At 71.0% G+C, this 52,543-nt stretch carries 48 protein-coding genes, 1 tRNA gene, 1 rRNA gene and 1 other RNA gene; 29 read left to right on the plus strand and 22 right to left on the minus strand.

What is annotated here, in order from left to right; all coding sequences use genetic code 11:
• Nucleotides 1-140: 140 nt before the first annotated feature.
• Nucleotides 141-567: RNase P RNA component class A (rnpB, locus tag BMX97_RS15880), an RNA gene on the minus strand.
• A 239-nt stretch (nucleotides 568-806) separates the two neighbouring features.
• Here rnpB and BMX97_RS32900 point away from each other — a divergent pair.
• Entirely contained in the window at nucleotides 807-977 is a 171-nt protein-coding gene (locus BMX97_RS32900; RefSeq protein ID WP_177202238.1) for a hypothetical protein, read from the plus strand.
• Nucleotides 978-1,021: 44 nt separating this feature from the next.
• Here BMX97_RS32900 and BMX97_RS15885 read toward each other — a convergent pair whose 3' ends face one another.
• Nucleotides 1,022-1,462, minus strand: a complete 441-nt coding sequence (locus BMX97_RS15885; protein ID WP_091751938.1) for a VOC family protein — start codon at nucleotides 1,460-1,462, stop codon at nucleotides 1,022-1,024.
• Nucleotides 1,463-1,724: 262 nt separating this feature from the next.
• On the opposite strand from BMX97_RS15885, the gene pepN reads away from it, so the two are divergent.
• The 5 genes from pepN to BMX97_RS32115 all read left to right on the plus strand — a co-directional run bounded on the left by pepN (nucleotide 1,725) and on the right by BMX97_RS32115 (nucleotide 8,828).
• Complete coding sequence (gene pepN, locus BMX97_RS15890; RefSeq protein WP_091751941.1) at nucleotides 1,725-4,382, plus strand: aminopeptidase N; 2,658 nt, start codon at nucleotides 1,725-1,727, stop codon at nucleotides 4,380-4,382.
• A 199-nt stretch (nucleotides 4,383-4,581) separates the two neighbouring features.
• Nucleotides 4,582-6,975 (plus strand): PAS domain-containing sensor histidine kinase, encoded by a 2,394-nt coding sequence (locus tag BMX97_RS15895; protein ID WP_091751944.1) that lies wholly within the window; start codon nucleotides 4,582-4,584, stop codon nucleotides 6,973-6,975.
• Between the two features lie 57 nt (nucleotides 6,976-7,032).
• Nucleotides 7,033-7,188, plus strand: coding sequence for a hypothetical protein (locus tag BMX97_RS32905; RefSeq protein ID WP_177202239.1), 156 nt, complete (start codon nucleotides 7,033-7,035; stop codon nucleotides 7,186-7,188).
• Nucleotides 7,189-7,303: 115 nt separating this feature from the next.
• On the plus strand, nucleotides 7,304-8,467 hold the full coding sequence (proB, locus tag BMX97_RS15900; RefSeq protein WP_091752078.1) for a glutamate 5-kinase: 1,164 nt from the start codon (nucleotides 7,304-7,306) through the stop codon (nucleotides 8,465-8,467).
• A gap of 1 nt (nucleotide 8,468) precedes the next feature.
• Entirely contained in the window at nucleotides 8,469-8,828 is a 360-nt protein-coding gene (locus tag BMX97_RS32115) for a P-loop NTPase family protein (RefSeq protein ID WP_143074632.1), read from the plus strand.
• A 546-nt stretch (nucleotides 8,829-9,374) separates the two neighbouring features.
• On the opposite strand, the gene BMX97_RS15905 is transcribed toward BMX97_RS32115, so the two are convergent.
• The gene (locus BMX97_RS15905; protein ID WP_048428297.1) at nucleotides 9,375-9,590 is read right to left on the minus strand and encodes a hypothetical protein; all 216 of its coding nucleotides are present in this window, start codon (nucleotides 9,588-9,590) and stop codon (nucleotides 9,375-9,377) included.
• A 330-nt stretch (nucleotides 9,591-9,920) separates the two neighbouring features.
• Here BMX97_RS15905 and BMX97_RS15910 point away from each other — a divergent pair, with 330 nt between their 5' ends.
• The 4 genes from BMX97_RS15910 to BMX97_RS15925 all read left to right on the plus strand — a co-directional run bounded on the left by BMX97_RS15910 (nucleotide 9,921) and on the right by BMX97_RS15925 (nucleotide 13,819).
• A complete protein-coding gene (locus tag BMX97_RS15910; RefSeq protein ID WP_091751947.1) occupies nucleotides 9,921-11,369 on the plus strand; it encodes a homospermidine synthase in 1,449 nt (482 codons plus the stop codon).
• A gap of 110 nt (nucleotides 11,370-11,479) precedes the next feature.
• Entirely contained in the window at nucleotides 11,480-12,046 is a 567-nt protein-coding gene (locus BMX97_RS15915; RefSeq protein WP_091751950.1) for a Uma2 family endonuclease, read from the plus strand.
• A 14-nt stretch (nucleotides 12,047-12,060) separates the two neighbouring features.
• Nucleotides 12,061-12,408, plus strand: a complete 348-nt coding sequence (locus tag BMX97_RS15920; protein WP_060845510.1) for a hypothetical protein — start codon at nucleotides 12,061-12,063, stop codon at nucleotides 12,406-12,408.
• A 4-nt stretch (nucleotides 12,409-12,412) separates the two neighbouring features.
• Nucleotides 12,413-13,819, plus strand: a complete 1,407-nt coding sequence (locus BMX97_RS15925) for an amidase (protein WP_091751953.1) — start codon at nucleotides 12,413-12,415, stop codon at nucleotides 13,817-13,819.
• A 6-nt stretch (nucleotides 13,820-13,825) separates the two neighbouring features.
• On the opposite strand, the gene gltX is transcribed toward BMX97_RS15925, so the two are convergent.
• Nucleotides 13,826-15,172: a glutamate--tRNA ligase gene (gene gltX, locus BMX97_RS15930; RefSeq protein WP_091752081.1), complete on the minus strand. Its 1,347-nt coding sequence runs from the start codon at nucleotides 15,170-15,172 to the stop codon at nucleotides 13,826-13,828.
• 104 nt (nucleotides 15,173-15,276) lie between these two features.
• Here gltX and BMX97_RS15935 point away from each other — a divergent pair, with 104 nt between their 5' ends.
• The 8 genes from BMX97_RS15935 (at nucleotide 15,277) to BMX97_RS15970 (ending at nucleotide 23,789) form a co-directional block, all read left to right on the plus strand.
• Complete coding sequence (locus BMX97_RS15935) at nucleotides 15,277-16,275, plus strand: mitochondrial fission ELM1 family protein (protein WP_177202248.1); 999 nt, start codon at nucleotides 15,277-15,279, stop codon at nucleotides 16,273-16,275.
• 31 nt (nucleotides 16,276-16,306) lie between these two features.
• Entirely contained in the window at nucleotides 16,307-17,299 is a 993-nt protein-coding gene (gene trxB, locus BMX97_RS15940; RefSeq protein WP_091751959.1) for a thioredoxin-disulfide reductase, read from the plus strand.
• Nucleotides 17,300-17,410: 111 nt separating this feature from the next.
• Nucleotides 17,411-18,301: a LysR family transcriptional regulator gene (locus BMX97_RS15945; RefSeq protein ID WP_048434235.1), complete on the plus strand. Its 891-nt coding sequence runs from the start codon at nucleotides 17,411-17,413 to the stop codon at nucleotides 18,299-18,301.
• 102 nt (nucleotides 18,302-18,403) lie between these two features.
• Nucleotides 18,404-18,883 (plus strand): nucleoside deaminase, encoded by a 480-nt coding sequence (locus tag BMX97_RS15950; protein WP_058619126.1) that lies wholly within the window; start codon nucleotides 18,404-18,406, stop codon nucleotides 18,881-18,883.
• Nucleotides 18,884-18,999: 116 nt separating this feature from the next.
• Nucleotides 19,000-19,296: a hypothetical protein gene (locus tag BMX97_RS15955; RefSeq protein ID WP_091751962.1), complete on the plus strand. Its 297-nt coding sequence runs from the start codon at nucleotides 19,000-19,002 to the stop codon at nucleotides 19,294-19,296.
• 154 nt (nucleotides 19,297-19,450) lie between these two features.
• Nucleotides 19,451-21,400: an acetate--CoA ligase gene (gene acs / locus BMX97_RS15960; protein ID WP_091751965.1), complete on the plus strand. Its 1,950-nt coding sequence runs from the start codon at nucleotides 19,451-19,453 to the stop codon at nucleotides 21,398-21,400.
• A 395-nt stretch (nucleotides 21,401-21,795) separates the two neighbouring features.
• Complete coding sequence (locus BMX97_RS15965; protein WP_091751967.1) at nucleotides 21,796-22,104, plus strand: DUF485 domain-containing protein; 309 nt, start codon at nucleotides 21,796-21,798, stop codon at nucleotides 22,102-22,104.
• On the plus strand, nucleotides 22,101-23,789 hold the full coding sequence (locus tag BMX97_RS15970) for a cation acetate symporter (protein WP_091751970.1): 1,689 nt from the start codon (nucleotides 22,101-22,103) through the stop codon (nucleotides 23,787-23,789). The genes BMX97_RS15965 and BMX97_RS15970 overlap by 4 nt, the downstream gene beginning before the upstream one ends.
• 153 nt (nucleotides 23,790-23,942) lie before the next feature.
• Here BMX97_RS15970 and BMX97_RS15975 read toward each other — a convergent pair whose 3' ends face one another.
• Nucleotides 23,943-25,223 carry a DUF3422 family protein gene (locus tag BMX97_RS15975; RefSeq protein ID WP_091751974.1) on the minus strand — a complete coding sequence of 427 codons (1,281 nt, stop codon included), beginning with the start codon at nucleotides 25,221-25,223 and terminating at the stop codon, nucleotides 23,943-23,945.
• Between the two features lie 109 nt (nucleotides 25,224-25,332).
• Nucleotides 25,333-26,934 (minus strand): bifunctional phosphoribosylaminoimidazolecarboxamide formyltransferase/IMP cyclohydrolase, encoded by a 1,602-nt coding sequence (purH, locus tag BMX97_RS15980; protein WP_091751978.1) that lies wholly within the window; start codon nucleotides 26,932-26,934, stop codon nucleotides 25,333-25,335.
• A gap of 301 nt (nucleotides 26,935-27,235) precedes the next feature.
• Between purH and BMX97_RS15985 the strand changes: the two genes are divergently transcribed.
• Nucleotides 27,236-28,558, plus strand: a complete 1,323-nt coding sequence (locus BMX97_RS15985) for a hemolysin family protein (RefSeq protein ID WP_091751982.1) — start codon at nucleotides 27,236-27,238, stop codon at nucleotides 28,556-28,558.
• 118 nt (nucleotides 28,559-28,676) lie between these two features.
• Nucleotides 28,677-29,081, plus strand: a complete 405-nt coding sequence (locus tag BMX97_RS15990; protein WP_091751985.1) for an EF-hand domain-containing protein — start codon at nucleotides 28,677-28,679, stop codon at nucleotides 29,079-29,081.
• Nucleotides 29,082-29,299: 218 nt separating this feature from the next.
• On the opposite strand, the gene BMX97_RS15995 is transcribed toward BMX97_RS15990, so the two are convergent.
• On the minus strand, nucleotides 29,300-29,533 hold the full coding sequence (locus BMX97_RS15995) for a hypothetical protein (RefSeq protein WP_060845499.1): 234 nt from the start codon (nucleotides 29,531-29,533) through the stop codon (nucleotides 29,300-29,302).
• Between the two features lie 338 nt (nucleotides 29,534-29,871).
• Between BMX97_RS15995 and BMX97_RS16000 the strand changes: the two genes are divergently transcribed.
• Together BMX97_RS16000 and BMX97_RS16005 are read left to right on the plus strand one after the other, a co-directional pair.
• Entirely contained in the window at nucleotides 29,872-30,903 is a 1,032-nt protein-coding gene (locus tag BMX97_RS16000; protein ID WP_177202249.1) for an adenylate/guanylate cyclase domain-containing protein, read from the plus strand.
• A gap of 708 nt (nucleotides 30,904-31,611) precedes the next feature.
• On the plus strand, nucleotides 31,612-32,043 hold the full coding sequence (locus BMX97_RS16005; protein WP_091751988.1) for a Ros/MucR family transcriptional regulator: 432 nt from the start codon (nucleotides 31,612-31,614) through the stop codon (nucleotides 32,041-32,043).
• A gap of 58 nt (nucleotides 32,044-32,101) precedes the next feature.
• Here BMX97_RS16005 and BMX97_RS16010 read toward each other — a convergent pair whose 3' ends face one another.
• The gene (locus BMX97_RS16010) at nucleotides 32,102-32,896 is read right to left on the minus strand and encodes a DUF1194 domain-containing protein (protein ID WP_091751991.1); all 795 of its coding nucleotides are present in this window, start codon (nucleotides 32,894-32,896) and stop codon (nucleotides 32,102-32,104) included.
• 268 nt (nucleotides 32,897-33,164) lie between these two features.
• On the opposite strand from BMX97_RS16010, the gene BMX97_RS16015 reads away from it, so the two are divergent.
• Entirely contained in the window at nucleotides 33,165-33,905 is a 741-nt protein-coding gene (locus tag BMX97_RS16015; protein ID WP_091751994.1) for a restriction endonuclease, read from the plus strand.
• A 153-nt stretch (nucleotides 33,906-34,058) separates the two neighbouring features.
• Here BMX97_RS16015 and BMX97_RS16020 read toward each other — a convergent pair whose 3' ends face one another.
• A complete protein-coding gene (locus BMX97_RS16020) occupies nucleotides 34,059-34,241 on the minus strand; it encodes a hypothetical protein (RefSeq protein WP_091751997.1) in 183 nt (60 codons plus the stop codon).
• A gap of 135 nt (nucleotides 34,242-34,376) precedes the next feature.
• On the opposite strand from BMX97_RS16020, the gene BMX97_RS16025 reads away from it, so the two are divergent.
• Nucleotides 34,377-35,147, plus strand: a complete 771-nt coding sequence (locus BMX97_RS16025) for a ComF family protein (RefSeq protein WP_091752000.1) — start codon at nucleotides 34,377-34,379, stop codon at nucleotides 35,145-35,147.
• 1 nt (nucleotide 35,148) lies between these two features.
• On the opposite strand, the gene BMX97_RS16030 is transcribed toward BMX97_RS16025, so the two are convergent.
• From BMX97_RS16030 to prfA, 8 genes are all read right to left on the minus strand, one after another.
• A complete protein-coding gene (locus BMX97_RS16030; protein WP_091752003.1) occupies nucleotides 35,149-36,411 on the minus strand; it encodes an MFS transporter in 1,263 nt (420 codons plus the stop codon).
• Nucleotides 36,412-36,811: 400 nt separating this feature from the next.
• Entirely contained in the window at nucleotides 36,812-37,009 is a 198-nt protein-coding gene (locus BMX97_RS16035; RefSeq protein WP_091752006.1) for a putative motility protein, read from the minus strand.
• Between the two features lie 43 nt (nucleotides 37,010-37,052).
• On the minus strand, nucleotides 37,053-37,715 hold the full coding sequence (locus BMX97_RS16040) for an invasion associated locus B family protein (RefSeq protein WP_091752009.1): 663 nt from the start codon (nucleotides 37,713-37,715) through the stop codon (nucleotides 37,053-37,055).
• A gap of 222 nt (nucleotides 37,716-37,937) precedes the next feature.
• Complete coding sequence (gene zwf, locus BMX97_RS16045) at nucleotides 37,938-39,413, minus strand: glucose-6-phosphate dehydrogenase (protein ID WP_091752012.1); 1,476 nt, start codon at nucleotides 39,411-39,413, stop codon at nucleotides 37,938-37,940.
• Nucleotides 39,414-39,601: 188 nt separating this feature from the next.
• The gene (locus BMX97_RS16050; RefSeq protein ID WP_091752086.1) at nucleotides 39,602-40,519 is read right to left on the minus strand and encodes an SDR family NAD(P)-dependent oxidoreductase; all 918 of its coding nucleotides are present in this window, start codon (nucleotides 40,517-40,519) and stop codon (nucleotides 39,602-39,604) included.
• A gap of 227 nt (nucleotides 40,520-40,746) precedes the next feature.
• Nucleotides 40,747-41,820, minus strand: coding sequence for a DUF4167 domain-containing protein (locus tag BMX97_RS16055; RefSeq protein WP_177202240.1), 1,074 nt, complete (start codon nucleotides 41,818-41,820; stop codon nucleotides 40,747-40,749).
• Between the two features lie 435 nt (nucleotides 41,821-42,255).
• Nucleotides 42,256-43,119 carry a peptide chain release factor N(5)-glutamine methyltransferase gene (gene prmC / locus BMX97_RS16060; protein ID WP_280142800.1) on the minus strand — a complete coding sequence of 288 codons (864 nt, stop codon included), beginning with the start codon at nucleotides 43,117-43,119 and terminating at the stop codon, nucleotides 42,256-42,258.
• Nucleotides 43,120-43,124: 5 nt separating this feature from the next.
• On the minus strand, nucleotides 43,125-44,204 hold the full coding sequence (prfA, locus tag BMX97_RS16065) for a peptide chain release factor 1 (protein ID WP_091752020.1): 1,080 nt from the start codon (nucleotides 44,202-44,204) through the stop codon (nucleotides 43,125-43,127).
• Between the two features lie 226 nt (nucleotides 44,205-44,430).
• Here prfA and BMX97_RS16070 point away from each other — a divergent pair, with 226 nt between their 5' ends.
• Nucleotides 44,431-44,850 (plus strand): ester cyclase, encoded by a 420-nt coding sequence (locus BMX97_RS16070; RefSeq protein ID WP_091752023.1) that lies wholly within the window; start codon nucleotides 44,431-44,433, stop codon nucleotides 44,848-44,850.
• A 73-nt stretch (nucleotides 44,851-44,923) separates the two neighbouring features.
• On the opposite strand, the gene BMX97_RS32910 is transcribed toward BMX97_RS16070, so the two are convergent.
• From BMX97_RS32910 to BMX97_RS16080, 3 genes are all read right to left on the minus strand, one after another.
• On the minus strand, nucleotides 44,924-45,076 hold the full coding sequence (locus BMX97_RS32910) for a hypothetical protein (RefSeq protein ID WP_177202241.1): 153 nt from the start codon (nucleotides 45,074-45,076) through the stop codon (nucleotides 44,924-44,926).
• Nucleotides 45,077-45,456: 380 nt separating this feature from the next.
• Entirely contained in the window at nucleotides 45,457-47,718 is a 2,262-nt protein-coding gene (gene ptsP / locus BMX97_RS16075) for a phosphoenolpyruvate--protein phosphotransferase (RefSeq protein WP_091752025.1), read from the minus strand.
• 280 nt (nucleotides 47,719-47,998) lie between these two features.
• Nucleotides 47,999-49,234 (minus strand): aspartate kinase, encoded by a 1,236-nt coding sequence (locus BMX97_RS16080; RefSeq protein ID WP_091752028.1) that lies wholly within the window; start codon nucleotides 49,232-49,234, stop codon nucleotides 47,999-48,001.
• 257 nt (nucleotides 49,235-49,491) lie between these two features.
• Between BMX97_RS16080 and ubiG the strand changes: the two genes are divergently transcribed.
• The 4 genes from ubiG (at nucleotide 49,492) to BMX97_RS16100 (ending at nucleotide 52,226) form a co-directional block, all read left to right on the plus strand.
• Nucleotides 49,492-50,241, plus strand: a complete 750-nt coding sequence (gene ubiG / locus BMX97_RS16085; RefSeq protein ID WP_091752031.1) for a bifunctional 2-polyprenyl-6-hydroxyphenol methylase/3-demethylubiquinol 3-O-methyltransferase UbiG — start codon at nucleotides 49,492-49,494, stop codon at nucleotides 50,239-50,241.
• 63 nt (nucleotides 50,242-50,304) lie between these two features.
• Entirely contained in the window at nucleotides 50,305-50,877 is a 573-nt protein-coding gene (locus BMX97_RS16090; protein ID WP_091752033.1) for a YbhB/YbcL family Raf kinase inhibitor-like protein, read from the plus strand.
• 90 nt (nucleotides 50,878-50,967) lie between these two features.
• Entirely contained in the window at nucleotides 50,968-51,942 is a 975-nt protein-coding gene (locus BMX97_RS16095) for an NADPH:quinone oxidoreductase family protein (RefSeq protein WP_091752037.1), read from the plus strand.
• A gap of 116 nt (nucleotides 51,943-52,058) precedes the next feature.
• Nucleotides 52,059-52,226: a YqaE/Pmp3 family membrane protein gene (locus BMX97_RS16100; protein WP_064504300.1), complete on the plus strand. Its 168-nt coding sequence runs from the start codon at nucleotides 52,059-52,061 to the stop codon at nucleotides 52,224-52,226.
• A 61-nt stretch (nucleotides 52,227-52,287) separates the two neighbouring features.
• Here BMX97_RS16100 and BMX97_RS16105 read toward each other — a convergent pair.
• Both BMX97_RS16105 and rrf read right to left on the minus strand, forming a co-directional pair.
• Nucleotides 52,288-52,364 (minus strand) — tRNA-Met (locus BMX97_RS16105).
• Between the two features lie 49 nt (nucleotides 52,365-52,413).
• Nucleotides 52,414-52,529: ribosomal RNA gene (rrf, locus tag BMX97_RS16110) — 5S ribosomal RNA — on the minus strand.
• Nucleotides 52,530-52,543 lie beyond the last annotated feature (14 nt).

Genomic DNA, 52,543 nt, shown 5'->3' on the forward strand with positions numbered 1-52,543 from the left:
GCTTGTGCCCGACGGCGGGCGCCCCGGCAAAGTCGAGGCCGCGCCGCCTGTTCGGGGGGTGCGCCGCGCTCTACGTCGGCAAACCCTCGCGCCCGGCGGGTTCGCGCCGCGGGGCGGAGGGTGTGATCATCGGGGAATTGGGTATCAGCCGGCCTGTAAGCCGGGTTCTGTATGGCCCGGACGATCCGCGAGGATCGCCCGAACGTGGCGGCCATTCCTCTGGGACGGCCGTTGCCGGCCGCCTCGAGCAACCAACCCGGGCGACGGGCCTGAAGAAGCCCTGCGCGACGAGCGCGCGTGCCGCCCCTATTCGGTTTTGCTCCCGGTGGGGTTTGCCGTGCCGTCCGCGTTGCCGCGTCCGCGGTGCGCTCTTACCGCACCCTTTCACCCTGGCCGGGAAGGGTCCGAGGACCCGCCCGGTGGTCTGCTCTCTGTGGCACTGTCCCTGGGGTCGCCCCCGCCGGACGTTATCCGGCACCGTCTCTTCATGGAGCCCGGACTTTCCTCCCCGGTCCCGCGCACGGGCGAACCCGCTGACAGGACCGGAGCGGCCGCCCGGCCGGCTGACGGCGCCGATGTGCGACGCGGGAGCCGCCGCGTCAAGGCGGCAGGCGACGCGGGCATGCCTGCGTCGCGGACGCAGGGAGACGCGGGCATGCCCGCGTCGAGGATCAAGGGGACGCGGGCGCATCCGCGTCGAGGCGGCGGCCGCGCCCGATCGGCTTGCCGGACCCCGGATACTCCCTACCTGCTTCTCTCAAGGCCCGCGACACGGATGCGTGCGGCCGACACGGGAGGCAACCCTGATGAGCGAGAACATCGAGGCGGGCTGGACGCTCGACACCGTGCAGCAGCTGCGGACCATGGCCCGGGAGGGCATCCCGGCCTCGGTCATGAGCCTGAAGCTCAAGCGACCGGTCACGGCGATCCACGCCAAGCTCGCCGAGCTCGGCATCACGCCCGCCGCCGGGGCGTAGACGCCGCGAGAAGGGCGGGCCGCATCAGGCCCGCCCGCCGGTTTCTACCAGTTGCCGGTATTCTGCATCGAGGCCCACGGCTCCTGCGGCGGCTTCGCCCCGCCCTTCTGGAGGATCTCGATCGAGATGCCGTCCGGCGAGCGCACGAAGGCCATGTGGCCGTCCCGCGGCGGGCGGTTGATGGTCACGCCGGCATCCTGCAGCTTCTGGCAGGTCGCGTAGATGTCGTCGACCTGGTAGGCCAGGTGGCCGAAGTTGCGCCCGCCGGTATACTCTTCCGGGTCCCAGTTGTAGGTCAGCTCGAGCAGCGGCGACTTGGTGTCCTTGGCCCGCGCGGCGTCGCCCGGGGCGGCCAGGAACACCAGGGTGAAGCGGCCCTTCTCGCTCTCGGTGCGGCGCACCTCCTGCAGGCCGAACTTGTTGCAGTAGAAGTCCAGCGCACGCTCGAGATCGGCGACGCGGACCATCGTATGCAGGTATTCCATGGCGCTCTTCGTCCTCGTGGTCGGGCGCACGGGGGCCGCCCGGTTTCGGCGTCGTAGCTAGGGCGCGGGTCGGCCTCCGGGGAGCCCTCTCCCGCCCGGGGGCTGCCCGGGTCCCTCCCGCTTGCTTGCCCGGGGCTTTCTCGCCGGAGGCCCCAGCGGGTCCGGCCTCGCTGCGGCGTTGCGCTGTGGCCGGCGGCGGTGCAAAGCCTGATCCCTTGACCCGCCGACCCCGCGCCGTTCGCGAGCGCCCGCGAGACCCGCCATGCAGACGATCGTCCGCCTCGCCGATTACCGCCCCAGCGACTACCTGATCGACCGGGTCGACCTCGACGTGCGCCTGCATCCGACCGAGACGCGGATCACCGCGACGCTGGGCTTGCGGCCGAACCCGGCGGGCGAGCCGGGCGCGCCGCTCGTCCTCGACGGTGACGAGCTGGCGCTCGTCGCCATTGCACTCGACGGCCAGCCGACCGGCCCCGGTGCCATCGAGGTGACGCCCCGGTCGCTCACCCTGCACCAGCCGCCGCAGCGTCCCTTCGTGCTCGAGATCGAGACGCAGGTGAACCCGAGCACCAACACCAAGCTGATGGGGCTCTACCGCTCGAACGGCGTCTACTGCACCCAGTGCGAGGCCGACGGTTTCCGGCGCATCACCTACTTCCTCGACCGGCCGGACGTGATGGCGGTCTTCACCACCCGGATCGAGGGCAGCCGGGACGCCGCGCCGGTGCTGCTCGGCAACGGCAACCCGGTCGCGCAGGGCGAGGCGGGCCCGGGCCGGCACTACGCGATCTGGCACGACCCCCACCCGAAGCCCGCCTACCTGTTCGCCCTCGTCGGCGGCCGGCTCGGCCGCGTCGGCTCCCGCTTCACCACGATGGAGGACCGGGACGTCGAGATCGCGGTCTATGTCGAGCCCGGCAAGGAGGGCCGCGCCGACTTCGCCCTCGACGCGGTCGCCCGCTCGATGGCCTGGGACGAGCGCACCTTCGGCCGCGCCTACGACCTCGACGTCTTCAACGTCGTCGCGGTCTCCGACTTCAACATGGGTGCGATGGAGAACAAGGGCCTCAACATCTTCAACGACAAGTACGTGCTGGCCAGTCCCGAGACCGCGACCGACGCGGACTACGCCAACATCGAGGCGATCATCGCCCACGAATACTTCCACAACTGGTCCGGCAACCGGGTGACCTGCCGCGACTGGTTCCAGCTCTGCCTCAAGGAAGGCTTGACGGTCTTTCGCGACCAGGAATTCTCGTCCGACGAGCGCTCGCGCCCGGTCCACCGCATCGCCGAGGTGAGGACGCTCCGCGCCCGCCAGTTCCCGGAGGATGCCGGGCCGCTGGCCCACCCGGTGCGGCCGCAGGCCTATCGCGAGATCAACAACTTCTACACCGCGACGGTCTACGAGAAGGGCGCCGAGATCGTCCGGATGCTGCGTACGCTCCTCGGGCCCGAGACCTTCCGGGCCGGCATGGACCGCTACTTCACCGCCTGCGACGGCACCGCCGCCACGGTCGAGGACTTTTTGGCCGCCTTCGCCGCCGAGAGCGGTCGGGATCTCGCCGCCTTTTCCCGCTGGTACGCCCAGGCCGGCACCCCGACCGTCGCGGTCTCGGGCGCCTACGACGCCGCCGCGCGAACCTATACGCTGACCTTCCGCCAGAGCCTGCCGGTCGTCGCCACCGAGGCGGCCGCCGGTGCCGCGCCCCAGCCCCTGGTGATCCCGATCGCGCTCGGCCTCGTCGCCCCCGGCGGCGGCCCGGTCGCGGCGGCGAGCGAGCGGGTGCGCGACGGGGTGTTCGTGCTCGAGCGAGCCGAGGACGCGCTGGTCTTCACCGGGCTGGACGCGGCACCGGTGCCGTCGCTGTTTCGCGGCTTCTCGGCGCCGGTGAAGGTCGAGCACGCGCTGACCCGCGCCGAGCGCCTGACGCTGCTCGCCCATGACGAGGACGCCTTCAACCGCTGGCAGGCGGCCCAGAGCCTCGCCATGGAGGTGCTGGTCGGACGCGCCCGCGCGAATGCCCCGCTGGCCGAGGAGGCCGGGACGGAGGGCGCGGGCCTCGCCGCCGCGCTGGCGACCTTCCTCGACGGCGAAGCCCTCGCCGATCCCGCCTTCGCCGCCCTGGTCCTGACCCTGCCGGGCGAGCAGGAGATCGCCCAGGCGATCGGCGCCGAGATCGACCCCGACGCGATCTGGCGCGCGCGCCAGACCCTGCGGGTGCAGCTCGGCCGCGACCTCGGGCCCCGGCTCCTGGCGCTGCGCGAGGCGCTGGCCGAGCCGGAGGGTGCGCCGTTCAGCCCGGATGCCGCCAGCGCCGGGCGCCGGGCCCTGCGCAACGCCGCCCTCGACCTCGCGACCGCGGCCGACCCGCAGGCCGGTACCGCCCTGGCGCTGGTCCAGGTGGAGAACGCCGCGACGATGACCGACCGTCTCGCGGCGCTCGCCACCCTGAGCCTCGTGCCGGGCGCGGCCCGGGAGGCGGCGCTCGCCCGCTTCGGCGAGGCCTATCGCGGCGAGCCCCTGGTGCTCGACAAGTGGTTCGCCCTCCAGGCGATGATCCCGGAGGCCGGCACCCTGGAGCGGGTCCGCGGCCTGATGCACCACGCCGCCTTCTCGCTCGGCAACCCGAACCGGGTCCGCTCGCTGATCGCGAGCTTCAGCCTCAACAATCCGACCCAGTTCCACCGCCCGGACGGCGCCGGCTACGACCTGACCGCCGAGGTCGTGCTGGCCCTCGACGGAAAAAATCCGCAAGTCGCGGCGCGCCTGCTAACTGCCTTCAATACTTGGCGTATGGTCGAGGGCGGGCGCCGCCTCCGCGCCGAGGCGGCGCTGCGCCGGGTGGCCGAGGCGCCGGGCCTCTCCCCCGACGTCAGCGACATCGTCGGGCGCTCGCTCGCCCCGGCGAGATAATGCATAAACCCCCGTAAGACCTAGCAGAATCGCGCAGGACGCCGCCCCGCCCGGCCCCCGGATCACTGGTTAACACTTCATTTCCGGGATGCGGGGCGCTGGACAAAATGCTTGTGGAAATGCCAGATTGAGGCTCGATTCGGGGGCCCGCTGAAAACCTCCGCGGCATCTGTCTTTCTGTTCCGTTGGGGGTTTGGGTATGCTGGAGGCGGATCCCGCCCCCTTCTCGGAGCGTGCCGCGACGATCCTTGGGATCAGCCGGTCTTCGAAGACGGCGCACCAGCGTCTTGCCCATGCGGAATCCTGGCTGCGCTTCGCCGTCCCGGCGATGCTGGCGACCTTCCTGATCTGCCTCGCCACCGTCACCGCCCTGCAGCTCACCGGTCACCGCGAGGAGGTGGTGGGCGATGCGCGGCGCGAGATCGACCTCGTCGCCCGCCTGCTAGCCGGCACGCTGCCGACGGCGCTGGCCCGGCCCGCCTCGCTGCCCGGTTTGGGCCTCCCCGAGACGGCGACGCCCGCGGCCCTGCGCGAGCGGCTGGTCCGCCTGCTTCCCGTCGGCAGCCTGCCGGCCGGCCGCACCGTCCTGCTGGTCGGCGCCGACGACGCGATCCTGGCCGCCCTGCCGGAGCGCCCGGGCCTGCCCCGAAGCTTCGCCGAACTCGTCGGCGAGGTGCAGGTGCTCGGCATCATGGGCGAGCGCGCCGGCGTGCTGCCGGTGGTGCTCGGCAACGGCGAGCGGGCGCTCGCCACCGTCCGGACGGTGACCGGCGGCACCGGAGTCGCGCAGGTCGCGGTAGTCCAGACCCTCGATTCGGTGACGGCGGTCTGGGGGACCCGGGCACGCACCGCCGCGGTGCTGGTCGGCGCGGTGGCGCTGGTGGTGGTCTGCACCGGCCTCGCCTACGCGCTCCAGGCCGACCGGGCGCGGGCCGTCGACCGGGTCTGCGAGCAGGTCCGCCAGCGCCTCGACACGGCGCTCGGCCGCGGCCGCTGCGGCCTGTGGGACTGGGACATCCCGCGCGGCCGGATCTACTGGTCGGATTCGATGTACCAGCTCCTCGGCTACGTCCGGGAGCAGGAATTTCTTTCTTTCGGCGACGTTAACGCCCTCGTCCACCCGGACGATACCGACCTCTACGGGCTGGCGCGCCAGCTGGCGGCCCGCGACACCACCGTCGACCACGAGTTCCGCATCCGCGGTGCCGGCGGCGAGTGGGTTTGGCTTAAGGCCCGGGCCGAGATCGTCCAGGACCTCGAGGATAACGGCCGCCACCTCGTCGGCATCGTCATCGACATCTCGGAGCAGCGCCGCCTCGCCGAATCGACCGCCACCGCCGACATGCGCCTGCGCGACGCGGTCGAGGCGGTGTCGGAGGCCTTCGTGCTGTGGGACGCGCAGAACCGCCTCGTCCTGTGCAACTCGAAGTTCCGGCGCCTGCACGCGCTCACCGCCGACGAGGCCCAGCCGGGCCGGCGCTACGACGCCATCATGGGCCGCGCCGCCCTGCCGACCGTGCGGCGCGAGATTCCCGCCGGCGAGTTCCCGGAGGCCGGGGCCCGCACCTTCGAGGCCGAGCTCGCCGACGGGCGCTGGCTGCAGATCAGCGAACGCCGCACCAAGGACGGCGGCTACGTCTCGGTCGGCACCGACATCACGGCGCTCAAGCGGCACCAGGAGCGGCTGGTGGAATCCGAGCGCCAGCTCATCGCCACCATCGCCGACCTCAAGCGCTCGCGCCGCACCCTCGAGATCCAGACCCAGCAGCTCGCCGACCTCGCCGAGCGCTACCTCGACCAGAAGGCCCAGGCCGAGAGCGCCAACCGCTCGAAATCCGAGTTCCTGGCCAACATGAGCCACGAGCTGCGCACCCCGCTGAACGCCATCCTGGGCTTCGCCGAGGTGATGGAGAGCGAGGTGTTCGGGTCGCTCGGCTCGGAGAAGTACCGCGAATACTGCCGCGACATCCGATCGAGCGGGCATTACCTGCTCTCGGTCATCGACGACATCCTCGACATGTCGCGCATCGACGCCCGCCGGGTGAAGCTCGCCAAGCAGCCGGTCGCCGTGAGCGAGGCGCTGGAGCGCGCCCTCAAGCTCATCGCCGAGCCGGCCCGCGCCAAGGGCCTCACCGTCAGCGTCGAGATGAGCGCCGACACCCTGGTGATGGCCGACGAACGTGCCCTGCACCAGATCCTGGTCAACCTGCTGCAGAACGCCGTGAAGTTCACCCCCGAGGCAGGCCGGGTCGCGGTGCGCACCCGCCGCGCCCTCGACGCCGTCCACATCTTCGTCGAGGACAGCGGCATCGGCATCCCGAAGGCGGCGCTGCCGAAGCTCGGCTATCCGTTCGAGCAGGTCGAGACCAACTTCGCCCGTAGCTACAAGGGCTCAGGCCTCGGCCTCGCCATCGCCCGCTCCCTCGCCGAGCTCCACGGCGGCGGCCTGCGCATCCGCTCCGAGGAAGGCACCGGCACGATCGTGCTGGTCCGCCTGCCCCGCCCCGGCCTCAACGAGGCCGCCGCCGCGCAGGACGCGGCCCAGGAAAGCGCCCAGTTCGCCGCTCGGGAAGCAGCCGCGCTCGAGGCGTGAGGAGCGGAAGCCCCTCCCCGCCGACCTGTCCCTTGCGCCCCGGATGCAACGGCGCGCTTGCCGCAGGTTCGACTTGGCGGGGAGATCGCGATCATCGAGCGGCTGATCATCGAGGGCGACGGGATCGTCGGGATCGCGGAAGCGGGTCGCGATCGCACCGGACGAGCCGGAGCGCTGGCGTTTCACCGGATTCTCATCCATCCGGGCGGTTGAAGAGCGGCGGCGGCGGGCTTAGGCCGTGGCACGGGCCCGGGATCTGCCGCTTCTCTTCAGGGAGCGTCGTCGTCCACACGGACCTCACTCCCGCCGCACCCTGATGTTCGGTTCCATGCTCACGACCTCCGCGCCCGGTTCCCCGGACACCCCTTCCTTCACTCCCAGCCTCGACCAGTTCCGCCGCGTCGTTCTGAAGGTCGGCTCGGCGCTTCTCGTCGACCGGGCGCGGGGGCGGCTGCGCCACGCCTGGCTGGCGGCGCTCGCCGAGGACATCGCCGACCTGCACGGCCGCGGCGTCGACGTGCTGGTGGTGTCCTCGGGCTCGATCGCGCTCGGGCGCACGGTGCTGGGCTTCGGCCCCGGCCCGCTCCGGCTGGAGGAGAGCCAGGCCGCCGCCGCCGTGGGGCAGATCGCGCTCGCCCGCCACTGGTCGGAGGCGCTCGCCCATCACGGCATCGTCGCCGGCCAGATCCTGGTGACGCCGCAGGACACCGAGGAGCGCCGGCGCTACCTCAACGCGCGCGCCACCACCCTGAAGCTCCTGGAGGAGCGCGCCGTCCCGGTCGTCAACGAGAACGACACGGTGGCGACCTCGGAGATCCGCTACGGCGACAACGACCGCCTCGCGGCGCGAGTCGCCACCATGATCGGCGCCGACCTCCTGGTGCTGTTCTCCGACATCGACGGGCTCTACACCGCCCCTCCCGCGAGCGACCCGGCCGCGCGACACCTGCCGGTGATCGCCCGGATCACCCCGGAAATCGACGCGATGGCGGGGGGGCCGGCCTCGGAACTCTCGCGCGGCGGCATGCGCACCAAGGTCGAGGCCGCCAAGATCGCCATCCAGGGCGGAACCCAGATGATGATCGCCGACGGCCGGGGCAAGAACCCGCTCAAGGCGGTGGCGAACGGCGCGCGCTGCTCGTGGTTCCTCGCCGGCTCGACGCCGGGCGCGGCGCGCAAGACCTGGATCGGCGGCTCGCTCGAGCCCCGCGGCACCCTGACGATCGATGCCGGCGCGGCCCGGGCGCTGCAAGGCGGGGCGAGCTTGCTGCCGGTCGGCGTCACCCGGGTCGAGGGCAGCTTCAGCCGCGGCGACGCGGTGACGATCCGCTCGCTGGACGGAACGGTGCTCGCCCGCGGTCTCGTCGCCTACGACCGCGACGACGCCGCCCGCATCCTCGGCCGGTCGAGCCGGGAGATCGAGGCTGTACTGGGCTATCCGGGACGCGCCGCGATGGTGCACCGAGACGATCTGGCGCTGGTGGGGGATTGAGGTGAGACGGATCAACATTCTCGGCAGTGCCGGGAGTGGAAAATCCACCCTCGCCCTCAGGCTCGGCGAAAAGCGTCATCTTCCGATCATCCATCTCGACCGACTGTTCTGGGAGCCGGGATGGCAGAAGACCGACAAAGCGGTCTTTCGGCAGCGTGTCGAGCAGGCGGTGAGCGGAGATGCGTGGATCTGCGAGGGCAACTACGCCTCCCAGACGTTCGCGCTCCGCATGCCGCGCGCCGAACTGACTGTCTGGCTCGATACCCCACGTCTGATCTTCGCACTCTGCATCGCTCGGCGAAGCGTGCGAACCTCGGACAGGCCCGACCTTCCGGCAGGATGTCGCGAAGGGAACGTGTAGAATGCGGTCGAACTCATACGGGACGCTTGGCAGTTCGACGCCAAGCAGCGTGCGCAAATCGAGGCGGAGCTTGCCCATTGGAGTGCGGCAGGCACGATCACGCGCTTCAGAAGCGGAGATGAGATCGCCGATCTCCTGTCGAGCATCGGGGCGCAAGATCGCTGATGCGATATGACGGAGCACGGCACACGACGGAAGCTGCTCCCAGCGTCGCCGACCCCTCCCACCCACAACCTCATCCTGAGGTGTTAGCCGATTGAAAATCGGCTGACCTCGAAGGAGAACTCCAGGGATCGCACAGACTTCTGGAGCCCTCCTTCGAGGTCAGTCCATGAAGGATGGACTGACACCTCAGGATGAGGTTGCAGATGGGAAAAGCCTGATGATCGCGGGCTTTGCACCAGTGTCGTGTACTGTGATGGCTGACGCACCTCGCACCGAAGCATCACCCCAAACACCAAGAAGGCGCCCGAGGGGCGTATGCCGCCCCTGGCGCCTTGCTTGAACAAATCGAGTGCTTGGCCCCGGCGCGCCGGGGCGGTGCGATCAGCAGAAGTGCTGGCCGATCCGGCGCTCCAGATCGTCGGTGATGCGTCCGCCGTTGACCTCGACGTACTCGCCGATCTGACGCTCCAGGCGACGCTGGTTGGCGGCGTGGATCGCGTGGACCATGCGGCTCACGAGGGTGAGGATGCCGGGCTCCATGTCGGAGCGCTCGTCGATGGCGGGGGCGATGAGGGAGTGAGTGATGACCGCGAGCATCGGGATCTCCTGTGAGATTGCGCGCGGGCGTTTCCGGTGTTCTTGTTGCAACGCAATATGGACGCTGCCGCGCTGCACACAAGCGTCGCGGGTGCAGCGGCGCCATGCGATTCCGGCATGCCGATTCCGCCGCGCCGGTTAACCCGGTGGTGACGCCTGGTCGTTCCGGGACAATGGCTTGCCCGGGGTTGACCCCGGGGAGACGAGAGGTCAATCAGCCCGTCGCCCGCGCGTCATCCTGGCCTGCTAGTCGAGCCGACCGGCTCGGGGGCGCGTGTCCCCGCAGGCGGGGCGATACCACAGACCACGAGTCCGGAGACCTTGAGCGCCATGACCGACAGCGCGACGACCGACTGGCCCGTCCACGGCCGCATCAGCGGCCCCATCGTGATGATCGGCTTCGGCTCGATCGGCCGGGGTACCCTGCCCCTGATCGAGCGCCACTTCACCTACGACAAGGCCCGGTTCACGGTGGTCGAGCCGTCGGATGCCCACAAGGCGCTCGCCGACGAGCACGGCCTGCGCTTCGAGCAGGTCGCGCTGACCAAGGACAATTACCGCGAGGTCCTGACGCCCCTCCTCACCGAGGGCGGCGGCCAGGGCTTCTGCGTCAACCTCTCGGTCGACACCTCGTCGCGGGACATCATGGAGCTGTGCCGCGAGATCGGCGCGCTCTACATCGACACCGTCGCCGAGCCGTGGCCGGGCTTCTACTTCGACAAGAACGCGGGTCCGGCCGACCGCACCAACTATGCCCTGCGCGAGCAGGTGCTCGACGCCCGCCGCCGCAACCCGGGCGGTCCGACCGCGGTGTCGTGCTGCGGCGCCAATCCCGGCATGGTGTCGTGGTTCGTCAAGCAGGCGCTCCTGAACCTCTCGGCCGAGCTCGGCCTCAAGACCCCCGAGCCGAAGAGCCGCGAGGAGTGGGCCGCGCTGATGCGCGAGGTCGGCGTCAAGGGCATCCACATCGCCGAGCGCGACACCCAGCGGGCCAAGTCGGAGAAGCCGCAGGGCATCTTCGTCAACACCTGGTCGGTCGAGGGTTTCGTCTCGGAAGGCAACCAGCCGGCGGAGCTCGGCTGGGGCACCCACGAGACCTGGATGCCGGAGAACGGCCGCACCCTGCCGAACGACGCCCCGGCGATCTACCTGCTGCAGCCGGGCGCCGACACCCGCGTGCGCTCCTGGACCCCGACCGGCCAGGCGCAGTTCGGCTTCCTCGTCACCCACAACGAGGCGATCTCGATCGCCGACTACTACACGGTGCGCCAGGACGGTAAGGCGGTCTACCGGCCGACCTGTCACTACGCCTACCATCCCTGCAACGAGGCGGTGCTGTCGCTGCACGAGATGTGGGGCCAGGCCGGCAAGGTGCAGGAGAAGCACCACATCCTCGACGAGAACGAGATCGTCGACGGCATCGACGAGCTCGGCGTGCTGCTCTACGGCCACGGCAAGAACGCCTACTGGTACGGCTCGCAGCTCTCCATCGAGGAGACCCGCCGCATCGCCCCCTACCAGAACGCCACCGGCCTCCAGGTGACCTCGGCGGTGCTCGCCGGCATGGTCTGGGCGCTGGAGAACCCCGAGGCCGGCATCGTCGAGGCCGACGAGGTCGATTTCCGCCGCTGCCTCGAGGTCCAGACGCCGTATCTCGGCCCGGTGGTCGGGGTCTACACCGACTGGACCCCGCTCTCGGGCCGCCCGGGCCTCTTCCCGGAGGACATCGACGAGAGCGATCCCTGGCAGTTCCGCAACGTGCTGGTGCACGGTGCGTAACGCCTGAGCTTGCGGCACCGCGCCCCTTCTTCGGGCGCGGTGCCTCACCGCCGCGGGCTGTCGTCCGCTCCCGCCGGGTGCTACCATCGCGCCGGTGACAGGGAGCCGTCATGTCGCTCGCGCTGCGGCGCGCCCCGCGGATGCGGGTCGCCGATTTCATCGCCATGATCCGCGACCGTCCGGACGAGGAGCGCTGGGAGCTTCTCGACGGCGAGGCGGTGTTGATGGCACCGCCGGGTGAGCGGCATCAGCAGATCGTCATGAACCTGGGTCGCCAGCTTGCGACGCTGGCGGAGAAGCTGGGATGCAGAGCGCTGCCCGGGCTCGGCCTGCGCAACGATTTCGTCGACGATTACGCCCCGATCCCCGATCTCGTCGTCCGTTGCGGTCCCCTTCTTCCTGACGGCTACGCCCGCGACCCCTTAATCGTCGCCGAGGTGCTGTCTCCCTCGACCATGAACAACGACCGCGGTCGCAAGGCGGCGTTCTACCAGGGCCTCCAGACCTTGCGCGCCTACCTGATCGTCTATCAGGACGAGGCCCGGGTGGAGGTCTGGTCACGCGGGAACGGCCCGGACTGGACCCTGCGTGTCCTCGGCCACGACGACACGATCCCGCTGCCCGATCTCGGCGGGGAAATCCCCGTTGCCGCCCTGTATCACGGCCTTCCCCTCTGACGCCCGAGCCGCCCTTGCCCCATTTCGACGAATTCTACGCCAACAAGCTGCGCGGCTCCCTCGGGGTGACCGACGCCGAATCGGTGCTCGACCTGCGGGGCGCCCCCCGGGCCCAGGCCGAGGCCTCGCTGGCCGACATGCTGGAGCGCAGCCGCTTCGCCAAGGGCAAGACCGTGGCGGTGCGGTTCGACGGGCCGGTGCCCGGCGGCGGCGAGACCCTGTTTCAGCCGGTCGGCCGCCAGCTCCTCGACGCCAAGCGCCGCGGCTGGGTCGAGCGGCTCCAGACCCTGCCATCCCAGGACGGGCTCGGCTTCTACGTCGCCCTCGCCGGGCGGCCCGAGAAGACGCCCGAGGCCCGCTGACGCGATGGACCAGCCGGCCTCCGACAACCTCGCCGACCTCACGGCGACCGAGCTTCTGACGCTCTACGCGCGCCGCGCCGTCTCGCCGGTCGCGGTGACGCAGGCCGTGATCGCCCGGGCGGAGGCGGCCGAGCCCCGCCTGCACGCCCTCTACGCCTTCGCGCCGGAGAAAGCGCTCGCGGCGGCCCGCGCCTCCGAGGCGCGGTGGATGCGAGGAGAGGCCCTGCCCCTCGACGGGGTGCCGGTCACCATCAAGGAGAACATCGCCACCAGGGGCGTGCCGATGCCGCTCGGTACCGCCGCCCGGGACGACGCCCCCCCGAGCCCGGCCGACGCGCCGGCCACCGCCCGCCTGCGCGAGGACGGGGCGGTGATCTTTTCGGCCACGACGATGCCGGATTACGGCATGCTGTCCTCGGGCCTGTCGAGCTTCCACCCCCTCACCCGCAACCCGTGGGACCTGACCAGAGGCCCGGGCGGCTCCTCGGCCGGCTCGGGCGCGGCCGCCGCCGCGGGCTACGGGCCGATCCATCTCGGCACCGATATCGGCGGCTCGATCCGCCTGCCCGCTTCCTGGTGCGGCGTCGTCGGCCACAAGCCCAGCCACGGCCGCGTGCCCCTCGACAACGCCTTCTACGGCCGCTGCGCCGGGCCGCTCACCCGCACGGTCGCCGACGCGGCGCTGGCGATGCGCGCGATCAGCCGCCCCGACGATCGCGACCCGACCGGCCTGCCCCCGGCCGACCTGCCCTGGCTCGACCTCGACGGCATCGACCTGAAGGGCCTGCGCCTCGGCCTGGTGATGGAGGCGGGCGCCGGCCTCTCGCTCGATCCCGGCAACCGCGCGGTGATCGAGGCGGCGGCAGCGCTCCTGGCGCAGGCCGGCGCGCGCGTTACGCCGGTGCCGGCCTTCCTGACGCAGGAGATGCTCGACGGGCTCGACCGGTTCTGGCGCCAGCGCGCCTCCCTCGACATCGAGGCGCTCGACGAGGCGCGGCGCGCCCGCGTCCTGCCCTTCATCCGCGACTGGGCGGCGGGCGGCCGGGGTTTGAGCGGGGCGGCCGTCTTCCACGGCATGGGCCAGATGGCGGCGATGCGCGATGCCGCGCTCGCGGCGATCCGGCCGTTCGATTTCCTGATCGGCCCGGTCTCGCCGAACCCGCCCTTCCCGGCCGAGCACGCCTCGCCGACCAACGACCCCGCCAGGGCGATGCACCACATCGCCTACACGGTGCCGTTCAACATGTCGGAGCAACCGGCGATCTCGGTGCCGGCGGGGTTCACCCCGGACGGGCTGCCGGTCGGCCTGCATATCGCCAGCCGGCGCTTCGACGATGTCGGGGTGCTGCGGCTCGCCCGTGCCTTCGAGCGGATCCGGCCGGCGCTCCGGCCGTGGCCGGTGGTGGCCTGATCTCGGTCAGGCCGTCTCGCCCTTCAGCCGCGCCAGCGCCCGCGCCCGCCCGATCAGCGGCAGCAGGCCGGCGAGGTCGGGGCCGTGGTCCAGCCCCGTCAGCGCCAGGCGCAGGGGCAGGAACAGGGCCTTGCCCTTGAAGCCGGTGGCGTTGCGCACCGCCTCCGTCACCCGCTTCCAGGTCGTGGCGTCCCAGGGCTCCGCCGGCAGGGCCTCGCGGGCGACGGCGAAGAGATCCGGGGTCTCGCCCATCACCGGCGTCACCGGGCCCTCGACCACCCGCCACCATTCCGCGGCGTCCGACACGCGGGTGAGGTTCGCCTTCACGACCTCCCAGAACGCCTCGGCCCGCTCAGGCGCGACGCCGAGGGCGGCCAGGCGCTCCGCCACCGCCGCGTAGCCCAGGCCGTGGACCACGCGGGCGTTGAGGCCGTCGAGCTCGTGCTCGTCGAACTTCGCCGGCGCCCGCGAGACGTGGGCGAGGTCGACGAGGGAAGCCAGCTCGTCGAGGTCGGCCACCGGCCGCACCGCCTCGGCCGAGCCGGTGAGGACGGCGAGCGCCGCCACCGCCACCGGCTCGTAGCCGGCCTCGCGCAGGCCGCGCAGCGACAGGTGGCCGAGGCGCTTCGACAGGCCCTCGCCGCTCGCCGTGGTGAGCAGGTTGTGGTGGGCGAAGACCGGCACCGGCGCGCCGAGCGCGGAAAAAATCTGGATCTGGACCGCCGTGTTGGTGACGTGGTCCTCGCCGCGGATGACGTGGGTCACGCCGGTCTCGGCGTCGTCGACCACGGAGGGAAGCGTGTAGAGGTAGCTGCCGTCCTCGCGGATCAGCACCGGGTCGGACAGGCTGTCGGCCTCGACGTGGCAGGGGCCGCGCACGAGGTCGTCCCAGGTCACCGTGCCGGGATCGAGGCGAAAGCGCCAATGCGGCCGGCGCCCCTCGGCCTCGAAGGCAGCGCGCTCCTCGGGGCTGAGCTTCAGGGCGGCGCGGTCGTAGACCGGCGGCAGGCCGCGGCCGAGCTGGCGCTTGCGCCGGCGATCGAGCTCCTCGGCGGTCTCGTAGGCCGGGTAGAGCCGGCCGGTCGCCTTCAGGCGCTCGGCGGCCGCGTCGTAGATCGCGAGACGCTCCGACTGGCGGAACATCCCGTCGGGGACGATGCCGAGCCAGCCCAGATCCTCCTCGATCGCCGCGGCGAACTCGGCCGTCGAGCGCGCCGTGTCGGTATCGTCGAGGCGCAGCCAGAACCGGCCGCCGGCCCGGCGGGCGAACAGGGCGTTGAACAGGGCCGGCCGGGCGTTCCCGATATGCAGGAAGCCGGTGGGTGAGGGAGCGAAGCGGACGACGGGTGCCATGCGGCCCTCGTAGAGCATCGCCCGAGCGCGGCGCAATCGGCCGGTTGCCGCCGCGACCCGCGATGCCGGCTTGACAGCGCTTGCCCCGCCGCCGCATCGCCACGGTGGTGGACGCCTCCCCTCCCCCAGACGGCCTGGTGCCGCCCGATACGACGGTCTGGCTCGTCACCGACGGCAAGGCCGGCGACCTCGCGCCGTGCCGCGGCCTCGCGGAGGCCTTGGGGTTGACGGCCGAGGAGCGGCGCATCGCACCGCGCCCGCCCTTCTCCTGGCTGGCGCCCCGCGGCCCGGCCGACCCTCGCGAGCGGGCGCTCGCCCCGCCCTGGCCGGATCTCGCCATCGCGACCGGCCGGCGGGCGGTGCCGGCGTTGCGTGCCATCAAGCGCCGCTCGGGGAACGACACCTTCACGGTGTTCCTGCGCGATCCGCGCATCGGGACGCGGGCCGCCGACCTGATCTGGGTGCCGGCCCACGACCGGCTCCGGGGGCCCAACGTGATCGTGACCGAGGCCGGCCCTCACCCGGTCTCGCCCGCCCGCCTCGCCGCGGCGCGCGCCCATCCCGATCCGCGCCTCGCCGCCCTCCCCTCGCCCCGCATCGCCGTGCTGGTCGGCGGCGACAGCCGGCACGGGCGTTTCTCGGAGGCGGATGCGGCGCGCCTGCTCGCCGGGCTGGAGCGCCTGTCGGAGGGCGCGAGCCTGATGGTCACCGCCTCGCGGCGCACGCCCGCGGCCCTGCGCGCGGCGCTCGCCGACCTCGTGCGCCGCCGCGGCGGATTCGTCTGGGACGGCGGCGGCGAGAATCCCTACCTCGCGATGCTGGCGCTCGCCGACACGATCGTGGCGACGGGCGATTCGGCCAACATGGTCGTCGAGGCCTGCGCCGCCGGCGTTCCGGTGCAGTTGTTCGAGCCGGCGAACGTCTACGCCCGCCATCGCACGCTGTTCGAGGCCCTGAAACGGCACGGAACTGTGCATGCCTTCGACGGACGGGTTGAAGCGTTGCGCCCCAAACCCTTAGACATGACCCTCGCGATCGCGCAGGCTGTGGCGAATGCCTATATGGGGCATCGCGACGCGCTCGCCCGTCGGACGGCTCGCTAGAGCCCGATCGGCGGCAGCCCCGGAGATTCCTATGTCGACGACCCCGCAGGCTCCCCAGCACGAGAAGCTCGTGATCATCGGTTCCGGCCCGGCCGGATACACCGCCGCGATCTACGCCGCCCGTGCCATGGTCGAGCCGCTGCTGATCTCGGGCTTCCAGCCCGGCGGCCAGCTGATGATCACCACCGACGTCGAGAACTATCCCGGCTTCGCCGAGGCCATCCAGGGCCCGTGGCTGATGGAGCAGATGCGCGCCCAGGCCGAGCATGTCGGCACCCGCATCATCTCGGAATACATCGCCAAGGTCGACCTCGCGCAGCGGCCGTTCCGCCTCGAGGCCGATTCCGGCGCGGTCTTCACCTGCGACGCGCTGATCATCGCCACCGGCGCCCAGGCCAAATGGCTCGGCCTGCCTTCCGAGGCGAAGTTCCAGGGCTTCGGCGTCTCGGCCTGCGCCACCTGCGACGGCTTCTTCTTCCGCAACAAGGAGGTGGTGGTCGTCGGCGGTGGCAACACCGCGGTCGAGGAGGCGCTGTATCTGGCCAATCTCGCCTCCAAGGTGACGGTGGTCCACCGCCGCGACAGCTTCCGGGCCGAGCGCATCCTGCAGGAGCGCCTGTACAAGCACCCGAACGTCGAGGTGGTGTGGAACCACGCGGTGGAGGAGGTCTGCGGCCGCGACAAGCCGGCCCCCTCGGTCACCCATCTGCGCCTGCGCGACACGGTCACCGGCGCGATCACCGAGCGCAAGGCCGACGGCGTGTTCATCGCCATCGGCCACCAGCCGGCCACGGCCGTGTTCGAGGGGCAGCTGCCCTTCCGCGCCGGCGGCTACCTCGAGGTGACGCCCGGCACCGCCATGACGGCGATCCCCGGCGTCTTCGCGGCGGGCGACGTGACCGACGACGTCTACCGGCAGGCGATCACCGCCGCCGGCATGGGCTGCATGGCCGCCCTCGAGGCGGAGAAGTACCTGGCGAACCTCGCGATCGGCGAAGAGCCGCGCAAGGCGGCGGCCGAGTAGGGGACAATCGACCGGGGCCGGGGATGAGCCCCGGTTCCGGCCTTGTGGCGTTCGCTCTGAACTCACCGGCTCATCCGAGCCGGCCGGAGCTCTGGCGAGGGGTTGACGGCCGTGGACTGGGACAAGATCCGGATTTTCCTCAACGTCGCCGAGGCGGGCAGCTTCACCAAGGCGGGCGACGACATCGGCCTCAGCCAGTCGGCCGTCAGCCGCCAGATCAGCGCGCTCGAGCGCGAGCTGAAGGCGCCGCTGTTCCACCGCCATGCCCGCGGGCTGATCCTGACCGAGCAGGGCGACCTCCTGTTCCGGGCCGCCCGGGACATGAAGATGCGGCTGGAGACGACGCGCGCGCGCCTCGTCGAGACCAGCGAGCGCCCGTCGGGCGACCTCAAGGTGACGACGACGGTGGGGCTGGGCACCGCCTGGCTGTCGCAGCGGGTGGCCGAGTTCCTCGACCTGCACCCGGACGTGCGCGTCGAGCTGATCCTCACCAACGAGGAGCTCGATCTCGCGATGCGCGAGGCCGACGTGGCCATTCGGCTCCGCCGCCCGGCCCAGCCGGACCTGATCCAGCGCCGGCTGTTCACGGTGCACTACCACGTCTTCGCCTCGCTCGAATACATCAAGCGCTTCGGCGAGCCGAAGACCATCGACGACCTCGACAAGCACCGCCTGGTCTCGTTCGGCGGCGACCAGCCCTCCTACCTGATGGCGACGCACTGGCTCGCCACCGTCGGGCGCGAGGGGCGCGAGCACCGCACCATCCACTTCACGGTCAACAACATCTCGGCGCTGCAGCTCGCGGTCGAGACCGGGGCCGGCATCGGCATCCTGCCGGACTACGTGGCGGACGGGAACGAGCAGCTGGTCCAGGTGCTACGCGACTACGAGATGCCGAACCTCGAGAGCTACCTCGTCTATGCCGAGGAGATGCGCACGGTCGCCCGCGTCCAGGCATTCCGGGACTTCCTCGTCGCGAAGGCGCAGCGCTGGACCTATTGAGGCGGGGCGGCCGGTTTCGCGGCCCCCTCTCCCCGCTTGCCTTTCCGGCAGGCGGCGCCATGCTCCTCGGGTGACCGTAAGGCCTGGCCGCGAGGAGCCCCGATGACCGACGACGAGACCTTCATGGCGCGGGCCATCGCCCTGTCGGAGCACACCTCCCTCGTCGAGAGCGCCGGCGGCGCCTTCGGCGCCGTGATCGTGCGCGACGGGCAGATCGTCGGAGAGGGCGCCAACCGGGTCGTCGCCGAGAACGACCCGACCTGGCACGCCGAGATGGCGGCGATCCGCGACGCCTGCCGCAAGGAAGGCAACTTCAAGCTGCACGGCGCGACGCTCTATACCTCGGCCGAACCCTGCCCGATGTGCATGGCCGCCGCCTACTGGGCCGGCATCTCGCGGATCTTCTACGCCTCGACCAACGAGGATGCCCTGAAGCACGGCAACTTCGACGACAGCATGATCTACGAGGAGATCCGCAAGCCCGCGGGCGAGCGCAAGATCCCGATCCGCCAGATCATGCGGGCCGAGGCGATCGAGGTCTGGGAGCGTTACGAGGCCAAGGCCGACCGGGTGCCGTACTGAGAGGCGGGGTGCGGGACGGCACATCCCGGGCGAACCCCTCACCCGTCGCGGCGTTGTCCTTCGAGGATGCTTCGGAATTGGTTCCGCAAGCCTCGGATCTTCGAAGGAGGCCTTTCATGCGTTCGACGCTTCGTCTCGCCGCCCTCGGTCTCGCCGGATTCTTGGCGACGGCCTTCGCTCCCGCCCCGCTCCTCGCCCAGGTCGCCCCCGAGACGCGGGACATCGCCGTCCACGACACGGCCGTCACCGGCTCGCTCGGGCCGGGCAGCCGTACAACCACCGGTGTCGGCCAGACCAAGCCGCCGGGCGCGGCGCTCGGTCCCGATTCGGGCCTGACCCCCGAGCTTCAGGCGCGCGACCGCGAGATCGGCCGCAAGATCGAGACCGAGATCTGCACCGGCTGCACCGAGTAGCCCGCTCCGGCGCCGTGCCCTTCGCCCGGCGCATTAATCCAAGGTGCATTAGACGGAATGATCGGTTGCGGGCGCCGCGAGCCGACGCCTACACCGACCGCAACCAGCCCGGGACCTGCGCCGTGACCGGGCGGACGAGGCAGGGGAGAACGCCATGAGCCAGCGGGTCGTCGAGGTCAGCCAGGATGCGCGCGCGCGGGCGCATGTCGACGAGGCGACGTACCAATCCTGGTACCGGGCCTCGATCGACGATCCCGAGGCGTTCTGGCGCGAGCACGGCAAGCGGATCGACTGGTTCACGCCCTACACCAAGGTCAAGGAGACGACCTTCGGCCCCGGCGACGTCTCGATCCAGTGGTTCTCCGACGGCGTGACCAACGCCGCCCACAACTGCATCGACCGGCACCTCGAGACCCGCGGCGACCAGGTGGCGATCATCTGGGAGGGCGACGACCCGTCGGAATCGCGCCACATCACCTACCGCGAGCTGCACGCGGAAGTGTGCCGGATGGCCAACGTCCTGCGCAACCGGGGCGTGTCGAAGGGCGACCGGGTCACCATCTACCTGCCGATGATCCCCGAGGCCGCCTTCGCGATGCTGGCCTGCGCCCGGCTCGGCGCGATCCACTCGGTGGTGTTCGGCGGCTTCTCGCCGGATTCGCTCGCCGGCCGCATCCAGGGTTGCGACTCGAAGCTCGTCATCACCGCCGACGAGGGCCTGCGCGGCGGCCGCAAGGTGCCGCTGAAGGCCAATGTCGACGCGGCGATCCAGCGCCTGCCCGCCGACAGCGTCGACCACGTCGTCGTCGTGCGCCGCACCGGCGGCGCCGTCGAGATGGACCCGGTCCGCGACGTCTACTACGACGCGGCCGCCGCCCAGGTCACCGACGAGTGCCCGGTCACCCACGTCGAGGCCGAGCACCCGCTCTTCCTGCTCTACACCTCGGGCTCGACCGGCCAGCCGAAGGGCGTGGTCCACACCACCGGCGGCTACCTCGTCTACGCGGCGATGACCCACCAATACGTCTTCGACTACCACGAGGGCGACATCTACTGGTGCACCGCCGATGTCGGCTGGGTCACCGGCCACTCCTACATCCTGTACGGGCCGCTGGCGAACGGCGCCACGACCCTGATGTTCGAGGGCATCCCGACCTACCCATCGATCTCGCGGTTCTGGGAGGTCGTCGACAAGCACAAGGTCAACATCTTCTACACCGCCCCGACCGCGATCCGCTCGCTGATGGGCGCCGGCGAGGAGCCGGTGAAGAAGACCTCGCGCGCGTCCCTGCGCACCCTCGGCTCGGTCGGCGAGCCGATCAACCCGGAGGCCTGGGAGTGGTACTACCGGGTGGTGGGCGACGAGCGCTGCCCGATCGTCGACACCTGGTGGCAGACCGAGACCGGCGGCATCCTCATCACCCCCCTACCCGGCTCGACCCCGCTCAAGCCCGGCTCGGCGACCCGGCCATTCTTCGGCGTCAAGCCGGTGGTGGTCGACAGCGACAACAAGGTCCTCGACGGCGCCTGCGAGGGCAACCTCTGCATCGACGATTCCTGGCCCGGCCAGATGCGCACGGTGTGGGGCGACCACGAGCGCTTCGTCCAGACCTACTTCTCGACCTTCCCGGGCCGCTACTTCTCGGGCGACGGCTGCCGGCGCGACGCGGACGGCTATTACTGGATCACCGGCCGGGTCGACGACGTCATCAACGTCTCGGGCCATCGGATGGGCACGGCGGAGGTCGAATCCTCGCTGGTCGCGCACCCGAAGGTCTCGGAGGCCGCGGTGGTGGGCTATCCCCACGACATCAAGGGCCAGGGCATCTATGCCTACGTCACCCTGATGCAGGGGGAGGAGCCCTCGGACGCGCTCCGCAAGGAGCTGGTCGCCTGGGTGCGCAAGGATATCGGGCCGATCGCCTCGCCCGACCTGATCCAGTTCGCGCCCGGCCTGCCCAAGACCCGCTCGGGCAAGATCATGCGCCGCATCCTGCGCAAGATCGCCGAGAACGAATTCTCGTCGCTCGGCGACACCTCGACGCTGGCCGAGCCGGCCGTCGTCGACGACCTGATCGAGAACCGCCAGAACCGCACCCACTGATCCGGCGGCCGGGCCCCGGGCACGACCATCGGGGCCCGCGCCGGCTCGACTTCCGGCAGACGCCGCCGCGCCGACCGCGCGGCGGCGTTCTCCTATGCGGAATCGCCGCCGCGGCCAGCAAAGCCGTCGATCACGCCACCGGCGACATACTAAACCTTCGTAGCACGACCCGGCTTTTCAATCGTTTCGCACTGGCAATCGCCGCCATTTCAGGTCATTCGCTGTGTGCGCTGCAGCAGCGGATAGTCGGCACAAGATTGTCCGTTACGATCCGGCAACATTCTCAGCCCGCATCGGCCGCCTCATCGCCGCCCCGTCGATGACGGGCGCGAGGCGACCTGCGCCCGGCTGACGAAAGACCGACAGGCGAAAGACAACAGGGAGGAGGCCCGCCGATGGCGGAGATCGATCATTCACGGGTTTTGTCGAGCCCGAAATTCCGGCAGCTCGTCACCGAACGCACCCGCTTCGGCTGGATCCTGTCCGGCGTGATGCTGGGCATCTACCTCGTCTTCATCCTGCTCGTCGCCTTCGCGCACGGCCTGATGGCGACGAAGGTCGGCTCCGGCGTCACCTCGCTCGGCATCGTGCTCGGCCTCGTCGTCATCGTGGCGGCCTTCGTGCTGACCGGGATCTACGTCGCCCGGGCCAATGGCCGCTTCGACGACCTGACCCGCGACCTCAACCGGGAGCTCGGCCGATGACCGCCCGCCGCATCGCCGTCGTGGCGCTCCTGACGATCGTCGGGGCCGGCGCCGCGCTCGCCGCCGGACCGGATCTCGGCGCCGTGCAGAAGCAGGCGACGAACTGGACCGCCGTCGTCATGTTCCTGCTCTTCGTGCTCGCCACACTGGGCATCACCTACAAGGCCGCCGCGGGCTCGAAGTCGGCGGCCGACTTCTACGCCGCCGGCGGCGGCATCTCGGCCGGCCAGAACGCGCTCGCCATCGCGGGCGACTACATGTCGGCCGCCTCGTTCCTCGGCATCTCGGGCCTGGTCTTCTCGTCGGGCTTCGACGGGCTGATCTACTCGATCGGCTTCCTGGTCGGCTGGCCGATCGTGCTGTTCCTGATCGCCGAGCGCCTGCGCAACCTCGGCAAGTTCACCTTCGCCGACGTGGCGAGCTTCCGCCTCGACCAGACCCGGATCCGCATCCTGTCGGCGACCGGCACCCTCGTGGTGGTGGCGTTCTACCTGATCGCCCAGATGGTCGGCGCCGGCAAGCTGATCCAGCTCCTGTTCGGCCTCGACTACCTCACCGCCATCGTCGCGGTCGGCATCCTGATGATCGTCTACGTCGCCTTCGGCGGCATGAAGGCGACGACCTGGGTGCAGATCATCAAGGCCTGCCTGCTGCTGGCTGGCGCGTCCTTCATGGCGCTTGCTGTTCTGTGGCGCTACGGCTTCAACCCGGAGGCGCTGTTCGCGGCCGCCGTCGCCGAGCATCCCAAGCACGAGGCGATCATGGCGCCGGGCGGCCTCGTCGCCGACCCGATCTCGTCCCTGTCGCTCGGCATCGGCCTGATGTTCGGCACCGCCGGCCTGCCCCACATCCTCATGCGGTTCTTCACCGTGTCGGACGCCCAGGCCGCCCGCAAGTCGGTGTTCTACGCCACCGGCCTCATCGCCTACTTCTACATCCTGACCTTCATCATCGGGTTCGGCGCCATCACCTTCCTGATGGGCGACCCGAGCTACTTCAAGGCCGGGGCGAACGGCGCCTACGACCGGATCACCGGGCTTCTCGGCGGCAGCAACATGGCGGCGGTGCACCTCGCCAACGCCACGGGCGGCTCGCTCTTCCTCGGCTTCATCTCGGCGGTGGCCTTCGCGACCATCCTGGCGGTGGTGGCCGGCCTGACGCTCGCCGGCGCCTCGGCGGTCAGCCACGACCTCTACGCCCAGGTCTTCGCCCGCGGGCGCACGACCGAGGCCGGCGAGGTGCGGCTGTCGAAGATCTCGGCCGTCGTGATCGGCATCGTGGCGATCTATCTCGGCTACGTGTTCGAGAACCAGAACGTCGCCTTCATGGTCGGCCTCGCCTTCGCGGTGGCGGCGAGCTGCAACTTCCCGGTGCTCGCGATGTCAATCCTGTGGAAGGGCACGACGACGCTCGGCGCCCTCGTCGGCGGCCTCGTCGGTCTCGTCAGCGCGGTCGTGATGGTGGTGCTGTCCAAGGCCGTGTGGGTCACCACCTTCGGCCACCCGGCGGCGCTCTTCCCCTACGACAACCCGGCGCTGTTCTCGATGCCGCTCGCCTTCCTGGGCATCTGGGCGGTCTCGAAGATCGACAACTCGGTGCGGGCGAAGCGCGAGCGTGCCGCCTTCGAGGCGCAGTACGTGCGCTCCGAGACCGGCATCGGGGCGTCCGGCGCGCACGCGCATTGATGCAACGAGGGGCGGCGGCCGTTGCGGCCGCCGCCCCTTTCTCGTTGTCCGGTGACGACGTTGCTATCCGCCCTCGTCCGGATGGCGGAAGCATTGTTGCAAATTCCTAAAGGGTGCCGAGATCGTCGCGACGGACGAACCGGTGCAACCCCCTCAGTGGCCCGGCTCCGCATGCATCCGCCGGATGCGCCGGACCGTCCACCACACGCCCGCCAGCACCACCGGCACCGCGATCGCGGTCCCGACCGTGGCGTCGACCGGCACGCCGGCATGGTGGACGCCCTCCAGGACGTGGTGGACGAGGCTCGCGACGTAGTAGGTGATCGCCGCGACCGAGAGGCCCTCGACGGTCTGCTGCATGCGCAGTTGCAGCCGCACCCGGTCGTTCATCGATTGCAGCTGGGCCTGGTTCTGGCGCTCCAGCTCGATGTCGACCCGGGTGCGCAGCATCTGGGCCGCCCGGGCGAGCTTGCGCGAGAGCAGGTCCTGCCGCTCGGCGATCGTCGTGCAGGTGCGGATCGCCGGGTTGTAGCGCCGGGCGAGGAAGACCGACCAGCTCGTCTGCCCGGGCAGCGCGTGCTCGCCCGAGGAGGAGAGGCGCAGGCGCACCAACTCGTCGTAGGCCCGGGTCGCGCCGAAGCGGTACATCGCCCGCGACGCCCCGGCCTCGAGCTCGGCGGCGAGCCCGATCAGCTCGTCGAGGAGGGCGTGGTTCTTCTCGAACCCCTCGCTGGAGCGCATCGCCTCCATCAGGGGCGGCAGCGCGGTCTCGATCCGCCGGATGGTCGGACCGAGCGCCTGCGCCTCCGGCAGGCCGAGGAGGGCCAGGGTCCGGTAGGTCTCGATCTCGAGCAGGCGCTGCACCAGGGTTCCGGCACCGAGCCGGCTCAGGCGCCGGTCGGCCACCACGATGCGGACGTAGCCGTGCGGGTCGGGCTGGAAGTCGGTGGCGATCACCGCGGCACCGCCCTCGGCCTCCGCCATCGCCAGGGAGGCGGCGTTGAAGCCCGACACCACGTCGGGGGGCAAGCCCCCGTCGACCGCCGGCAGGAGATGGAGGTCGACCGCGACGAGGAGCGGGCCGGGCTGGGCCACCTCCCCCATCGCGCCCTCGATCGCGTCGGGCTGGGGCTGGAAGGCCTGGCCCTGGGCGTCGCCGTACTCCCAGGTATAGGTGGTGAACTCGCTGTGGCTCTCCCATCGCAGGATCGCGCCGGAGAAGATCACCCGGTGCTGCTTGGCGCCCAAGGCCGGGCCGGGATGGCCTAAGCCCGTGCAATAGGCCTCGAGCGCGTCGCGGTCGGCGGCGGCGGCATCGCCGTCGGTCAGGAAGGCGTAGTGCAGGAAGCGGCGGGGCGTCTTAACCGGCGTGAACGGCCGGGCGTGGACCTCCGCCAGCACCCGGGCCCGCAAGGGGTGTTCGTCCAGCCGCATTCGTCGAGGTCCCGCCTGTCGTCCCGGCGAGGCTTGGCCGAGGCCGGCCCGAGGGTCAACGGTCCGGTCGGCGAAGGCCGCCCCTCGATCGGGGGGCGGCCTTGATCGGTCAGTGCCGGAAGTGGCGGTAGCCGGACAGTACCATGGCGAGGCCGGCCTCGTCGGCGGCTCGGATGACGTCGTCGTCGCGCATCGAGCCGCCGGGCTGGATCACCGCCGTGGCGCCGGCCTCGGCCGCAGCCAGCAGGCCGTCGGCGAAGGGGAAGAACGCGTCGGAGGCCACCACCGCGCCGCGGGCGAGGCTCTCGGGCAGACCCGCGGCCTTGGCGGCCTCGGCCGCCTTCCAGGCGGCGATGCGGGAGGAATCGACCCGCGACATCTGCCCGGCACCGATGCCGACGGTCGCGCCGTCCTTCGCGTAGACGATCGCGTTCGACTTGACGTGCTTGGCAACCCGGAAGGCGAAGCGCAGGTCCGACAGTTCGGCCTCGGTCGGCGCACGCTTCGTCACGACCTTGAGCGGCATGTCGTCGACGACGGCGTTGTCGCGGTCCTGGACCAGGAAGCCACCCGCCACCGTGCGCCAGACCTGGCCGGCGCTCCGGGGATCGGCGACGCCGCCTGTGGTGAGGAGGCGCAAGTTCTTCTTGGCGGCGACGATCGCGGCCGCCTCCTCGGTGGCGTCGGGCGCGATGATCACTTCCGTGAAGATCTCGACGATTTTCTTCGCGGCTTCCGCGTCCAGCGTGCGGTTGAGCGCGACGATGCCGCCGAAGGCCGAGACCGGATCGCAGCGAAGCGCCCGCTCGTAGGCCTCGATCAGGCTCGAGCCCTCGGCGACGCCGCACGGGTTGGCGTGCTTGACGATTACCACCGCCGCGGTGCGGGCGGGATCGAACTCGCTCACCGCCTCGTAGGCGGCGTCGGTGTCGTTGATGTTGTTGTAGGACAGCTCCTTGCCCTGGAGCTGGCGCGCGGTCGCCACGCCCGGGCGCGGGGCGCCGGCGGTGCGGTAGAACGCGGCCTTCATGTGCGGGTTCTCGCCGTAGCGCAGGCCCTGGGCCAGCGTACCGCCGAGCGCCCGGAAGGTCTGGATCTCGGGCACGGCCTCGATCTCGCCAGCGAGCCAGGTCGAGATGGCGGCGTCGTAGGAGGCCGTGCGGGCATAGGCCTTCTGGGCCAGCCGCCGGCGGGTCGCGAAGGCGACGGCGCCGTCATGGGCGTCGAGGTCGGCCAGCACCGAATCATAGTCTGCGACGTCGACCACCACGGCGACGTCCTTGTGGTTCTTGGCCGCCGCGCGGATCATCGCCGGTCCGCCGATATCGATGTTCTCGATGCACTCCGCGGCGGGCTTGCCGGCGGCGAGCGTCGCCTCGAACGGATAGAGGTTGACGACGAGGAGATCGATCGCCGCGATGCCGTGGGCCAGCATGGCGGCCTGGTGCTCGGGATTGTCGCGGATCGCGAGCAGCCCGCCATGCACGCCCGGATGCAGGGTCTTGACCCGACCGTCCATCATCTCGGGGAAGCCGGTGAGGTCGGAGACCTCCGTCACCGTCAGGCCCGCCTCGGTCAGCGCCCGGTGGGTGCCGCCGGTCGAGACCAGGGTCACGCCGCGGGCGGCGAGCGCGCGGGCGAACTCCACCAGCCCGGTCTTGTCGGAGACGGAGAGAAGCGCACGGGAGATGCGGGACAGGTCGCTCGCCATGATGAACCGGGTCTTTCGGTCGTGGAGCGCGGCGCGGCGGAGATCCCGGACAAGGGAAGAAGCCTGAGCCGGCGCAGGATCTTTGCCGGCGCCTAGCAGAAACCGCGGGTCGAGGCCAGATGTTGCGCCGCGGGATGAGCGCGGTCGTCCACCGCCCGCGCGACCGGACTTCCGCCGCGGCATCGCCCGTGGAGGAACGGCCGGATCGGGCATCGGACGGATAGGCTCGGAGGAGCAGACTTGCTATGAGGGGGCCGGCCACGCCCCGCCCCGGGAGCGGCCGGTCGCGCCACGGGAGGCGGTGATTTTCTCCGACAGTCCCTGGGGGACGGGCCTCGGCCTGTTCGCCATCGTGTTCCTCGTTTTCGCGAACGGGTTCTTCGTCGCGGCCGAGTTCGCCCTCGTTGCGGTCCGGCGCAGCCGGGTCCAGGAGCTCGTCGCCGAGAAGCGGGTCAATGCGGGCGCCCTGCAGCGGGCGGTCGACAGCCTGGATTCGCACCTCGCCGCCACGCAGCTCGGCATCACCATCTCGTCGCTGGCGCTGGGCTGGGTCGGCGAGCCGGCCTTGGCCCACCTGATCGAGCCGCTGCTCGCCTTCCTGCCGCAGGGCGTCAGCACGGCCGGCGCCCACGCCATCGCGGTGGTCTTCTCCTTCGTGGTGATCACCTCGCTGCACATCGTGCTGGGCGAGCTGGCGCCGAAGAGCCTGGCCTTGCAGCGCAGCGAGCGCACCGCGCTCGCCATCGTGCGGCCCCTGCGGCTGTTCCTGCTGATCTTCCGCCCGGCGATCTCGTTCCTCAACGGGCTCGGCAACGGCGTGCTGCGGCTGTGCGGCCTGCAGCCGGGCTCCGGCGAGGGCTCGCTCCACTCCACCGCCGAATTGTCGCTCCTGGTGGCGGCGAGCCAGGAGGCCGGCCTGATCCAGGAATCGCAGCAGGCGGCGGTCCAGCGCATCTTCGGCATCGGCGAGCGGCGGGTGCGGGACATCATGACCCCGCGCCACGAAGTCGACTGGATCGACGTCGAGGATCCGCGTGAGGCGGTGCTGGAGACGATCCGCGCCTGCCGCCACGAGCAGCTGGTCGCGAGCCGCGGCGAGATCCACGAGATCGTCGGCGTGCTGCGCAAGCAGGACGTGCTCAACCAGCTCCTCGACGGGGCACCGATCAGCCTCGACGCGATCATCCGCGAGCCGATCGTCGTGCACGAGGGCATGCCGATCCTGCGGGTGCTGGAGACGTTCAAGGCCAAGCCCGTCCGGATGGCGATCGTCGTCGACGAGTACGGCGACCTCGAGGGCATCGTCACCCAGACCGACCTCCTCGAGGCGATCGCCGGCGACATCCCGGAGACCGACGACGACGAGCCGATGGTGGTCGAGCGCCAGGACGGCTCGCTGCTCATCGATGGAATGATGCCCGCGGTCGAAGCCTTCGAGCGCCTCGGCCTCACCGAGCGGCCCGATACCGACGACTTCTCGACGCTCGCAGGCTTCGTGATCTTCCAGCTCGGACGCATCCCGACCGCCGGCGACGGGTTCGAGCGCGGCGGCTGGCGCTTCGAGGTCGTCGACATGGACGGGCGCCGGGTCGACAAGATCCTGGCGGAACGGCTCGGCGCGTGACCCTCCCTTGCGTCAGACGGGGTTGCAAAGCTTCCCGCAACGGTTAGGTATCCGCTTGCCAGATTATCCCATCCCTTGAACGACGAGGGATGGACGACGCTTGCGCCGGAGACTGTCCATGCTGAACCGCACCCTGCTTCTCGCCGCCCTGCTCGCCGCGCCGCTGGCGCTCCCGGCCTCCGCCGAGGCCAAGCCGAAGGCCGACCGCACCATCGCGGCCGTCGACACCGACTCCGACGGCACGATCGACATCGCCGAGGTCAAGGCCGCCGCCGCCGCGGTGTTCGACAAGCTCGAGAAGGATGCCGACGGCACGCTCGACGCCAAGGAGCTGAAGGGCCGCCTGAGCCGCCAGCAGCTGATGAAGGCCGATCCGGACAACGACGGCACGCTGACCAAGGACGAGTACGTCGCCCTCGCCGAGAGCCTGTTCAAGGCCGCCGACCCGGACAACGACGGCACGCTCGACGCCAAGGAGATGAAGAGCCCGGCCGGCAAGACCCTGGCCCGCCTGCTCAAGTAAGGGCTGCCGGCAAGGCTCTCCTCCCGCGGAGGGGGGCTTTGCCAGGGACGCCGGGTGACGAGTACCGAAAAGGGCGGCCCCTCGCGGAGCCGCCCTTCTGTCGTCGTACGATGCCCGACCGATCGCGTCGCGACGTAGAAACCGGCGTCGCTCGGGCGCAGCGCCGGCACGCGATACGGCTTTCCGGGAGATGATTTCCGGAAAGCCGTATCGGGGGATCAGTCGCAGCGCTCGCTGCGAACGGTCTTGCTGTCGCCGTACTCGTTGGTCTTCTTGACGGTCTTGGTCTCGCAGCCGCCGACCGAGCCGGTCGACTCGACCGAGCGCTTCTCGATCACGGTGCTGCGCTCCACCGGCGCCGAATCGCGGCGGATCACCGTCACGTCCTCGGCCAGCGCCGGAACGGTGACGAGGGCGGCGAGCGTCGCGAGGGTAGCAAGACGAAGAGACATTGTGGGCTCCGGGCTCGAATGCTGTGTCCGGGCTGCAAACGCCATGGTCAAGCCAACAGTTCCACAGGTTTCCACAGCAGACCGGCTCCGCGGTGCGACGGCGATCACGGCGGCATCGGGCCGCCGCGGCCGGCGATCCGCGCCGTCTTGGCGCCGGTGCCCTCAAATCGGCGCGAATCCCGGCTGAACTGCCCCGATGCCGCGGGCCTGCCCCGAGTCCGCCGGCCCAGGAGAGCGCCATCGTGCCCGCAGCCGGCCCCGTCGACCACCGCTCATCGGGGGAGCCGGATTCCGCCGGGCCCTGGGCGCGCGCCGCCGAGTTCCTGCGCACGCTGCGGCTGCCGATCCCGCAGCACGCCTGGTTCTGGATCGGCATCCTGGCGCTCAGCGCCGGGGCCGGCCTGCTCTACGACGCGCTGTTCAAGAACGGCATCCCGCTGGTCGCGGCGATCCACGGCGTGTTCATCGGCGCCTGCGCGCTGCTGATGGAGCGCGGCACGCTGCTGCCGCGGCTGCAGGCGCGGCTGCGCCGGCTGCCGACCTTCCTGTACGTGCCGATCGCCGAGCTCGCCTATGTCGGCATGATTACCCTCGGGCACGCCACCGGCGGCGTCATCGTCTGGAGCACGGGCCTGAGCCCGGAGCCCTTCGCCGAGGCGGTGGTGCCCTCGCTGCGCGTGCTGGTCTACGCGCTCGCCGTCTCGGCGCTGCTCGTCTTCGTGGTGCGCATGCGCGACCTCATCGGCGCCGAGGTCTTCGTCAACCTGCTGGTCGGCCGCTATCACCGGCCGGTCGAGGAGGAGCGCATCTTCCTGTTCGTCGACGTCGTCGGCTCCACCGCCTATGCCGAGACCCACGGGGCGCTGAGGACGCAGGCGTTCCTCAGCGCCGTCTTCGCGACCCTGGCCGAACCGGTGCGGCGCTGCCAGGGCTCGACCGACGACTTCGTCGGCGACATGGCGATGATCACCTGGCCGATGGCCCGCGGCCTGCAGGGCGCCCGCTGCGTCGCCTGCGTGCTGGCGATCCAGGACAGCCTGACCCGGGACGCGGCGGCCTGGCAGGAGCGCTTCGGCACCGTGCCGCGCATTCGCGCCGCCCTGCATGGCGGCCCGGTGGTCACCGCCGAGATCGGGGTCGACCGGCACAAGATCGCGTATTTCGGCGATGCGGTGAACGTCACCGCCCGGCTTGAGGCCCTGTGCCGCACCCTCGACGCGCCGGTGCTGATCTCCGGCGACCTGCTGGCGAAGCTGCCGCGCCTGCCCGAAGACGTGCGTGCGCGTCCGCTCGGCGAGCACGCGGTGCGCGGACGCGACCAGGTCCTGGCCGTCGCGGCCCTCGAGCCGGCGACGCGGACGGCGGCCTGAAAAGGCCGCGCGACCGGCCCGGTTCCGGCAATCGACCGACAGCACTCGGCCGCCCGGTCCGGCATCGCGGAGCGATCCCACCGGTGTCCGGCAGCCGATCGCGCATCGATCGGCTGCCGTTACGACAGGCCTGTTCGCGCGCCACAGTCTTCACCGCCCAGCGAACTGTATCGGCGCACCCGCCGGCGCGGGGAAACGCTGCCCTGCGCCGATTCGTCGTCGATCGATTCGCGCATAAACGAATTGCAGCAGTCCCAATCACCCGACGACTCTTCGCGGTCGCCCGCGACACCTTGTGGTTGGTGGTCCGATCGGTCGGGAGCGGTGGCCGGCGATTACGCCGGCATCGGTCGTTGACTTGCGACGATCGGATGAAATCCGCATCCTCCAAAAGACAATGAATCCTCCGGATGGCATAAGCCGAAGAGGATATGGCCGGGGCACCGCCGTCGGGAGAGATAGGTGCCTTGGCCGCGCAGGCTGAGGCGAGCACAACCCAGCCTCGATGTCCATTCCTGCAAGTTTTATGAACGGCGTTGGACCGTTGGGGAAGGTTGCTTGTTTTTCTCTTGCGGTTCTGGCGCCGACACCATAGTTGCACGCAGAAGCAAAGCCGGACATGGCCCGCGTTTCGGCGCCCTCACACAGAGTCCCGAGGCGGGGATGTCCGAACGTCTCATGGATCGATCGGGAGAAGAGGACTAAGTGATGAGTGACAGCGAGGCGTCGACGGACCACATCCAGCTGGCGGCGGACATCGTGGCGGCATTCGTGAGCAACAACTCGTTGCCGGTCGCCGAGCTTCCCGCCCTGATCGCCTCGGTCCATTCGGCGCTGGGCGGTCTCGGCAACACCGAGACGGCGGAGCCGGCCGAGCCGCTGACCCCGGCCGTTCCGATCAAGAAATCGATCATGCCGGACTATCTGGTGTGCCTCGAGGACGGCAAGAAGTTCAAGTCGCTGAAGCGCCACCTGCGCAGCCGCTACGGCCTGACGCCGGAGGAGTATCGCGCGCGCTGGAACCTGTCGCCCGACTATCCGATGGTGGCACCGAACTACGCCGCGGCGCGCTCGGAACTGGCCAAGACCATGGGCCTCGGGCAGCAGCGGCGCAAGGCGCTGCGGGGCAACGAGGGCTGAGCCGGCCCGCGGGCCGACGAGCGGCCCTCTGCATCTTCAGATTGCAGACGGAGTCGCGCTAATCCCAGTCGGGGTTGGGGCGCTCGCCGATCAGGCAGTTGGCCCGGGGCTCGCCCTGGGCCCGCTGCAGCAGCGGGCCGGTCTCGCGGCCCGCCACCTCGCGGATGATCTTGGTGCGGATCGCGGCGGCGAACTGGTCGCGCTCGCGGACCGGCACCATGAAGCTCCCGCTCCCGCCGATCACGCAGTCGCGGTAGTAGCGGTCGAGATCCTTGATGTCCCACGGCCCGCTCGGCTCGCGGATCATCAACGGCAGGCCGTTGATGACGATCCCCTGCCCCACCGCGTCGTCCCGCGCCCGGGTGACCGAGCGGCCCTGGTTGTTCGGCCCGTCCCCCGATACGTCGATCACCCGCCGCGTCGCCTCGAAGCCGCTGCCGGCGAGGAGCCCGGCGGAGAAGTCGATCGCGCTGGCGATTGAGGTCCAGGTCGAGCGCCGGGGCGGGCTCTGGACCAGCCGCTCGGCGAAGCCGGCGGCCTCCTCGGCCCCGGCGATGAGCGTCCACGGCACCACGACCCGCTGGTTGCCGACCCCGGCCCATTCGACGTAGGTCACGGCGATGCGCCCGACCATGCCCTGGCGGATCGCCTTGTGCACCGCCGGGTTGCGGAACGCCTCGACGTAGCCCTCCCGCTGCACCGCCTGCTCGTCGCCGGTCATCGACAGGGAGACGTCGACCGCCAGCACGAGGGCGACGTCGACCTCGACCGGCGCGTCCGCGGCCCGGACCGGAGGGCCGGCCGCCATGGCGGCGAGGAGGCAGGCGAGAAGCGCGGCGACGCGTGACCTCATCCGGGGACTCCCGTGCGCCGGCCCGAGACACCCCGGCGGAGCACCAGGATCGGCCGCGCGGCCGCCCGAATGCAAGCGCCGCGAAGGCCTTGCCTCGACACGCTCGCGTGAGGGACCGCCGTCTCGAGGCCGATGCGGGCCCCCGGGGCGAGGTGGCGTTCTGCTGTGGATGAATCCGGGGACAGGCCCCGCCTTAGGCTGGGGACAACGCGCTCCCGCGAGAGTCCGGACCGTCCAGCCGCATCGCGCGGCGCGAGAGTCCTTCCCGATGCGCCGCACCTCCAGCCTCGCCGATCGCCTGTTCTGGCCGATCCTGGTCGGTGGCGCGGCGAGCCTGTGGTTCGGGCCCAAGGCCCTTGGGGTCGCCGGGCTGGTGGCCCTGGTTCTGGTGCTGCACCGGCTCGGCCGGGGCGGCCGCTTCCGCCGGCGGGTCCGGGCGATCGCGCGGCGCCACCGCGAGACCCTGGCGCTGCGCCGACGCCAGGAGAGCTATGTCGATCCCTACGGCAACGAGATCCTCGACGGCTGGCTGCGCGAGCGCAGCTACTTCGCCGACCGGACGGTGCTGCCGCGCCTCGAGGCCGAGGGCTATGGCGACCTGATCGCGGCGCGCTACGACGAGATCCTGGAGATCGTCGAGGCGGCGTCGCTCAGCGTCGGGCCGCCGGACGAGGGCGAGGCGCTGCCCGAGGACGGCATCGCCTACGAGCGCTTCTGTGCCGCCCTGCTCGACCGGGCGGGATGGGACGCACGCACTACCAAGGCCGCCGGCGACCAGGGCGCCGACGTGGTGGCCGAGCGCGACGGGATCCGGCTGGTGGTGCAGTGCAAGCGCTACGCGAAGCCGGTCGGCAACGGTGCGGTGCAGGAGGTGATCGCGGCGCGCAGCTACTGGAACGCCGACCACGCGGCCGTGGTCTCGAATGCCGGCTTCACGCCCGCGGCCCGCAAGCTCGCGGCGGTCACCGACGTGCTGCTGCTGCACCACGACGAGCTGCCGGACCTGTAGCGCGCCACGCGGCCGATGGGGCGGCCGCTGCACGGCGCCCGTCGGCTTGCGGGCGAAATGTTTCGATGGGTCCCACGTCCGACCCGCGACCCCAGGATAAGGTCGCGGGTGGGACATTCCGCGGACTATCGGGGTTACCGGTCGACCTGGCGTTCAGTGGGCCAGCGCGCAGAGGGTCCAGACACGCTTGAACTCGCGCCGGGCGCGCTCGCGCAGTTCCTCGACGGAGACCGCGACGGGACCGCGACCGAGCCCGGCTTTGGACAAGGACGGAGCCCAGACCGCGTTCATGACCGTTTCCTCCATCGCATTGGTCTTGAGCACGATCGTGCGCAACAGGTGTTCACACTGCAACCGTCATGGGCGACAAGCAGGCACCATGTTGCCTGTTTCCAGCGCCCGTCCCCTCGTCCCTGGCCTGGCCGTCCCTCGGGACGCGGGAGGACCCGGTGCGTCGGGGCCGCGGCGGCGATGACGGACCTGCGCCGCCTCGCCGGGCTGCCGGGCCTCGCGCTGCGCGGGGTCGTCGGTCTGGTCTATCCGCCGAGCTGCATCGCCTGCGGGGGCGCCACGGCGGTGCCGCACGCGCTCTGTGCGGGCTGCTGGCGCGAGATGCGCTTCATCGAGCGGCCCTATTGCGAGCGGCTAGGGACGCCGTTCTCGGTCGATCTCGGATCGCCCGGCCTGCTCTCCCCGGCGGCGCTCGCCGACCCGCCGGTCTATCAGCGCGCCCGGGCGGTGGCCCGCTACGACGCGACGGCGCGGCGCCTGGTGCAGCGACTGAAATACGAGGACCGCCTCGACCTCGCGGGGGCGCTCGGCGGGATGATGGCGCGGGCGGGCGCCGAACTCATGGCCGAGGCCGACCTCGTGGTGCCGGTGCCGCTCTGGCGCTGGCGGCTGTGGCGGCGCCGCTTCAATCAGGCCCATCTGCTCGCCCGGGTGGTGGCCCGCGGGAGCGGCGTGACGGTGGCGCCGGACCTCCTCGCCCGGGTGAAGCGGACCCGCCAGCAGGTGGGCCTGACCCGGGCCGCCCGGGCCGAGAACCTGCAGGGCGCATTCCGGGTGCCGGAAGCGGCGCGGGCGCGGCTTCAGGACAAGCGCGTGCTGCTCGTGGACGACGTGCTGACCACCGGCGCAACGGCGAACGCCGCCGCCCGGGCGCTCCTGCGCGGCGGGGCGGCAGCGGTCGACGTGCTGGTCTTCGCCCGCGTGGTCAGCGACGGGCGCGACGTGGTGTAGATCAGGCGCGCTGCACGCCGCCGATCGGGTTCGCCTGGCCGGCCTCCGGCTCGCCGGACGTGCTCAGGACCTTGCCGCGGGGACCGACCCAGACGCCGACCCACTTGCGCGACCACAGGGCGAGGCAGCCGAGCACGACCGCCGTGAAGGCGGCGTAGAACAGGAAGCCCGCCGCGAAGCCGCCGGTATACTGCTTCGACAGGCCCATGGCGTTCGGCAGGATGGCGCCGCCGAGCGCGCCCACCTCGCCGATCATCGAGCCCGCCACCGCGGTGTTGGTCGGCCAGCGCAGGGGCACGAGCTGGAACAGCGCGCCGTTGCCGGCGCCGAGCGCCGCGAAGCAAAACATGAACAGGATCGTGGTGACCAGCAGCGTCGGCGCCGCGGTGAGCATCAGGAACGAGCCGACGGCGGCGAGCAGCACCACGGTCAGGACCAGGATCCCGCCGATCCGGTCGGCGAAGTAGCCGCCGAGGATGCGGATGCCCGAGCCCATCAGGGCGGCCAGCATGGTCAACCGCCCGGCCTCGATCTTGGTGACGGCGAACTGCTCGTAGAAGAAGGTCGGCAGGAAGTTCGACAGGCCGATGAAGCCCCCGAAGGTGATGACGTAGACCAAGTTGAAGGCCCAGCCGTCCTTCTCGAACAGGCAGGAGACGTGCTGCTTGAAGCTCTGGTGCTCGCGGTCCGGCGGCTCCTGGGCGAAGACGATCATGACGGCGAGCGGGATCAGCATGAACACGCCGGCGAAGCCGTAGACCGCCTGCCAGCCATAGGCCTGGGCGAGCGGCGGCGCGAACAGCACGGCGAGCACGGTGCCCGAGTTGCCGGCCCCGGCGATGCCCATCGCCAAGCCCTTGTGCTCCGGCGGGAACCAGCCCGAGCCGAGGGACAGGGCGACGCCGAAGGACGCGCCCGCGATGCCGAGCAGCACGCCCATGGCGAGCACGTCGGTGAACGAGTGCACCAGGAAGAAACCGTAGGCCATCGCCAGGACGATCAGCGACATCTCGGTGATCGCGGCGTTCTTGCGCCCGATATACTGGGCGAGCACGCCGAGGGGAAAGCGCATGATCGCGCCGGCCAGGATCGGCAGCGAGATCATGAAGCCGGTCTGGGCGGGCGTGAGCTTGTAGTGCTCGGTGATGAACGGACCCATGGCGCCGTTGAGCACCCAGATCGCGAAACAGAAATCGAAGTACAGGAATGCGGCGAACAGGGTCGGGGGATGGCCCGACTTCATCACGGTCTTGAAACTGGCCATCTCACGAGCCTCACGCATAGCCCCCGCGGGGGGTCTTCGACGCGCTTCAGGGCGAGGATCGTGCGGAACCGGCGAGGCCCGTTCACGCTCCTCCGTCTGTCGGACATCCCTGTCCAAGGCTCGGGCGTCGTTGCCCCGCGGGCCGTGAGGCCAGCCTGCGGGGGTCGTTTGCAGCTTTCGTGCCAGTGTTCGGAGGCCGGTTCTTCGGGGATCGCACCGGATCGAGGGTCCGCCCGCCTGCCTGTAGGGCAGGCAGGAGCTGGCGCGCGGGGCGGCAGCGGGAGGCCGGAGCCGCTCATACGAAATCCGGTTGATCGCTCCGCGATGCGGATTTCGGCTTCGCTCAGGCGCCGCGCGGGCTGGTGATACCGTTTCCGAAAGGGATCTTCCGGAAACGGTATCAGACGCTCACGTCGACGATCTGCCCCTGGCCGGGCGGGGGCGGGGCCGGGATGTTGGCCGTCTCGGCGACGTAGGCGGCGACGCTGCGCTCGGCGTCCAGCGCCTGGCGGGTCACGAGGGTCGCGACCTGCTGGCTGTAATTGGCGCCCTGCGTGGCGGCGGCGAAGGCGGCGAGGGAGGCGGAATCGATGCTCATGTCCGAAAGCCTGCCGCCCAAGCGTGACCAGCCGGTGAAGATGTCAGCTCAAAAGCTGCGCCATCCGCGCGAGGGCCGCGGCGAACCCGGCGAGCGGCACCGTGATGGTGTCGGCCTCGCCGTTGGGCTTGGTGCCGGTGACCCGCAGGTTGACGGCGGTCTTCATCGCGTCGGTGGCGACCGTCGGGAAGCTGATCGGCACGATGCAGCCGGCCTGGACGCAGGAGGTGTAGGGCGCGCCCTTGCCGAGCGTCGCGTCGTCGAGCTTGAAGGTCACGCCGGGCTCGATCGACAGGCCGAGCGGCATCAGGAGCAGGCCGTTGCTGCGCCCGTCCTGCGGCGGGTTGAGCTCGATGCTGAAGCGGCGCTGCCCGGTCTGGGCCACGCCTTGCGCCTGCGACAGCTGGCACTGGCGCTTCTCGTTCTCGCGGGTGCAGCTGATGGTCCAGTCGCCGTAGACCTCGCTCACCGCGCTGGCGCCGTTGGGCCAGGCACCGACGGGCGCCGCCACCACGGGCGGCGCGGCCTCCGCCTTCGGGGCCGGGGCGGGCTTGGGGGCGGGGCGCCGCACCGGCTTGGGCGCGGCCTTGTGCGGCGCCTCCGCCGCCGGGGCCTCGACGGCGGGCTCCTCCTGGGCACGGACGGGACCCGCGAGGAACGCGGCGAGGACCAGCAGGCTGGCGACGGGAAGGCGGCAGGGCGGCATGATCGATTCCTCGGCACCCGCCCGCGCCGGGGCGCGGAACGGGCCTGTGTCTCGCCGCCCGTCTAGAGCGCGGCGGGCCGGAAGGGAAGCCGCCGGACGGTCGAACCCGGGGCCATGCCGTTGAGATCCTTCGATTATCTTGGATCCATTCCAATCAGTGGCATTCGACCGGGATCACCGTGCCGGCCCGGCGCCAGCCGAGGTCTTCGTGCCGGCTCGGCGTCAGCCGAGATCCTCGTGCCACGTGCGCCCGTCGCGCTCGATCAGCGCGATGGCGGCGGTCGGCCCCCAGGTGCCGGACTGGTAGGGGCGCGGCGGCTCGGGACGGTCGGCCCAGGCGTCGAGCAGGGTATCGGCCCAGGCCCAGGCCGCCTCGACCTCGTCGCGCCGCATGAACAGCGTCGCGTTGCCCCGCACCACGTCCATCAGCAGGCGCTCGTAGGCGTCCGGGTAGCGCTGGTTGAAAGTCTCCTCGAACGAGATGTCGAGGCCGGTCGCGCGCAGGCGCATCCCGCCGGGACCGGGCTCCTTGGTCATCACCTCGAGCTTGATGCCCTCCTGCGGCTGCAGACGGATCACCAGGCGGTTCGGCTCGCGGGCGAACTCGTCGGAGAAGATGCTGAACGGCGAGGAGCGGAACTGCACCACGATCTCGGAGACCTTCTGGGGCAGCCGCTTGCCGGTGCGCAGGTAGAACGGCACGCCGGCCCAGCGCGGCGTCATCAGCTCGAGCTTCAGGGCCACGAAGGTCTCGGTCAGGCTGTGGGCCTCGCCGCCGAGGTCGGCGGCGTAGGAGGCGACCGGCTGGCCGTTGACCGCGCCGGCGACGTACTGGCCGCGCACGGTGCGCATCGCCACCTCGTGGGCGGGAATCGGCTTGAGGGCGCGCAGGACCTTCAGCTTCTCGTCGCGCACCGCGTCGGCATCGAGCGAGAGCGGGCTCTCCATGCCGAGCAGGCAGAGGAGCTGCAGCATGTGGTTCTGCAGCATGTCGCGCAGCGCGCCCGACGTGTCGTAGTAGCCGCCGCGCCCCTCGACCCCGACCGTCTCCGCCACGGTGATCTGGACGTGGTCGATCACGTCGGCGTTCCACAGCCGCTCGAAGATCGTGTTGGCGAAGCGCAACGCCAGCAGGTTCTGCACCGTCTCCTTGCCGAGATAGTGGTCGATGCGGAAGATCTGGCTCTCGGGAAAGACCTTGCCGACCTGGTCGTTGATGGAGCGGGCCGAGGCGAGGTCGTGGCCGATCGGCTTCTCCAGCACCACGCGCGAGCGCTCGCCGATCAGGCCGTGGGCGCTGAGGTTGCGGCAGATCGAGCCGTAGAGGCTCGGCGAGGTGGCGAGGTAGTAGGGCCGGACGTGGTCGGGGCGCTCGGCGAGCAGGCTCGCCAGGTCGTCCCAGCCCTCGTCGCCCGCCCCGTCTACCGCGACGTAGTGGAGATGGGCGAGGAAGCGGCCCACCGTGTCGGGGTCACGGTCGGCCGCCGGGACGTGGCGCTCGAGCGCCGTGGCGGCGAGGTTCCGGTACTCGTCGGTGCCGAGATGGGTGCGGGCCGCCGCGACGATGCGGCTCTCCTCCGGGATCTGCCGATCGCGGAAGCGCTGGTAGAGCGCCGGCAGCAGCTTGCGCATCGTCAGGTCGCCGGTGGCGCCGAACACGACCGCGTCGAAGGCGGCGACGGGAATGATCTTGTGCATCGGGTGACGGGTCTCCCGTTCCTCGCCGGCGCCCCTTCCGCATGGGAATAGCCGGCCTCCTGCCGCGGGACGAGCACGTTTCGCGCCCGACATCCCGCGGCGTCTCGATTCGGCATGCGTCCCGGGCGCGTCCGTGCCTCCGACGCACCCGGGACGCGATGAAGATGCGGCCTCGCGGGCGTGCCGCGTCAGAACGAGGCCGGCGTCGCCGCAGCCTCCCTGATCCCCTCGTCCGCCCCGGTGCTGCCGCCCGCGAGCGGCGCCTCCATGTGGGCCGCGAAGGCGGCCTTGTGGTCGGGGTGCCAGCGCGACAGGGCCGGGCGGTTGCGGATCACGTCGTCGGCGGACCAGCGCATGCGCTTCTCGTCCATCTCCCGGGTGGTCTCGTTGTCCGGGCAGAGGACGTAGAAGTCGCCCGCCGCCATCCGGTCGAGCAGCAGGGCGACGGTCTCCTCCGGCGTCCAGGCGCCGGCCGGCTTCTCGGTCACGCCGCGGGCTCGGGTCAGGCCGGTATAGACGAAGCCCGGAATCAGCAGGTGGGCGGTCACCGGCGAGCCGGCCTCGCGCAGCTCGTGGGCCAGCGCCTCGGCCGTCACCTTCACGCCGGCCTTGCTGACGTTGTAGGGCGTGTTGCCCGGCGGCGTGGTGATGCCCTGCTTCGAGCCGGTGACGATCACGGCGCCGGGCCGCCCCCGCTCCATCATGCCCGGCACGAAGGCCTGGAGTGCGTTGATCACGCCCCACAGGTTGGTGTCGAGGATGCGGTGCCAGGTCGCGGCATCGGAGAAGAATCGCCCGCCGGCCTCGATCCCGGCATTCGCCATCAGGATCGACACCTCGCCGAGGGAGGCGGCCTCGCGGGCGAGAGCCGCGAGGGCCTCGGGGTCGGCCACGTCGGTCGGCACCGCGCGCACCTCCGCCTCGCCGCCCCGGGCCACAGCTGCGACGTCTCGGCCGGCTGCCGTCAGCGCCTCGCCGGGCAGGTCGGCGAGCACGACCCGCATCCCGGCCTCGGCGAACGCCCTGGCGGCGGCAAGGCCGATGCCGCTCGCGGCGCCGGTGACGACTGCGACGCGGCCCTGCGCGAGGGCGGGATGGTGAGTCATGCTGCGCTCCACCTCGGGCGATCCTGGAGGATGCCGGTCTGCGGGACCTCCGTCCCGTGCTTCAGGCCGGCAGGTAGGCAGTCGCGCGGGAAACGCCACACGCGGCGGCGCAAAAAATGTCGCTGCATCCGGCCGATCCGCGTCGGGACGTCCGCGACTCCAACAAAGAAAAGAGCCGGCCCCTGGGGAGCCGGCTCTCTTCGTCGCTCGGTAGGATGTCCGCAGGCCTACTCGCCGGAGGACTCGGACGCCTTCGGGAACAGCTCGCCGGAGGGCTGGCCCTCGCCCTCGGCGCCCTCGAAGCGGGTGCGGCGGCGGCGGCGCGGACGAGGCGCCGGGGCCTCGTCCGATGCCTCGACCGGGGTCGCCGGCGGGGCGGGCGGGGCCTCCTCGACCGGGGCCGGGTTCGAGACCGCCGGACGCACCGGCGTGGTCAGGAAGGCCGGCAGGCCGGTCGGTTCGTCGGCCGCGAGGGCCGGCTCGGAGCGCGGCTCCTCGCGGCGGCGCTCGCGGCGGAACTCGGAGCGACCGCCCTCGCGGTAGCCCTCCTGACGGGGCGAATCCTGACGAGGAGAATCTTGGCGAGGGGAATCCTGACGAACGGATTCCTGCCTCGGCGCGTCCTGCCGGGTGTCGTCCTGCCGCGGCTGCTCGACGCGGGAGAGGTCCTGGCGCTCGGAACGAGGCTGGCGGTCCTGACGCTCGCTGCGCTCGGGACGGTCCTGCCGGTCGCGCTGCTGGCGGTCCTGTCGATCCTGGCGGTTCTGCTGGAACCGCTCGCGGCGCTCCTGCCGGTCCGGACGGTCCTGGCGCTGGGTCTCGCCGCGGTCCTGGCGCTCGTAGCGCGAGGGACGGTCCTCGCCGCGGCCGTCATAGGGCTGCGGCTGTTGCGCGGGATCGCCGTAATCGTCGGCGGCACCGTAGCCCGACTGGGCGTAGCCGTTGCCGCGCTCCTGGCCCCGGTCCTGACCGCGCTCCTGGACGGCGTAGCCGTTCGTCGGCGCGCCCTCGTCGTCGCCGTCGTCCTCGTCGTCGTAGCCCTGGCGGCCGTAGGTACCGCCGTATTGCTGGCGATACTGCTCGTTCGCCGCCGTGATGATGCGGAAATAGTGCTCGCCGTGCTGGAAGTAGTTCTCGGCCATCACCGGATCGCCGCTCGCCTGGGCGTCGCGGGCGAGCTGGGCGTACTTCTCGGCGATGTGCTGGGCCGTACCGCGGATCTTGACGTCGGGACCATTCGACTCGTAGGCCCGGGTCAGCGGGTTCGGCCCCTTGTTGTTGGTGCGGTTGCGACCACGCATACGCCTGTTCTGGTTCGGTCTCATCGGTCTCGACTGACCCTCTTCGACGACTTGAAGGGCGGGGCTTCACGCGCGGAGCGGGGCTTCGTCCGCGGATCCGGCGGCCGTGTGCCGGCCTGCTCCGTCTCCGCAGCGATGTCCGCCGTGCCCTGTGCGACCGCGGGCCGTCTCGCCGCCGGCCGCCCTCGATCCACAGATGCGGGTCACCGGACCGCCTACGCGCTGATTGGTCTGCCCGGTGGTGGAAGATCGTCCGAAGGTCCGCGCCCGATGTCGCGCCCAAGAACCGAGCCTGGCTGTGATATCCGGACCGTTCACGATCTACCCTGGGACGTTAGCGGTTTCGGCCGGCGCCGCCAAGTGATTTCGAGTCGATTTCCCGTCTCGTCCGGGCCGGTTTCGGGGATAATGCGTCAGGAACCCGACAGATCGGCGTCACGTCGCGATCCGCGGCGCCATCACGACGACGCGCGGATGCCCGGCGAGGTCGCGCCGGACCTCGGACGTGAGCCCGTGCGCCGCGGCGAGCCCGCACAACGCCGCCTCCTGGTCGTAGCCGATCTCGACCACGAGATGCCCGCCGGGCGCGAGCAGCGGCGGCACCTGGGCGAGGATCGCCCGGTAGGCGTCGAGCCCGTCGGGGCCGCCGTCGAGGGCGAGCCGGGGATCGTGGTCGCGGACCTCGCCCGACAGGCCGTCGACCACCGTGCTGGCGATGTAGGGCGGGTTGGCGACGACGAGGTCGAAGGGCCCGGCGAGCGCCGCGGCCCAGTCCCCGGCCGCGAAGGCGGCGCGATCGCCGACGCCGTTGCGGGCGGCGTTGGCCCGGGCGGTGCGCAGGGCTCCTGGCGAGCGGTCGAGCCCGAGGCCCCAGGCCCGCGGCCACTCGCTGAGGAGCGCCACCAGGATGCAGCCCGAGCCGGTGCCGAGATCGGCGAGGCGATGGGCGCCGTCCCGGCGCAGGCCGAGGCCGAGGGCGGCCTCGACCAGGGTCTCGGTGTCGGGCCGCGGCACCAGGGTCTCGGGCGACAGGGCGAAGGGGAGGCCCCAGAACTCCCAGGCGCCGATGATGCGGGCCACCGGCTCGCCGGCGGCGCGGCGTGCCAGGAACGCGGCGAGCCGCGCCGCCCCCTCCGGGCCGACCGGCGCGTCGCCGCGCAGGGCGAGGTCGGTGGCGGTGACGCCCAGCGCCTCCTCGACCAGGATGCGGGCGTCGAGGGCGGCGGTCTCGATGCCGCCGGCGACGAGGACGTCCACGGCCCGGGCGCGGGCCGCGATCCGGCTCGTCTCCGGGGCCAGCGCGATCACGCCATCCCCTCGGCGGCGAGGAGCGCCGCCTGGTGCTCGGTGATCAGCGCGTCCACCACCTCGTCGAGGGCGGTGCCGGCCATCACCTCCTCGAGCTTGTAGAGGGTCAGGTTGATGCGGTGGTCGGTCACCCGGGCCTGCGGGAAGTTGTAGGTGCGGATCCGCTCCGAGCGGTCGCCGCTGCCGACCTGCGACTTGCGGTCGGCGGCGCGGGCGGCGTCCTTCTGGCTGCGCTCCTGGTCGTAGAGCTTGGCCCGCAGCAGCGCCATGGCGCGGGCCCGGTTCTTGTGCTGCGAGCGCTCTTCCTGGACGAAAATCACGATGCCGCTCGGCACGTGGGTGATGCGGATCGCCGATTCGGTCTTGTTGACGTGCTGGCCGCCGGCGCCCTGCGCCCGCATCGTGTCGATCTTCAGGTCGGACTCGTTGACCTGGATGTCGACCTCCTCCGCCTCCGGCAGCACCGCGACGGTGGCGGCGGAGGTGTGGATGCGCCCCTGGGTCTCGGTGTCGGGCACGCGCTGCACCCGGTGGGCGCCGCTCTCGAATTTCAGCCGGGCGAACACGCCCCGGCCCTTCACCTCGGCCACGACCTCGCGGTAGCCGCCCATCGTGCCGGCGCTCTCCGAGATGACCTCGACCTTCCACCCCTTCAGGTCGGCGTAGCGGGAATACATCCGGAACAGGTCGCCGGCGAAGAGCGCCGCCTCGTCGCCGCCGGTGCCGGCGCGCACCTCGAGGATCGCGCTCTTCTCGTCGGCCGCGTCCTTGGGCAGGAGCAGGAGTTGGAGCGCGCGCGCCGCGCCGTCGCGGGCGGCCTCGGCCTCCGGCTTCTCCTCCGCCGCGAGCGCCCGCATCTCGGGATCGCCCTCGGCGATCATCTCCTCGACCCCGTGCAACGCCGTCTCGGCGGCCCGGAAGGCGTGGATCGCCTCGACGACGGAATCGAGGTCGGAGAGCTCCCGCGAGAGCTGGACGAAGCTCTCCGCGTCGGCCTCGCCGGCGCTCAGGATAGCGGTGACGATGTCGTGGCGGGCCAGGATGGCGTCGAGACGGTCGGACGGGATCGCGATCATACGAAGGATAAGGCCATGCGCAGCGGACGGTTCAGCCGGGGCGGCCCGCGCCCGGTGCCGGAGATGGTGCCGCGTATAGCAGGTCTGCGGGGGATGGGGAGTCGGTGCGGGCTCGCACGCGCTTGCACCATGGCAGTACGGCACCGCCCGTCACACCCGAGCCTTCGGCCGACCGACCTGGCAAGGGGCTTGCGAACGGTCGATCTCGCAGAGGGAGCCGACCGCGATGGATGCCACCGTGCTGGAGGATCTGTTCGACCGCTGGGAGCGCGTCTGGCACGAGGGCGCCTTCGACCTCGTCGAGTCTTGCGTCGCGCCGTACTACGTCCGGCACGACGAGATGGGCGACCGCACCGTCGCCCGCGAGGACTACGCAGCGGAACTCTCGCGCTTGAGGCAGGCGCGGCCCGATCTCAGGATCATCGTCTACGATCACAACTTCCACGGTGATCGCGCCTGGTTTCGCTTCACGATGAGATGGACGGACCTCGAAAGCCGCGAGCTGCGAACCCGCGCCGGTCTGCAATCCTATCGTACGGAAGCCGGCCGGCTGGCGGAAACCTGGGTCGTCCTGCAGCCGGTCGGTTCGGCGTGGGATGACACCGAGGCCCAGGCGAGCTGGACGGGTCGCGCGCCCGGCCGGTAGGGCGGCCGTCGAGACGCCGGATCCAGCCCGACGCCGAAAACCGCCCTGCCGCACTCCGAGGCCGTGCGGGATCTCAGCGGGCAGGATCCGCCCGCTCCGTCTTCCAGGCGACGATCCGCGAGGTGGCAATCTCGCGACCCCGCTTGTCAGGGACAGGTCGCGAGCCCAGCCCGATCGTGACGGCGAAAGCCGATCCGGTCGGGCGTTCGATGACGGCGATGGTCACGAACGGCGCGCCGTTCAGATCTCCCGGAGCCTGTTTGAATTACAACGACACGATCGAGAGGGGATTTTTTATCCTATCCTCCACGTCATCCTGAGATACTGGCGATCATAGATCGCGGGCGATCGAAGATCGCTGAGCCTCGAAGGAGGGATCCAGTGATCTCGGAGACTTCTGGAGCCCTCCTTCGAGGTCAGTCGATCTTTAATCGCGTGCGATCTCCGATCGCCAACACCTCAGGATGAGGTTGCTTGTAGGTTAGATTATATCGATCGGTCAAACAGGCTCCCACTCCCCGGCCGGAGCGGATCTTTCCCAACGTTACGTCATCGTCGATCCGGGTCACCGGACCGCTTTCGGGTCGGTGCGCGCACGTGGCCCGCTCAGATCGGGACGCCATGCTCCTCGGCGAAGGCCGCGAGCGCCGGGCGCAGGGACGCGCCATCCTTGGTCCGCGCCAGTTCCTGCTCCAGGAAGGCCGCGACGGCGCCGGCATCGATCCCCAGCACCATCGCCTTGACCGGGCCGATCGAGGCCGGGGACATCGACAGGGCGCGGAAGCCGAGGCCGATCAGCGCCATCGCCTCGAGCGGCCGCCCGCCGATCTCGCCGCAGACCGTCGCCGGGGTCCCGGCGGCGTTGGCCCGCTCGGCAATGAGCCGGAAGGCGCGCAACGCCGCGGCGCTCAGGGGATCGAAGCGGTTGGCGACCTGGCGGTTCTCGCGGTCGACCGCGAACAGGAACTGCATCAGGTCGTTGGACCCGACGGAGAGGAAGTCGGCCTCGGCCGCGATCTCATCCATCTGGAACAGCAGCGAGGGCACCTCGACCATCACGCCGAGCCGGCATTCCGACGGCAGCGGGTAGCCGTGGCGGGTGAGGTGCGCCTTCTCGCGCTCCACGATACCCCTCGCCTGGACGAACTCGTCCACGGTCGCGACCATCGGGAACATGATCTTGAGCGGGCGACCGCGCGCCGCCTTGAGCAGCGCGCGCAGCTGCATCCGCAGGAGGCCCGGCCGGTCGAGGCCGATGCGGATCGCCCGCCAGCCGAGCGCCGGGTTCTCCTCCTCCAGGGCCTTCATGTACGGCAGCACCTTGTCGCCGCCGATATCGAGGGTGCGGATCGTCACCGGCAGCTCGCCGACCGCGTCGAACACGGTCTCGTACAGGATCTGCTGCTCGGCCGCGCTCGGCATCCGCTCGGCGACCATGAACTGCAGCTCGGTGCGGAACAGCCCCACGCCCTCGGCGCCGGTCTCGTGCAGGTGCGACAGGTCGACGATGAGGCCGGCATTGAGCTGGAGCCCGACCGAGACGCCGTCGCGGGTGACCGCCGGCACGTCGCGCAGGGAGCGGTACTGCTCCTGGCGGCGGGCCCGCAGGCGCGCCTTCTCGGCGTAGGCCGCCTCGACCTCGGGCCCGGGGCGGATCTGGATCTCGCCGGTGCCGCCGTCGACGATGATGGCGTCCCCGGTCTCGACCAGCGCGGTGGCGTTGGCCACCTCGCCCACCGCCGGGATGCCCAGAGCCCGGGCCACGATGGCGATGTGGCTCGTCGGGCCGCCCTCCTCCAGCACCACGCCGCGCAAGCGGGCGCGGTCGTAGTCGAGGAGCGCAGCCGGGCCCATCGAACGCGCCACCAGGATGGCGTTCTCGGGCATCGCGTCCGGACCGATCGTCTCGCGGCCGACGAGCTGGCGCAGGAGCCGGTTGGCGAGGTCGTCGAGGTCGTGCAGGCGCTCGCGCAGGTAGGGATCGCTCTGGCGCAGCATCCGGGCGCGGTTGTCGGACTGCACCCGCTCCACCGCGGCTTCCGCCGTGAGGCCCGACAGCACCGCCTCGCGCATCCGGCGCAGCCAGCCCTGGTCGTGGGCGAACATCCTGACGGTCTCGAGCACCTCCCGGTGCTCGCCCGCCCCCGCGACGTCGCCGCGCTCGACGAGGTCGTCGATGGCCGCGCGCACCTCGGCGATGGCGGTGTCGAGGCGCGAGGCCTCGCGCTCGACGTTTTCGGCGATCAGGGTGCGCACGACGATGCGCGGCTCGTGCAGCACGACGTGGCCGAGGCCCACCCCGTCGGCGAGCGCGACGCCGCACTGGCTCAGCGCCCGGCGCGAGGCGCTGACGGTGCCGGGCGACAGCGCCTGCAGCTCGCCCGAGGCGATCATCTCCGCCAGCACCATGGCGGTGGTCTGGAGCGCCTCGATCTCCTCCTCGGAATAGACCCGGTAGGTGCGGTTCTGCACCACGAGCACGCCCAGCGTGTTGCCGGCGCGCAGGAGCGGCACGCCCAGGAAGGCGTGGTAGACCTCCTCGCCGGTCTCGGGCCGGTACGAGAAGGCGGGATGCGACTGGGCGTCGGAGAGGGAGAGCGGCTCGGCGGTGGCGGCGATCAGGCCGACCAGGCCCTCGCCGGCCCGCATGGTCGTGAGGTGCACCGCCTCGCGGTTGAGGCCCTCGGTGGCGAAGAGCTCGAGGTTGCCGTCGTCGCGCAGGACATAGACCGAGCAGACCTCCGCGACCATGTTGGACGCGATCAGGACGACGATACGGTCGAGGCGCGCCTGCGGGCCGACGGGCTCCGCCATGGCCTCGCGAAGGCGGCGCAGTAGCAGGCGCGGGCCTCCAGGCGCTGCGGGCATCGTCTCGTGTTCCACCCTCTAGCGAGCCGGACCCGGCGCGACGCAACCCGAGGGTCGGCCCGCGCGGGTCTGACGCATCGGCCCCGTCATCGCCGTATAGCGAGTCCGACGCCCGGCCGGCAAGCGTCCTTCCGGGGGAGAGGCCGGCGTTACGGCCCCGCCCGCTGGGAATCGGGCGGCGACATCCGTCCCAAGCGACGACGCCCCGCCCGCGGGATTCGCGGACGGGGCGTCGGTTCGGCGACGTGTCGCGGGCCCTGTCCCAGGGCTGCCGGACCCGTCAGGCCTTGTCGAGGCCGTAGAGGGCGTGGAGCGTGCGCACCGCCAGTTCGGTGTAGGCGGCGTCGATCAGCACCGAGAACTTGATCTCCGAGGTGGTGATCGCCCGGATGTTGATGCCCTTCTCGGCCAGCGCCCGGAACGCCTTGGCGGCGACGCCGGCATGGCTGCGCATGCCGATGCCGATCGCCGAGACCTTGACCACGTCGGTGGCGCCCTCGATCCGCTCGCACTCGACCGTGCCGGACTGCGCCTCCAGGATCGCGCGGGCGCGCTCGTAGTCGGCGGCCGGGACCGTGAAGGTCATGTCGGTGGCGGCACCATCGCTCGACACGACCTGGATGATCATGTCGACGTTGATGTTGGCGTCGGCCAGCGGGCCGAAGATGGCGGCGGCGATGCCGGGCTTGTCCTTCACCCGGCGAAGCGTGATCTGGGCCTCGTCCTTCGAGAAGGCGATGCCCGTGATGATCTGCTGTTCCACGATGTCGTCCTCGTCGCAGATGAGGGTGCCGGGGCGGGCGTCGTCGGGGTCGTCGAAGGAGGAGCGCACGGTGGTCGGCACCCGGTGCACCATGGCGAGCTCGACCGAGCGCACCTGGAGCACCTTGGCCCCCAGCGAGGCCATCTCGAGCATCTCCTCGAAGGCGACCCGCTCGAGGCGGCGAGCCTTCGGGACCACCCGGGGGTCGGTGGTGTAGACGCCGTCGACGTCGGTGTAGATGTCGCAGCGCTCGGCGCCGATCGCCGCCGCGATCGCGACCGCACTGGTGTCGGAGCCGCCGCGCCCGAGCGTGGTCAGGCGGCCGGTCTCGGGATGGATGCCCTGGAAGCCGGCGATCACCGCGACCTCGCCGCGCTGGAAGCCGGCATCGAGCCGGGCGCCGTCGATGTTCTGGATGCGGGCCGAGCCGTGCTGGTCGGAGGTCTCGATCGGGATCTGCCAGCCCTGCCAGGAGCGGGCCTTGAGGCCCATCTCGTTGAGCACGATGGCGAGCAGGCCCGACGTGACCTGCTCGCCGGAGGCGACGACCGCATCGTACTCGGACTGGGCGTAGAGGGCCGAGGCGTCCTTGCACCAGGCCACCAGCTCATTGGTCTTGCCGGACATCGCCGAGACGACGACCGCCACCTCGTAGCCGGCCCGTACCTCGCGGGCGACGTGGCGGGCGACGTTGCGGATGCGGTCGACCGTGGCGACGGAGGTGCCGCCGAATTTCATCACCAGGCGGGGCATGGGGATCCGATCGAACAAACTGCTTCGAACAAACGGCTCTTGCGAACTGCTCTCGCCGACCGCCCTCGCGACGCGTCTGCCGCAGCGCGAGATGGTGGGCGTCCGGCGGGTACAAGCGCCCCGGGCCGGTGTCAACGTCGCGGTCCCCTCGGCGGTGCATCACGGCGGTTGGCCCGGGACGACGGCTGCGCTACCTCGACGCCGAGAGACCCTTCGAGAGATCTTTTCTCTCCCGCCCACAGGAAGGCCTGGCGCCGATGAGCGAACCGACCGGACCCTCGATCGACCGCGACGAGGTCGCCCGCTTCGATCGCCTCGCCGCGACTTGGTGGGACGAGACGGGACCGATGCGGGTGCTGCACCGCTTCAACCCGGTGCGCCTCACCTATATCCGCGACACGGTCTGCCGCCATCTCGGCCGCGACCCGCTGGCCCCGAACCCGCTGGCGGGCCTCAGCCTCGTCGATGTCGGCTGCGGCGGCGGCGTCCTGTCGGAACCGCTCGCCCGGCTCGGCGCCGAGGTGACCGGCCTCGACCCGGCGGTGACCAACGTCAAGATCGCGCAAGCCCATGCCGACGAGGCCGGCGTGCCGGTGCGCTACCGGGCCGAGACGATCGAGGACGTGGTGGCGGCCGGCGAACGCTTCGACGTGGTCTGCGCCATGGAGGTGGTGGAGCACGTCACCGACATGCCGGCCTTCGTGCGCACGGCCTGCACGGCGGTGAAGCCCGGCGGCCTGCTCTTCGCCGCGACGATCAACCGGACCATGCGTTCCTTCGCGCTCGCCATCGTGGGGGCGGAATACGTCCTCGGCTGGCTGCCCAAGGGCACCCACGACTGGAACAAGTTCGTCACGCCCGACGAGCTGCAGGACGCCGTCGAGGGCGGCGGCCTGACCGTCACCGATACGACCGGTGTCGTCTTCAACCCGCTCACCAATCGCTGGAGCGCCGCCCGCGACACGGCGGTGAACTACATGATCGCGGCCGAGCGCCTGCGCGCCTGAGGGCCGCAACCCGGACCCGCCTCCCCCGGTTGTCGCCGCGACACACCGAGGAGAGACGGGTCCATGCTGGAAAAGATCCCCCACGCCCTGGGCGAGGCCCTGTCGGGCCTTCGCGCCGGCATCGAGACGACCGCCTACCACGCCAAGTTCGAGGGCGCGCCCGAGGCGATCCGGGTGACGAGCCCGGCCTTCGGCGAGGGCGCCGCGATGCCGCCGCGCTTCACGCAGGACGGCGAGAGGCTCTCGCCGCCGCTCGCCTGGAACGGGATTCCGGCGGGTACCGCCGCCCTGGTGCTACTGGTCGAGGACGCCGACAGCCCGACGCCCAAGCCGATCGTCCACGCCATCGCATGGGACCTGGAGCCGACGAGCGACGGCCTGGCCGAGGGGGCGCTGGCAAGCCCGGGCTCCGACGGCACGATCGGGGAAGTCGGCAAGAACACGTTCCTCAAGGCCGGTTACCTGCCGCCCGACCCGCCGACCGGCCACGGCCCGCACCGCTACCTGTTCCAGGTCTACGCGCTGAACCGGCGCCTCGGCCTCGAGGGGACGCCCGGCCGCGGCGCCCTCCTGGAGGCGATGCACGGGCACGTCCTCGCCAAGGGCGCCCTGACCGCGACCTATGAACGACCCTGAGGGACCGCGTGCCGGCTTGCCAGCGGCCGCGGCCTGGCCCACCTCTCGGGGCGCAAGCCGCCGGACGCGCGGCGGGGAGGATCGGTGGCGATGAAGGCACTCCTGTGCAAGGCGCTCGGCGGCCCGGACGACCTGGTGATCGAGGAGGTGCCGGATCCCGTGCCCGGGCCGGGCGAGGCCTTGGTGCGGGTGAGCGTCGCGGCGCTCAACTTCTTCGACACGCTGATCATCGCGGGCCGCTACCAGGTGAAGCCGGACCTGCCGTTCTCGCCCGGCGCCGAGGCCTGCGGGGTGATCGAGGCGGTCGGACCGGGCGCCGAGGCGTTCCGCGTCGGCGAGCGCGTCATCGTCCACCTCGGCTACGGCGCCTGCCGCGAGCGGGTGGTGGCGCCGATCTCGGGCCTGACCCGGGTGCCGGAGGGCGTGAGCGACGAGCAGGCGGCCGGTCTCTCGGTCACCTACGGCACCTCGCTGCACGCGCTGCAGGACCGGGCGAACCTGCAGCCCGGCGAGACCCTGGTGGTGCTCGGCGCCACCGGCGGCGTCGGGCTGGCGGCGGTGGAGCTCGGCCACGCGATGGGCGCTCGGGTGATCGCCTGCGCCTCCTCGGCCGAGAAGCTCGAACTCGCCAAGGCCCACGGCGCCGACCTCACCCTCGATTACGGCCGCGAATCCCTGCGCGAGGGCCTGAAGCGGCTCGGCGGCGAGGCCGGCATCGACGTCGTGTACGACCCCGTCGGCGGCGAGTATTCCGAGCCGGCGCTCCGCTCGCTCAACTGGAAGGGCCGCTTCCTCGTCGTCGGCTTCGCCGCTGGCGAAATTCCAAAGATCCCGCTCAACCTCGCCCTCCTGAAGGGGATCGATATCCAGGGCGTGTTCTGGGGCGCCTTCCTCAAGCGCGAGCCCGAGGGCCACGCCGCCAATCAGGCCCGCCTGCTGTCGCTGGTGCGCGAGGGCCGCCTTTCCGCCAAGGTGCACGGCGTCTACCCACTGGAGGAGGCCGCCAGCGCCCTCGGCATCCTGGCCCGCCGCGAGGCGATGGGGAAGGTGCTGCTGCGGCCGTGACCCCCCTCCCCTCCCGCCCGCGGCGGGAGGTTTCGGGCGCCGGCGCGGGAACAGTTCGGGCGCCCCGCCGTTCCCAGCGTGGCTTTTCGTTTTCCAAACGTCAGGACGGAGATACCGTGGGCGACATCATCCGCATCATCCTGCTCGTCGTGATCCCGCCGATCGGCGTGCTGTTCACCGTCGGGTTCGGCCTGCAGTTCATCCTGAACGTGCTGCTGACGCTGTTCGGCTACATTCCCGGCCTGATCCACGCCATCTGGGTCGTGACGCGCCGCAACTACTGAAGCGCCATCAGCCAAACGAAAAACCCCGCCGGCAATGCCGAGCGGGGTTTTTCGTGTGGTTTGGTTGCGGGGACAGGATTTGAACCTGTGACCTTCAGGTTATGAGCCTGACGAGCTACCGGGCTGCTCCACCCCGCGCCAAGGCGCGATCCGGATCGTGTCGAGGGAAGGTGTACGTGCTTGGCAGGTCTGGCGGTGACCGACTCTCCCGTGTCTTGAGACACAGTACCATGGGCGCTGGGGCGGTTAACGGCCGAGTTCGAGATGGGATCGGGTTCTGATCACCCCGCTCTGACCACCAGACCGGCCAAGCACGT

It is taken from the genome of Methylobacterium sp. ap11 (assembly GCF_900110515.1).
In the GTDB taxonomy this organism is placed as follows: Bacteria; Pseudomonadota; Alphaproteobacteria; order Rhizobiales; family Beijerinckiaceae; genus Methylobacterium; species Methylobacterium ajmalii.

Coding starts and splice junctions, on each gene's coding strand:
- zwf (WP_091752012.1), bottom strand. CDS start 39,413: ATGCACAAGATCATTCCCGTCGCCGCCTTCGACGCGGTCGTGTTCGGC.
- ptsP (WP_091752025.1), bottom strand. CDS start 47,718: ATGCCCGCAGCGCCTGGAGGCCCGCGCCTGCTACTGCGCCGCCTTCGC.
- BMX97_RS16025 (WP_091752000.1), top strand. CDS start 34,377: ATGACGGACCTGCGCCGCCTCGCCGGGCTGCCGGGCCTCGCGCTGCGC.
- acs (WP_091751965.1), top strand. CDS start 19,451: ATGAGCCAGCGGGTCGTCGAGGTCAGCCAGGATGCGCGCGCGCGGGCG.
- BMX97_RS15965 (WP_091751967.1), top strand. CDS start 21,796: ATGGCGGAGATCGATCATTCACGGGTTTTGTCGAGCCCGAAATTCCGG.
- BMX97_RS15885 (WP_091751938.1), bottom strand. CDS start 1,462: ATGGAATACCTGCATACGATGGTCCGCGTCGCCGATCTCGAGCGTGCG.
- pepN (WP_091751941.1), top strand. CDS start 1,725: ATGCAGACGATCGTCCGCCTCGCCGATTACCGCCCCAGCGACTACCTG.
- BMX97_RS16070 (WP_091752023.1), top strand. CDS start 44,431: ATGGATGCCACCGTGCTGGAGGATCTGTTCGACCGCTGGGAGCGCGTC.
- proB (WP_091752078.1), top strand. CDS start 7,304: ATGCTCACGACCTCCGCGCCCGGTTCCCCGGACACCCCTTCCTTCACT.
- BMX97_RS15925 (WP_091751953.1), top strand. CDS start 12,413: ATGGACCAGCCGGCCTCCGACAACCTCGCCGACCTCACGGCGACCGAG.
- BMX97_RS16040 (WP_091752009.1), bottom strand. CDS start 37,715: ATGCCGCCCTGCCGCCTTCCCGTCGCCAGCCTGCTGGTCCTCGCCGCG.
- BMX97_RS15895 (WP_091751944.1), top strand. CDS start 4,582: ATGCTGGAGGCGGATCCCGCCCCCTTCTCGGAGCGTGCCGCGACGATC.
- BMX97_RS16095 (WP_091752037.1), top strand. CDS start 50,968: ATGAAGGCACTCCTGTGCAAGGCGCTCGGCGGCCCGGACGACCTGGTG.
- prfA (WP_091752020.1), bottom strand. CDS start 44,204: ATGATCGCGATCCCGTCCGACCGTCTCGACGCCATCCTGGCCCGCCAC.
- BMX97_RS16005 (WP_091751988.1), top strand. CDS start 31,612: ATGAGTGACAGCGAGGCGTCGACGGACCACATCCAGCTGGCGGCGGAC.
- ubiG (WP_091752031.1), top strand. CDS start 49,492: ATGAGCGAACCGACCGGACCCTCGATCGACCGCGACGAGGTCGCCCGC.
- BMX97_RS15915 (WP_091751950.1), top strand. CDS start 11,480: ATGTCGCTCGCGCTGCGGCGCGCCCCGCGGATGCGGGTCGCCGATTTC.
- BMX97_RS15910 (WP_091751947.1), top strand. CDS start 9,921: ATGACCGACAGCGCGACGACCGACTGGCCCGTCCACGGCCGCATCAGC.
- BMX97_RS15950 (WP_058619126.1), top strand. CDS start 18,404: ATGACCGACGACGAGACCTTCATGGCGCGGGCCATCGCCCTGTCGGAG.
- BMX97_RS16035 (WP_091752006.1), bottom strand. CDS start 37,009: ATGAGCATCGATTCCGCCTCCCTCGCCGCCTTCGCCGCCGCCACGCAG.
- BMX97_RS15995 (WP_060845499.1), bottom strand. CDS start 29,533: ATGTCTCTTCGTCTTGCTACCCTCGCGACGCTCGCCGCCCTCGTCACC.
- BMX97_RS16055 (WP_177202240.1), bottom strand. CDS start 41,820: ATGCGTGGTCGCAACCGCACCAACAACAAGGGGCCGAACCCGCTGACC.
- BMX97_RS15955 (WP_091751962.1), top strand. CDS start 19,000: ATGCGTTCGACGCTTCGTCTCGCCGCCCTCGGTCTCGCCGGATTCTTG.
- BMX97_RS16080 (WP_091752028.1), bottom strand. CDS start 49,234: ATGCCCCGCCTGGTGATGAAATTCGGCGGCACCTCCGTCGCCACGGTC.
- BMX97_RS15975 (WP_091751974.1), bottom strand. CDS start 25,223: ATGCGGCTGGACGAACACCCCTTGCGGGCCCGGGTGCTGGCGGAGGTC.
- BMX97_RS16030 (WP_091752003.1), bottom strand. CDS start 36,411: ATGGCCAGTTTCAAGACCGTGATGAAGTCGGGCCATCCCCCGACCCTG.
- BMX97_RS32900 (WP_177202238.1), top strand. CDS start 807: ATGAGCGAGAACATCGAGGCGGGCTGGACGCTCGACACCGTGCAGCAG.
- BMX97_RS15970 (WP_091751970.1), top strand. CDS start 22,101: ATGACCGCCCGCCGCATCGCCGTCGTGGCGCTCCTGACGATCGTCGGG.
- gltX (WP_091752081.1), bottom strand. CDS start 15,172: ATGGCACCCGTCGTCCGCTTCGCTCCCTCACCCACCGGCTTCCTGCAT.
- BMX97_RS16050 (WP_091752086.1), bottom strand. CDS start 40,519: ATGACTCACCATCCCGCCCTCGCGCAGGGCCGCGTCGCAGTCGTCACC.
- BMX97_RS16010 (WP_091751991.1), bottom strand. CDS start 32,896: ATGAGGTCACGCGTCGCCGCGCTTCTCGCCTGCCTCCTCGCCGCCATG.
- BMX97_RS16015 (WP_091751994.1), top strand. CDS start 33,165: ATGCGCCGCACCTCCAGCCTCGCCGATCGCCTGTTCTGGCCGATCCTG.
- BMX97_RS15990 (WP_091751985.1), top strand. CDS start 28,677: ATGCTGAACCGCACCCTGCTTCTCGCCGCCCTGCTCGCCGCGCCGCTG.
- trxB (WP_091751959.1), top strand. CDS start 16,307: ATGTCGACGACCCCGCAGGCTCCCCAGCACGAGAAGCTCGTGATCATC.
- BMX97_RS16090 (WP_091752033.1), top strand. CDS start 50,305: ATGCTGGAAAAGATCCCCCACGCCCTGGGCGAGGCCCTGTCGGGCCTT.
- BMX97_RS15905 (WP_048428297.1), bottom strand. CDS start 9,590: ATGCTCGCGGTCATCACTCACTCCCTCATCGCCCCCGCCATCGACGAG.
- purH (WP_091751978.1), bottom strand. CDS start 26,934: ATGGCGAGCGACCTGTCCCGCATCTCCCGTGCGCTTCTCTCCGTCTCC.